The sequence below is a fragment of the Actinomadura luzonensis genome, assembly GCF_022664455.2.
Classification (GTDB): domain Bacteria; phylum Actinomycetota; class Actinomycetes; order Streptosporangiales; family Streptosporangiaceae; genus Nonomuraea; species Nonomuraea luzonensis.
On sequence record NZ_JAKRKC020000001.1, the window covers coordinates 905011 to 961166 of the forward strand.

57 protein-coding genes (1 of these 57 running past the window's edge) are annotated in these 56156 nt (G+C 72.5%); 29 read left to right on the forward strand and 28 right to left on the reverse strand.

The window, feature by feature from the left end; all coding sequences use genetic code 11:
* Positions 1-325 precede the first annotated feature (325 nt).
* Positions 326-640 carry a hypothetical protein gene (locus tag MF672_RS04235; RefSeq protein ID WP_242372581.1) on the forward strand — a complete coding sequence of 105 codons (315 nt, stop codon included), beginning with the start codon at positions 326-328 and terminating at the stop codon, positions 638-640.
* 513 nt (positions 641-1153) lie between these two features.
* Complete coding sequence (locus MF672_RS04240; protein ID WP_242372585.1) at positions 1154-1456, forward strand: hypothetical protein; 303 nt, start codon at positions 1154-1156, stop codon at positions 1454-1456.
* A gap of 153 nt (positions 1457-1609) precedes the next feature.
* On the opposite strand, the gene ku is transcribed toward MF672_RS04240, so the two are convergent.
* Positions 1610-2551 carry a non-homologous end joining protein Ku gene (gene ku, locus MF672_RS04245; RefSeq protein ID WP_242372587.1) on the reverse strand — a complete coding sequence of 314 codons (942 nt, stop codon included), beginning with the start codon at positions 2549-2551 and terminating at the stop codon, positions 1610-1612.
* An 82-nt stretch (positions 2552-2633) separates the two neighbouring features.
* Between ku and ligD (MF672_RS04250) the strand changes: the two genes are divergently transcribed.
* The 5 genes from ligD (MF672_RS04250) to MF672_RS04270 all read left to right on the forward strand — a co-directional run bounded on the left by ligD (MF672_RS04250) (position 2634) and on the right by MF672_RS04270 (position 5821).
* Complete coding sequence (gene ligD, locus MF672_RS04250; RefSeq protein WP_242372591.1) at positions 2634-3518, forward strand: non-homologous end-joining DNA ligase; 885 nt, start codon at positions 2634-2636, stop codon at positions 3516-3518.
* A 28-nt stretch (positions 3519-3546) separates the two neighbouring features.
* Positions 3547-4425, forward strand: coding sequence for a non-homologous end-joining DNA ligase (gene ligD, locus MF672_RS04255; protein WP_242372594.1), 879 nt, complete (start codon positions 3547-3549; stop codon positions 4423-4425).
* A 44-nt stretch (positions 4426-4469) separates the two neighbouring features.
* On the forward strand, positions 4470-4682 hold the full coding sequence (locus MF672_RS04260; RefSeq protein ID WP_242372596.1) for a hypothetical protein: 213 nt from the start codon (positions 4470-4472) through the stop codon (positions 4680-4682).
* A 196-nt stretch (positions 4683-4878) separates the two neighbouring features.
* Positions 4879-5499 carry a TetR/AcrR family transcriptional regulator gene (locus MF672_RS04265; RefSeq protein ID WP_242372598.1) on the forward strand — a complete coding sequence of 207 codons (621 nt, stop codon included), beginning with the start codon at positions 4879-4881 and terminating at the stop codon, positions 5497-5499.
* A 91-nt stretch (positions 5500-5590) separates the two neighbouring features.
* A complete protein-coding gene (locus MF672_RS04270) occupies positions 5591-5821 on the forward strand; it encodes a DUF3107 domain-containing protein (protein ID WP_242372601.1) in 231 nt (76 codons plus the stop codon).
* 322 nt (positions 5822-6143) lie between these two features.
* Here MF672_RS04270 and MF672_RS04275 read toward each other — a convergent pair whose 3' ends face one another.
* Positions 6144-6785, reverse strand: coding sequence for a ferritin-like fold-containing protein (locus MF672_RS04275; RefSeq protein ID WP_242372603.1), 642 nt, complete (start codon positions 6783-6785; stop codon positions 6144-6146).
* A gap of 324 nt (positions 6786-7109) precedes the next feature.
* On the opposite strand from MF672_RS04275, the gene MF672_RS04280 reads away from it, so the two are divergent.
* The 3 genes from MF672_RS04280 to MF672_RS04290 all read left to right on the forward strand — a co-directional run bounded on the left by MF672_RS04280 (position 7110) and on the right by MF672_RS04290 (position 11335).
* Complete coding sequence (locus MF672_RS04280) at positions 7110-9155, forward strand: DEAD/DEAH box helicase (RefSeq protein WP_242372605.1); 2046 nt, start codon at positions 7110-7112, stop codon at positions 9153-9155.
* A 373-nt stretch (positions 9156-9528) separates the two neighbouring features.
* Positions 9529-10419 (forward strand): alpha/beta fold hydrolase, encoded by an 891-nt coding sequence (locus MF672_RS04285; RefSeq protein WP_242372610.1) that lies wholly within the window; start codon positions 9529-9531, stop codon positions 10417-10419.
* A gap of 13 nt (positions 10420-10432) precedes the next feature.
* Positions 10433-11335, forward strand: coding sequence for an oxygenase MpaB family protein (locus MF672_RS04290; protein ID WP_242372612.1), 903 nt, complete (start codon positions 10433-10435; stop codon positions 11333-11335).
* Here MF672_RS04290 and MF672_RS04295 read toward each other — a convergent pair.
* From MF672_RS04295 to MF672_RS04310, 4 genes are all read right to left on the reverse strand, one after another.
* A complete protein-coding gene (locus tag MF672_RS04295) occupies positions 11295-12461 on the reverse strand; it encodes an MFS transporter (RefSeq protein ID WP_242372615.1) in 1167 nt (388 codons plus the stop codon). The genes MF672_RS04290 and MF672_RS04295 overlap by 41 nt on opposite strands.
* Before the next feature lie 240 nt (positions 12462-12701).
* The gene (locus tag MF672_RS04300; protein WP_242372618.1) at positions 12702-13637 is read right to left on the reverse strand and encodes a RecB family exonuclease; all 936 of its coding nucleotides are present in this window, start codon (positions 13635-13637) and stop codon (positions 12702-12704) included.
* A gap of 95 nt (positions 13638-13732) precedes the next feature.
* Positions 13733-14452 carry an MBL fold metallo-hydrolase gene (locus MF672_RS04305; RefSeq protein ID WP_242372622.1) on the reverse strand — a complete coding sequence of 240 codons (720 nt, stop codon included), beginning with the start codon at positions 14450-14452 and terminating at the stop codon, positions 13733-13735.
* Positions 14453-14504: 52 nt separating this feature from the next.
* A complete protein-coding gene (locus MF672_RS04310) occupies positions 14505-15179 on the reverse strand; it encodes a DUF6758 family protein (RefSeq protein WP_308210461.1) in 675 nt (224 codons plus the stop codon).
* A 26-nt stretch (positions 15180-15205) separates the two neighbouring features.
* Between MF672_RS04310 and MF672_RS04315 the strand changes: the two genes are divergently transcribed.
* Positions 15206-15601: an NUDIX hydrolase gene (locus tag MF672_RS04315; protein WP_242372631.1), complete on the forward strand. Its 396-nt coding sequence runs from the start codon at positions 15206-15208 to the stop codon at positions 15599-15601.
* On the opposite strand, the gene MF672_RS04320 is transcribed toward MF672_RS04315, so the two are convergent.
* Together MF672_RS04320 and MF672_RS04325 are read right to left on the reverse strand one after the other, a co-directional pair.
* Entirely contained in the window at positions 15590-18508 is a 2919-nt protein-coding gene (locus MF672_RS04320; RefSeq protein ID WP_242372635.1) for a hypothetical protein, read from the reverse strand. The genes MF672_RS04315 and MF672_RS04320 overlap by 12 nt on opposite strands.
* Positions 18509-18937: 429 nt before the next feature.
* Positions 18938-19864 (reverse strand): CPBP family intramembrane glutamic endopeptidase, encoded by a 927-nt coding sequence (locus MF672_RS04325; RefSeq protein ID WP_242372638.1) that lies wholly within the window; start codon positions 19862-19864, stop codon positions 18938-18940.
* Positions 19865-20029: 165 nt separating this feature from the next.
* Here MF672_RS04325 and MF672_RS04330 point away from each other — a divergent pair, with 165 nt between their 5' ends.
* Complete coding sequence (locus MF672_RS04330; RefSeq protein ID WP_242372639.1) at positions 20030-20749, forward strand: hypothetical protein; 720 nt, start codon at positions 20030-20032, stop codon at positions 20747-20749.
* Positions 20746-21291 (forward strand): DUF6529 family protein, encoded by a 546-nt coding sequence (locus MF672_RS04335; protein WP_242372641.1) that lies wholly within the window; start codon positions 20746-20748, stop codon positions 21289-21291. Before MF672_RS04330 ends, MF672_RS04335 begins: the two co-directional genes overlap by 4 nt.
* Here MF672_RS04335 and MF672_RS04340 read toward each other — a convergent pair.
* A complete protein-coding gene (locus MF672_RS04340) occupies positions 21281-22213 on the reverse strand; it encodes an HpcH/HpaI aldolase/citrate lyase family protein (RefSeq protein ID WP_242372642.1) in 933 nt (310 codons plus the stop codon). The genes MF672_RS04335 and MF672_RS04340 overlap by 11 nt on opposite strands.
* Before the next feature lie 22 nt (positions 22214-22235).
* Here MF672_RS04340 and MF672_RS04345 point away from each other — a divergent pair, with 22 nt between their 5' ends.
* The 3 genes from MF672_RS04345 to MF672_RS04355 are packed head-to-tail and all read left to right on the forward strand — an operon-like array spanning position 22236 to position 26172.
* A complete protein-coding gene (locus MF672_RS04345; RefSeq protein WP_242372643.1) occupies positions 22236-23492 on the forward strand; it encodes a DUF3696 domain-containing protein in 1257 nt (418 codons plus the stop codon).
* Positions 23482-24447, forward strand: coding sequence for a hypothetical protein (locus tag MF672_RS04350; RefSeq protein WP_242372644.1), 966 nt, complete (start codon positions 23482-23484; stop codon positions 24445-24447). Before MF672_RS04345 ends, MF672_RS04350 begins: the two co-directional genes overlap by 11 nt.
* A gap of 9 nt (positions 24448-24456) precedes the next feature.
* On the forward strand, positions 24457-26172 hold the full coding sequence (locus MF672_RS04355) for a DUF262 domain-containing protein (protein ID WP_242372645.1): 1716 nt from the start codon (positions 24457-24459) through the stop codon (positions 26170-26172).
* A gap of 33 nt (positions 26173-26205) precedes the next feature.
* On the opposite strand, the gene MF672_RS04360 is transcribed toward MF672_RS04355, so the two are convergent.
* On the reverse strand, positions 26206-27342 hold the full coding sequence (locus tag MF672_RS04360; protein WP_242372647.1) for an Mrp/NBP35 family ATP-binding protein: 1137 nt from the start codon (positions 27340-27342) through the stop codon (positions 26206-26208).
* Between the two features lie 160 nt (positions 27343-27502).
* Here MF672_RS04360 and MF672_RS04365 point away from each other — a divergent pair, with 160 nt between their 5' ends.
* Entirely contained in the window at positions 27503-27994 is a 492-nt protein-coding gene (locus tag MF672_RS04365) for a MarR family winged helix-turn-helix transcriptional regulator (protein ID WP_242372648.1), read from the forward strand.
* Here the strand turns inward: MF672_RS04365 and MF672_RS04370 are convergent.
* Together MF672_RS04370 and MF672_RS04375 are read right to left on the reverse strand one after the other, a co-directional pair.
* A complete protein-coding gene (locus MF672_RS04370) occupies positions 27966-28460 on the reverse strand; it encodes a DUF1003 domain-containing protein (RefSeq protein WP_242372649.1) in 495 nt (164 codons plus the stop codon). The two genes, MF672_RS04365 and MF672_RS04370, sit on opposite strands and share 29 nt — an antisense overlap.
* Entirely contained in the window at positions 28450-29658 is a 1209-nt protein-coding gene (locus MF672_RS04375) for a magnesium transporter MgtE N-terminal domain-containing protein (RefSeq protein ID WP_242372650.1), read from the reverse strand. Before MF672_RS04375 ends, MF672_RS04370 begins: the two co-directional genes overlap by 11 nt.
* A gap of 97 nt (positions 29659-29755) precedes the next feature.
* Between MF672_RS04375 and MF672_RS04380 the strand changes: the two genes are divergently transcribed.
* Positions 29756-30721: an EamA family transporter gene (locus MF672_RS04380; RefSeq protein ID WP_242372655.1), complete on the forward strand. Its 966-nt coding sequence runs from the start codon at positions 29756-29758 to the stop codon at positions 30719-30721.
* Between the two features lie 60 nt (positions 30722-30781).
* Here MF672_RS04380 and MF672_RS04385 read toward each other — a convergent pair whose 3' ends face one another.
* The 5 genes from MF672_RS04385 to sigE all read right to left on the reverse strand — a co-directional run bounded on the left by MF672_RS04385 (position 30782) and on the right by sigE (position 34723).
* Positions 30782-31162, reverse strand: coding sequence for a hypothetical protein (locus MF672_RS04385; RefSeq protein ID WP_242372656.1), 381 nt, complete (start codon positions 31160-31162; stop codon positions 30782-30784).
* Complete coding sequence (locus MF672_RS04390) at positions 31162-31524, reverse strand: sec-independent translocase (protein WP_242372657.1); 363 nt, start codon at positions 31522-31524, stop codon at positions 31162-31164. The genes MF672_RS04385 and MF672_RS04390 overlap by 1 nt, the downstream gene beginning before the upstream one ends.
* Positions 31525-31652: 128 nt before the next feature.
* Positions 31653-32648, reverse strand: coding sequence for a S1C family serine protease (locus MF672_RS04395; RefSeq protein WP_247815158.1), 996 nt, complete (start codon positions 32646-32648; stop codon positions 31653-31655).
* 919 nt (positions 32649-33567) lie between these two features.
* Positions 33568-34089: an anti-sigma factor family protein gene (locus MF672_RS04400; protein ID WP_242372660.1), complete on the reverse strand. Its 522-nt coding sequence runs from the start codon at positions 34087-34089 to the stop codon at positions 33568-33570.
* Position 34090: 1 nt separating this feature from the next.
* Positions 34091-34723, reverse strand: coding sequence for an RNA polymerase sigma factor SigE (gene sigE / locus MF672_RS04405; RefSeq protein ID WP_242372661.1), 633 nt, complete (start codon positions 34721-34723; stop codon positions 34091-34093).
* A 173-nt stretch (positions 34724-34896) separates the two neighbouring features.
* Here sigE and MF672_RS04410 point away from each other — a divergent pair, with 173 nt between their 5' ends.
* Positions 34897-35535: an O-methyltransferase gene (locus MF672_RS04410; protein ID WP_242372663.1), complete on the forward strand. Its 639-nt coding sequence runs from the start codon at positions 34897-34899 to the stop codon at positions 35533-35535.
* 21 nt (positions 35536-35556) lie between these two features.
* Here the strand turns inward: MF672_RS04410 and MF672_RS04415 are convergent, their stop codons facing one another.
* Both MF672_RS04415 and MF672_RS04420 read right to left on the reverse strand, forming a co-directional pair.
* Positions 35557-36966 (reverse strand): leucyl aminopeptidase, encoded by a 1410-nt coding sequence (locus MF672_RS04415; protein ID WP_242372664.1) that lies wholly within the window; start codon positions 36964-36966, stop codon positions 35557-35559.
* 80 nt (positions 36967-37046) lie between these two features.
* A complete protein-coding gene (locus MF672_RS04420) occupies positions 37047-37214 on the reverse strand; it encodes a DUF3117 domain-containing protein (protein WP_020545024.1) in 168 nt (55 codons plus the stop codon).
* A gap of 181 nt (positions 37215-37395) precedes the next feature.
* On the opposite strand from MF672_RS04420, the gene MF672_RS04425 reads away from it, so the two are divergent.
* Genes MF672_RS04425 through MF672_RS04435 form a run of 3 tightly spaced genes read left to right on the forward strand, consistent with a single transcriptional unit; the run spans position 37396 to position 41190 of the window.
* Positions 37396-38172 (forward strand): PaaX family transcriptional regulator, encoded by a 777-nt coding sequence (locus MF672_RS04425; RefSeq protein WP_242372665.1) that lies wholly within the window; start codon positions 37396-37398, stop codon positions 38170-38172.
* Entirely contained in the window at positions 38169-38945 is a 777-nt protein-coding gene (locus MF672_RS04430; RefSeq protein ID WP_242372666.1) for an enoyl-CoA hydratase-related protein, read from the forward strand. Before MF672_RS04425 ends, MF672_RS04430 begins: the two co-directional genes overlap by 4 nt.
* 19 nt (positions 38946-38964) lie before the next feature.
* Positions 38965-41190 (forward strand): polysaccharide lyase 8 family protein, encoded by a 2226-nt coding sequence (locus MF672_RS04435; RefSeq protein WP_242372668.1) that lies wholly within the window; start codon positions 38965-38967, stop codon positions 41188-41190.
* Here MF672_RS04435 and MF672_RS04440 read toward each other — a convergent pair.
* The 6 genes from MF672_RS04440 to MF672_RS04465 form a co-directional block, all read right to left on the reverse strand.
* Entirely contained in the window at positions 41150-41701 is a 552-nt protein-coding gene (locus tag MF672_RS04440) for a DNA-3-methyladenine glycosylase I (RefSeq protein WP_444861104.1), read from the reverse strand. The genes MF672_RS04435 and MF672_RS04440 overlap by 41 nt on opposite strands.
* A complete protein-coding gene (locus tag MF672_RS04445; RefSeq protein ID WP_242372669.1) occupies positions 41698-42387 on the reverse strand; it encodes a hypothetical protein in 690 nt (229 codons plus the stop codon). Before MF672_RS04445 ends, MF672_RS04440 begins: the two co-directional genes overlap by 4 nt.
* Before the next feature lie 90 nt (positions 42388-42477).
* Positions 42478-43062, reverse strand: a complete 585-nt coding sequence (locus MF672_RS04450) for an LOG family protein (RefSeq protein ID WP_242372670.1) — start codon at positions 43060-43062, stop codon at positions 42478-42480.
* A gap of 11 nt (positions 43063-43073) precedes the next feature.
* A complete protein-coding gene (locus tag MF672_RS04455) occupies positions 43074-43871 on the reverse strand; it encodes an LOG family protein (RefSeq protein WP_242372672.1) in 798 nt (265 codons plus the stop codon).
* 214 nt (positions 43872-44085) lie between these two features.
* Positions 44086-45141 (reverse strand): succinyl-diaminopimelate desuccinylase, encoded by a 1056-nt coding sequence (dapE, locus tag MF672_RS04460; RefSeq protein WP_242372674.1) that lies wholly within the window; start codon positions 45139-45141, stop codon positions 44086-44088.
* Entirely contained in the window at positions 45141-45974 is an 834-nt protein-coding gene (locus MF672_RS04465) for a 2,3,4,5-tetrahydropyridine-2,6-dicarboxylate N-succinyltransferase (protein ID WP_242372676.1), read from the reverse strand. The genes dapE and MF672_RS04465 overlap by 1 nt, the downstream gene beginning before the upstream one ends.
* 43 nt (positions 45975-46017) lie before the next feature.
* Here MF672_RS04465 and MF672_RS04470 point away from each other — a divergent pair, with 43 nt between their 5' ends.
* Positions 46018-46833, forward strand: a complete 816-nt coding sequence (locus MF672_RS04470; protein WP_242372746.1) for a hypothetical protein — start codon at positions 46018-46020, stop codon at positions 46831-46833.
* 81 nt (positions 46834-46914) lie between these two features.
* On the opposite strand, the gene MF672_RS04475 is transcribed toward MF672_RS04470, so the two are convergent.
* From MF672_RS04475 to fdxA, 3 genes are all read right to left on the reverse strand, one after another.
* The gene (locus MF672_RS04475; protein ID WP_247815159.1) at positions 46915-47598 is read right to left on the reverse strand and encodes a DUF4178 domain-containing protein; all 684 of its coding nucleotides are present in this window, start codon (positions 47596-47598) and stop codon (positions 46915-46917) included.
* 106 nt (positions 47599-47704) lie between these two features.
* Positions 47705-48775, reverse strand: a complete 1071-nt coding sequence (dapC, locus tag MF672_RS04480) for a succinyldiaminopimelate transaminase (protein WP_242372680.1) — start codon at positions 48773-48775, stop codon at positions 47705-47707.
* Between the two features lie 105 nt (positions 48776-48880).
* Complete coding sequence (gene fdxA / locus MF672_RS04485; RefSeq protein ID WP_242372683.1) at positions 48881-49207, reverse strand: ferredoxin; 327 nt, start codon at positions 49205-49207, stop codon at positions 48881-48883.
* A 105-nt stretch (positions 49208-49312) separates the two neighbouring features.
* On the opposite strand from fdxA, the gene MF672_RS52440 reads away from it, so the two are divergent.
* The 6 genes from MF672_RS52440 to MF672_RS04515 all read left to right on the forward strand — a co-directional run.
* Entirely contained in the window at positions 49313-49543 is a 231-nt protein-coding gene (locus tag MF672_RS52440; protein ID WP_242372685.1) for a putative acetyltransferase, read from the forward strand.
* Between the two features lie 17 nt (positions 49544-49560).
* A complete protein-coding gene (locus tag MF672_RS04495) occupies positions 49561-50625 on the forward strand; it encodes an ABC transporter substrate-binding protein (RefSeq protein ID WP_242372687.1) in 1065 nt (354 codons plus the stop codon).
* Positions 50626-50727: 102 nt separating this feature from the next.
* On the forward strand, positions 50728-51504 hold the full coding sequence (locus tag MF672_RS04500) for a class I SAM-dependent methyltransferase (RefSeq protein WP_242372689.1): 777 nt from the start codon (positions 50728-50730) through the stop codon (positions 51502-51504).
* Between the two features lie 226 nt (positions 51505-51730).
* A complete protein-coding gene (locus MF672_RS04505; RefSeq protein ID WP_242372691.1) occupies positions 51731-53755 on the forward strand; it encodes a hypothetical protein in 2025 nt (674 codons plus the stop codon).
* A gap of 3 nt (positions 53756-53758) precedes the next feature.
* The gene (locus MF672_RS04510) at positions 53759-55588 is read left to right on the forward strand and encodes a UvrD-helicase domain-containing protein (protein ID WP_242372693.1); all 1830 of its coding nucleotides are present in this window, start codon (positions 53759-53761) and stop codon (positions 55586-55588) included.
* Between the two features lie 59 nt (positions 55589-55647).
* On the forward strand, positions 55648-56156 hold the start of the coding sequence (locus tag MF672_RS04515; RefSeq protein ID WP_242372695.1) for a sigma factor-like helix-turn-helix DNA-binding protein. The gene runs 1327 nt beyond the window's last position; the window shows 509 of its 1836 coding nt (coding positions 1-509); the start codon lies at positions 55648-55650; its stop codon lies beyond the right edge, outside the window.

Genomic DNA, 56156 nt, shown 5'->3' on the forward strand with positions numbered 1-56156 from the left:
TTTCTCGGGCGTGGCCCGTGCTCACGGGGGCGGTTCGGGCCTGAGAAACTCCTTTCTCCTCGTCTTCCACGGCGGATCATCTTGAGGGCCCCGCCGGCTTAACCGCCGGCGGGGCCCTCGTCGTGCTTTCCGGACGTTGACTGTTCGTCACAAACGGGCAAAAGTGGACATTTCCGGTTTGCGGCCGTTGGGTCCGGATATATGTAGAAGTGCGGACGCTGGATGTGATTCCGGCCGACGCCCGCCACATTCACGGACGGCAGCGACAAAGGGGCCGAAAGGGTGTGGCGGAACGGGGCAGTCGATCCTTTAGGGGGAAGAAACAATGCCCAAGCTCAAGAGTATTTTCGCGGGTCTCGCCATCAGCACGGCGATGACCGGGGGCGTCGTCGCCGCGGGCGCGGCCACCACGTCGGCCGGCGCGAGCGCCGCGACCCAGGTCGGCACGCAGACCGCCGTCCAGACCGGATGGGGCTGCCACGCCCGCCGCCGCTGCGGCGGCTGGGGCGGCGGCTGGGGCTGGCGCCGGGCCGGCTGGGGCGGCTGGGGCCGTCACCACGGCAGGAGCCGCGTCCGCGTCGTCATCGTCAACAGGAACGTCAACGTCAACGGCCACAGCGACGGCCACCACGGCCGGTGATGAGCCCCGGCCGGAGGTCGAGGAGGTCTGAGGGGATCTGAGGGGATCTGAGGGATCGTCCTCAGGAACCGGCGCCGGCCGCAGGCGCGAGTGCCCGTGTCCACTGGGTGGACACGGGCACTTCCACGTGTCCGGGGCCGTCAGGGCAGGTCACCGCCGCCGCACGGAGCCCTGAGGGCCCGTGCGGGCCCACCCGCCGGGCCCGGCTCCCGGCGTACGGACGACCCCGGGCGACGCCCGCACAGGCGCTCTCAGCGCGCCGCGCCCCCCCGAAGCCGACGACTTTCCAAATAGGACATTTCACCATAATTCGTGGGATATCAATGCATAAACGTGTAATACAAGCAATGACGTTCTTAATGTGTTGCAAAATGGGGCGATTCTCGTTTGTGTGCCCCTGATGTCGGAAATGACATTTACCGGATGACTCATCGGCGGTCGTCCGCAACGTTTCCTCTGGTTGATCCGGATGAAACGCGTACGGGGCAATCGATCCTTTAGGGGGAAGACACAATGCCCAAGCTGAAGAGTGTTATCGCGGGCCTCGCCCTGAGCACGGCGATGACCGGTGGGGCGGTCGCCGCGAGCGCCGCCACCTCCGCCGCCAACGCCAGCGCCACCACCCAGGTCGGCGCCGGCACCTCCGTCGTCGCCGGCTGGGGCTGCGGCTACCGCAGCCGCTGCGGTGGCTGGGGCTGGGGCTACGGGCGCCGTCACCACCACCACAAGCTGCGCGTCAAGGTGAAGGTCCACAACTACAACTACAACCGCAACTTCGGGAACCGTACTCACCACGACGACGACGCCACGAGGTAAACGCGCCGCGTGCTGACGGCAGAGGGATGAACGCCCGTCATTGATCGGGCTTCTTTCTCATCGTCTCCACGGCAATCCTCAATGAGGGCTCCGCTGGCAACCGGCCAGGGGGCCCTCACTGCGTTTCCGGACCGTTTCCGATTCCCTCGGGGATCAGGCGGACTTGCGGGCCTTGCGCTTGGCGGCGGGCTTGTCCGCCTTCTCCTCCGCCTTGTCCTCGGCCTTGTCCTCGGCCTTGTCCTGGCCGCTCTTCGCGTCCGCCTTGCCGTCCTTCGCCTTCGCCGAGGCGGCCTTCCTGGGCTTGGCGGCCGAGCCGCCCGCGCGCTCGCGCTTGGCCGCCTCCACGCTGGCCCGCAGCGCCGCCATCAGGTCCACCGCCGGCCCGGCCTCCTCCTCCTCGGGCGCCGCGATGACCTGCTTGCCCTCGACCTTCGCCTCGATCACGTGCTGGAGGGCCTCGCGGTAGGCGTCGTGGTACTCGCCCGGGTCGAAGTCGGACTCCATCGTGCTGATCAGCGACTCCGCCATCTTGAGCTCCTGCGCGCGCACCTCGATGTCCTCGTCCAGGAACTCGAAGTCGGGCGTGCGGATCTCGTCCGGCCACAACATCGTCTCCAGGACGAAGATCCCGTCGCGGACCCGCAGCGTGGCCAGCGACTCGCGCTGGCGCAGCGCCACCTTGACCACCGCGACCTGCCCCGAGCTCTCCAGGGCGTCGCGCAGCAGCACGTACGGCTTGGCCCCCTGGGCGTCGGGCTCCAGGTAGTACGACTTGGCGAAGTAGATGGGGTCGATCTGGTCGGCCGGGGTGAACTGCAGCACGTCGATCCTGCGGGACGTGCTGAGCGGCAGGTCCTCGAAGTCCTCGTCGGTCAGCACGACCATCTCGCCCGTGGGCAGCTCGTAGCCCTTGGCGATGTCGGCGTACTGGACCTCCTCGCCGTCGAGCTGGCACACCCGCTTGTAGCGGATCCGCCCGCCGTCCTCGCGGTGCACCTGGTGGAAGGCCACGTCCTTCTGCTCGGTGGCGGAATAGAGCTTGACCGGGATCGTGACCAGGCCGAAAGAGATCGCACCCTTCCAGATGCTGCGCATGGGTCACTCCTCAAGCTCTCAAACGTTCAATGATGGGCACATACCCGGCATGGGGCGACCAATGCCATACCCGATCGAACCTATGCTCGCCGTACCCGGGGTACTACCTCCCGATCGTGACCGGTATGGACTGGAGGTCAAGTGGGACGGCATCCGCGCCGTCCTGCACCTCGACGACGGCGCGCTGCGGGTGACGGGACGGCACGGCGCCGACTACACCCGGCGGTATCCGGAGATCTCGGGGTTCGGGGTCAAGAACGCGGTCATCGACGGCGAGGTCGTGGCGCTCGACCCGCGCGGCCGGCCCAGCTTCGTCCGGCTGCAGCACCGGATGCACCTGACCGACCCGGACCCGGCCGCGCTGGAGCTGTACCCCGTCACGTACATGCCGTTCGACCTGCTGCATCTGGACGGGATCTCGCTGCTCGACCTGCCCTACCGCGATCGGCGGGCGCTGCTCGACGAGCTCGACGTCGGCGCGCCGCCGTACTTCCCCGGGGACTCCGACCTGCTCGCGGCCACGTACGAGCAGGGGCTGGAGGGCGTGGTCGCCAAGCACCTCGACTCCCCCTACCGGCCGGGCACGCGGACCCCGTGGTGGGTGAAGGTCAAGAACCAGGCCGCCACGGAGGTCGTCATCGGCGGCTGGAAGCCGGGCAAGGGCCGCCGGGCGGGCGGCATCGGCTCGCTGGTGATGGGGATGTTCACGGACGCGGGCCTGACGTACGTGGGGCACGTCGGCACCGGCTTCACCGACGCCCTGCTCGACGACCTCTACCGGACGCTGCGGCCGCTGGAGATCCCGCGCAGCCCGTTCGCCAACCGGGTGCCGTGGCGAAACAGGTGGGTTAGGCCCGATCTGGTCGGGGAGGTGGCCTACACGATGTGGACCGACGACCAGAGGCTGCGGCACCCGGTGTGGCGCGGGTTACGGCCGGACAAGCTCCCCTCGGAGGTGACCCGGTGAGCGTGGCGGACGGAAGGGAGGTGACCCCGTGCCCAAGAAGGTCCCCGTGAAGGTGGACGGACGCGAGCTGACGCTGAGCAACCTCGACAAGGTGCTCTACCCCGACTACGGCTTCACCAAGGCCGAGGTCATCGACTACTACAGCCGGATCGCCCCCGTCCTGCTGCCGCACCTGGAAGGCCGCCCGCTGACCGTCAAGCGGTACCCCAACGGCGTCGCGGGCCAGTTCTTCTTCGAGAAGAACGCCCCCGAGCACACCCCCGACTGGGTCCGCCGGGTCAACCTGCCCGCCCCCGGCAGCACCAAGAACCGCGAGAGCATCGACTTCGCCGTCGTCGAGGACCTGCCGGCGCTCGTCTACTACGCCAACCTCGCCGCCCTGGAGCTGCACGTCCCCCAGTGGCGCGTGGACGAGCACGGCCGGGCGCTGCCCCCCGACATGATCGTGTTCGACCTCGACCCCGGGGCGCCGGCCACGATCGTCGAGTGCGGCGAGGTCGCGCTGATGCTGCGCGACCTGCTGAAGACCGAGGGGCTGAGCGCCCGGCCGAAGACCAGCGGCAGCAAGGGCATGCAGCTCTACGCCGAGTGGGACTGCCGCGAGGAGCCCTCCGCGTACGCCAAGAGGCTGGCCCAGCTCCTGGAGAAACAACATCCGAAACGGATCGTCAGCATCATGGCCAAGGCCGCCAGGCCCGGCAAGGTCTTCATCGACTGGAGCCAGAACAACCCGGCCAAGACCACCGTGGCCCCCTACTCCCTGCGGGCCCGCGAGCGGCCGACGGTGTCGACGCCGCTCACCTGGAAAGAGGTGGAAGCCTGCGAACGTCCGGAGGACCTCGTGTTCACCGCGCCGGACGTGCTCGCGCGAGTGGAGAAACGCGGCGACCTTTTCGGCCGGGCGTAGTCTGGATCCGTCGACACCCAGAGGGGGACCAAAAAATGTCAGAGATGGACGTTCGCGAGGACGAGGGCCCTTACGAGGAGGAGGCGGCGGCGACCGAGCTGTCGATCGAGGCGCCCGAGGCCGACGCCGCCGAGCAGCACCGCGAGGTGCGGCACGGCGCGAGCGTCCCGCGCCGCGAGCTGCCGCTGGACGTCGACCCCGCCGACGCGGCCGAGCAGGACCGCGTCGTGGACCTCGACGACGACGAGTACCGGTGACGGCGACCCGCCGCCCCTCGGGGAGAGCCCTCCACGAGGGCCGGCCGGCGACGACGGACGCCCGCGTGATGCCTGCTCGGGCGTAGGACGCCTCCCCCTACCGGCCCGTAGGATGTCCGCACGACCCGCAGAGAGACCGCCCGCAGAGAGACCGCCCGCCGAGAGACCGCCCGCCGAGAGACCGATGGAGACCCGCGTGACCGCAACCCCGGACGCCAAGCCCCGGGGCACCCGGCTGCCCCGACTCGCCCGCCGCCGGCAGCTCCTGAGCGCCGCGCAGGAAGTGTTCGTGGAGAACGGCTACCACGCGGCCGCCATGGACGAGATCGCCGACCGGGCGGGGGTCAGCAAGCCCGTGCTCTACCAGCACTTCCCGGGCAAGCTGGAGCTCTACCTCGCGCTGCTCGACCTGCACGTCGACGACATGGTCAACCGGTGCAGGGAGGCGCTGGCCTCCACGCACGAGAACAAGCTGCGCGTCCAGGCCACCTTCCAGGCCTTCTTCGACTTCGTCTCCACCCAGGGCGAGGCCTTCCGCCTCGTCTTCGAGTCCGACCTGCGCAACGTCGCCCCCGTGCGGCAGCGCGTGGAGCGGTCCCTGCGCGAGTGCGCGGAGATGGTCAGCGCCCTCATCCAGGAGGACACCGGCTGCACCAGCGACGAGGCCCATCTGCTGGGCGTCGGCCTGGTCGGCATGGCCGAGGTGAGCGCCCGCTACTGGGTGACCACGCACGGCTCGATCCCCAAGGACGCGGCCGAGCAGATGATGGCGCGGCTCGCCTGGCGCGGCATCAGCGGTTTTCCGCGTACGGCTTAACCCGTTCGCTGCGCGCGATCATTCGCGTGCCCGGCGGGCGTCAACGGCCACGATGGAGTGAGCCCGCCCGCCCGTCGACTAAGGAGCCACGATGGAAGTCAAGATCGGCGTACGGTCCGTACACCGCGAACTCGTTGTCGAGACCGACCTGTCCGCCGAGCAGGTCGAGGAGGAGATCAGGAACGCGATGTCCGTCGACCGCGGCGTCTTCGCGATCACCGACGTGAAGGGCCGGCGCGTGGTGGTGCCGGTGGCCGCGCTCGGGTTCATCGAGATCGGCGAGGACGAGGCACGGCCGGTCGGCTTCGGCGGCACCCTCTAGCCCGGCACGTCAGGGGTACGGCTCCCCGCCGTACCCCTTCGCGGCCTGACCCTGCTGATCCCTGCCGGCCCCGCCGGCCCCCGGCCCCTGCCGGTCAGCGGGGTGTGAGGAGGCGGCAGCCCGGAGGTGGGCGGTGGCGGGACGGGGTGGGGTGCCGGGGCTGGACGGTGGCCGGGCAGCGGGTGCTTTCCCGCCGCAGCACGGCGCGTGAGGTCCAGCGATTCGGCCCGCATCTGGTCAAGGAACCGCCGTAACGGCGCGAGGCCCTCATGCTGGCACGGTACAACCGTTCCGCGGCCCCGCGCCGCCCGAACCGGGCCACTCAGATGCCGAGGGCGGCCATCCGCTTGTTGTGCTCCTCGGTCAGGGTGGCGAAGAGGCGGGAGATGTCGGCCTGCCCGCCCCCCGCCTCCACCAGCGACAACGCCAGCTCCGGCCGCGCCGTCGCCACCTGCTGGGCCTGGCTGAGCGCCTCGCCCACGAGCCGCCGCGCCCACAGCGCCAGCCGCGCCGCCGCCGTCGGGTCGGCCTCGACGCCCGCCCGCACCCGATCGACCGCGAACTGCGAGCGCACCTCGTCCACCAGCACCTCGTCCACCAGCTTGGCCACCGACGGGTCGAGGTGGCGGGCCGCCTCCCGGTAAAAGTCGTTGGCGATGCCGTCGCCCACGTACGTCTTGACCAGCGCCTGCAGCCAGTCGGCCGGCCTGGCCTGGGCGTGCCAGGCGTCGAGCGCGGCGGTGAACGGCGCCATCGCCGCCTCCGGGTCGGCGCCCAGCTCGGCGATCCGGTCGCGCAGCAGGCGGAAGTGGGCGTACTCGGTGACGGCCAGCTCGCTCAGGGCCGCGCGGTCGGCCAGCGAGGGCGCCAGCGTGGCCGCGTCCTCGGTCATCCTGGCGAAGGCGCTGAGCTCCGCGTACGCCAGAACACCGAGCAGATCGACGACTCCTGGAGACTGCTTCATGGAGGCAGCGTACTTCGGAGATTCTTCGGGAACATCCGCGAGCTCGGCCAGCGTTGTGGTATCGAGTACACTGCTCTGTGAAAGTGCGACCGCACTGTGTAAATTCGGGGGTTTCTCCCGGATACCTCCGCTCCCAGGAGGCGGCGGTCGCTGATGACGCGAGAGGGCTGGCTCTACCGCGAGGACCCAAGACACGGGGTGTCTATCACCCGTCGGTCCCGGCAGGCCCGCCTTCATTTGAGACTGAGGCAGGCCACGCTGACGACTTTCCGAGACCTCGGAGTCACACCAGAAATCGCCGACGCCCTCGAGACCGAGGGCATCGTGTCGCCGTTCCCGATCCAGGAGATGGCGCTCCCGCTCGCACTGGGCGGCCAGGACCTTATCGGTCAGGCACGCACCGGCACGGGCAAGACCTACGCGTTCGGCATCGCGATGCTGCAGAGCATCGGCAAGCCGCGCAAGAACCGCAAGAAGCCCCGCGGGCTGGTCGTCGTACCGACCCGCGAGCTGGCCGTCCAGGTCAGCGAGGACCTCGTGACGGCCGCGGGCAAGCTCGGCTCGCGCGTGCTGACCGTCTACGGCGGCCGGGCGTACGAGCCCCAGGTGGAGGCCCTGAAGGCGGGCGTCGACGTCGTCGTCGGCACCCCCGGCAGGCTGCTCGACCTGGTCAAGCAGAAGCACCTCGACCTGAGCCAGGTCACCTCGCTCGTCCTCGACGAGGCCGACCGCATGCTCGACCTGGGCTTCCTGCCCGACGTCGAGCGCATCTTCAGCCTGGTGCCCGCGGAGCGGCAGACGATGTTGTTCTCGGCGACGATGCCGGGCGAGATCGTCGCGCTGTCGCGCAAGTACCTCAACCGCCCGACGCACATCCGCGCCGAGCACGAGAGCGGCGAGGGCGAGGCCACGCCGCAGGTGCGCCAGCTCGTGTGGCGCGCGCACCGCATGGACAAGATCGAGATCGTGGCGCGGCTGCTCCAGGCCCGTGGCCGCGGGCTCACGATGGTCTTCTGCGAGACCAAGCGGGCCTGCGACATGGTCGCCGAGCAGCTCGACACCCGCGGCTTCGCCGTCGCGGCCGTGCACGGCGACCTCGGCCAGGGCCAGCGCGAGCAGGCGCTCCGGGCGTTCCGCAACGGCAAGATCGACGTGCTCGTGGCCACCGACGTGGCGGCCCGCGGCATCGACATCGACGACGTCACCCACGTGGTCAACTACGACTGCCCCACGGACGACAAGACGTACGTGCACCGCATCGGCCGCACCGGCCGGGCCGGGCGCACGGGCATCGCGGTCACCTTCGTGGAGTGGGAGGAGCTGACCCGCTGGAAGATGATCAACAACATGCTCGGGCTGGCCTTCGCCGAGCCCGAGGAGACCTACTCCACCTCACCCCACGTGTACGCCGAGCTCGACATCCCCGAGGGCACCAAGGGCGTCCTGCCGCACGCGAGCCGCTCGCGCGCCGGGCTGTCGGCCGAGCGGATCGAGGACCTCGGCGAGACCGGCAGGGTCCGCGGGCGTGGCGGCCGGCGCCGCGACGACCGCGAGCGCGAGCGCGACCGTGAGCGCGAGCAGCGCCCTGCCCGTACGCCGCGCCAGCGCCGCCGCCTCCGTGGCGGCAAGGAGCTGGAGGAGACCGCACCCGTCGAGACCTCGGAGGTCGAGCTCGTGGATGCCAAGGCGGAGGAGACTCCCGCGATCTTCTCTCCCGACGAGGTGAAGGCCGCGGCCACGGAGCCGAGGCGGACCCGTACGCGGAGGGGCGCGGCGACGTCGGCGATCGAGCAGGCGCTCGCGGGCGCTCCGGATTCCCCGGACGCCCAGGAGACCCCCGTGGCCCAGGCTCCGGCGGCCGAGGCCCCGGCGGCCGAGGCCCCGGCGGCCGAGGCCCCGGTGGCCCAGGCTCCGGTGGCTCAGGCCCCGGTGGCTCAGGCCCCGGTGGCTCAGGCCCCGGTGGCTCAGGCCCCGGCTCCGGTGGCCGCTGAGGAAGCGGCGCCGGCGGCGCGGGCCACCCGGTCCCGCCGCAGCGCCGTCAAGGCGGCCGAGCCGGCGTCCGCCGCGCCCGCCATGCCCGTCGCCGAGCAGGCGCCGGCCCCGGCCGTGCCCGACCGGCGGGAGCCGGTGGTTCAGCCCCAGGTCCAGCCTCAGGCTGAGCCGGAGCCGAGCTTCCTCGCCCCGCCGCCTCCCGCCCCGGTGAGGAGGGAGCCCGAGCGGATCATCCCGCCGAGCCCGTTCACGGTGATCTTCCAGTCGCCGGACCTGGCCACGGACGACGACGACATCGCGCCGTCCGCCGCCAGCGAGCGCAAGCAGCAGCGCCGTCAGGCCCGGGGCGGCGGCGGCAACCGCCGCCGCGCCGGCTGACGACCGCGCGACCGTGCAGGCGCGCATCCCGTACGGGTGCGCGCCTGCCGCGTTCCCGAGGAGGATCAGGCGGGGGGCGGCGCACGACGGCCGCGAAGCCGCGCCCCCGCGGCAGCCCCGCAGGCCCCTCACGCGGCCCCACAGCGCACCAGCCGACCGGCCCGCCCCAAGACCCCCGGGGCCGCTCCAGGCCCCTCCACGCGCCACTGGAGCCGCGTACGGCGCCCCCGGAGCCGAAGGCTGCCAAGACGTCGTCCCACGACGCGGCGGTTGGATCGCGGGGCCAGGCATTCGTCACATCTCCTCCGAACTCGCACCAGCGTCATGGCCATGCCGGTGTCGAGGCCCTGACCTCTGGGTATTGTTGCCCCACGTGAGTACGCCGCGATTCCTCGACCTGCCTCCTGGCGTCACACCACAGAAGATCGAGACGTCACAGGGCACGTTCGCGGCCCTGGAGGCGCTTCCCGTCAGTGGTGTGGTTGAGCGCTGGCCCGCGCTCCTCGCCCCCGGCCTGACCGGCAGCAAGGAGGACTTCATCGCGGTCCTGATGACGCTCGCCCAGTCCGGCCGCCGGGTGGTGGCGGTCGATCTGCGCGGCCAGTACGAGACGCCGGGCCCCGACGACCCGGCGGCGTACACGTGCGCGGCCCTCGGCGCCGACCTCGACGCGCTCGCCCAGGTGCTCGGCGAGGGCGACCCGGTGCACCTGGTGGGCCACTCCTTCGGCGGCCTGGTGGCGCGCGAGGCGGTCATCGACGGGCGCACGAAGTTCGCCTCGTTCACGCTCATGGGCTCGGGCCCCGCGGCCATCGAGGGCCGGCGGGCGCGGCACGGCCACAAGATCATGGAGGAGGTGCCCGCGCTCGGGCTGGAGCACGTGTGGCACCACAGGTTCGAGCCGGACGCGCTGGCGGCCGACGTCCCCGACGAGATCGTCGCCTTCCTGCGCAGGCGCCTGCTGGCCAACTCGCCGACCGGCCTGTCGCGGATGGCCGAGCAGGTGCTGACCATGCGCGACCGCACCGACGAGCTGCGCCAGATCGAGGTGCCCACGCTCGTCCTGTACGGCGAGGACGACGACGGCTGGCCGCCGGAGACGCAGTCGGAGATGGCCGCCAGGCTGGGCGCGGAGTGCGTGGTCGTGCCGGGCGCGGTGCACTCCCCCGCCGTGGAGGCGCCGGAGACGACGGCGGCGGCGCTGGTGAGGTTCTGGAACGCGGCCGAGAAGCACTATTTGGACATCCACTCCAATAGCATGTAATCATGCGCTTACCATGAAGCGCATCGAAGACCTCGTCGTCCAGCCGCCGCAGAGCGCGACCTGGCGGGTGCACCTCGACCGGTCGATGTGGGTGGGCGGCGTGCGCGGGCTGATGCTCCAGGCGCTCCACCCCGTGGCCATGCGCGGCGTCTGGCAGAACTCCTCCTTCCAGCAGGACCCGTTCGGACGCCTCCGGCGCACCGCCGACTTCGTGGGCCGGGTGACATTCGGCAGCCCGGAGGAGGCCGCCGAGATCGGGCGGCGGGTGCGGGCCATCCACAGGGCGCTGCGCGTCCGCGACCCCGACACCGGCCGCACGCACCGGGTGGACGACCCCGAACTGCTGCTGTGGGTGCACTGCGCGGAGGTGTCGTCGTACCTGGAGGTGGCCAGGCGCGGCGGGCTCGGGCTGAGCGAGCGCCAGGCCGACCGCTACCTCGCCGAGCAGCGCCGCAGCGCCGCCCGCGTCGGGCTGCACCCCGACGACGTGCCCGGCACCTGCGCCGAGATGGAGGCCTACCTCAAGCGGGCGCGCCCCGCGCTGCGGGTCACCCCGGAGGCGGCGGCCGCCGTGCGGTTCCTGCTGTGGCCGCGGCTGCCGCGGGAGCTCCGCCTGCTGACGGCGGGCAAGCCGCTCTACTTCCCGTTCGGCGCGCTGTGCTACTACACGCTGCCGGACTGGGCCAGGCGCATGTACGGCGTGCTGCCCGAGGTGCCCCAGGCGGCGGTGACGGCGGCGCTGAAGGCGTTCCGGCTGGCGCTGAACTCCCTTCCCGAGCCCGTCCACGACCGCGCGTTCCAGCCGGCCACCCGCGCCATGCTCCAGGCCAGCAGGGAACGGCTGGGCGCGGCCGGCTACGACGTCACCAAAGGGCTCAAGGGCCTGACTGACCCCCGGCGCTGGCCCGCCGCCTGACCGGCAGGAACGCCCCGCCGGCCACCACGACGGCCGACACGGCGGTCATCAGCCACGCCCCGCCGCCCAGCCCGGCCCGTTCGAACAGCACGCCGAGCAGGGACGACGCCGTCGCCGCCCCGACGTACCTGGACGCCTGGAACAGCCCTACCGCGACCCCGGTGTCGCCGCCCCTCGCGTGCACGAACACCAGCGAGTTCAGCCCGAACTGCGCGAACGCCGAGGCCACCCCCAGCAGCGACGCCGCCACCAGCACCAGCCCGATCCCCGTCACCGCCAGCATCACGCCCGAGCCGGCGAGCAGCAGCACCGCGCTCAGCACCAGCGGCGCCCGCATCCCCGCGTGCGCCGCCAGCGCCACCGCCACGGGCGTCATGACGATCCCCAGCGCCGCCATGGGCAGCACCAGCAGCCCGGCGACGTGCGGGGGCACGCCCTCCGCGCGCTGCGCCCACAGCGGCACCGCGATGAACGCCACGTAGAAGACCACGTTGACGAGCGCGAACTGCGCGCACGTGGCCAGCAGCCGCGGGTCCGGATGCGGCAGCAGCGGACGCCGGCCGTCCCCGGCGCGCACCCGCGGCAGGAACCGCAGCGCGGCGGCCAGCGCGAGCGCCGCGAGCGGCACGTTGACCAGGAAGATCGCCCGCCAGCCCCAGCACGAGATGAGGAAGCCGCTCAGCACCGGGCCGGCGGCGGCGCTGGCCGTCAGGACCATGGAGATCGTCGCGATCACCCGCGGCGGCGGCCGGCCGTCGCCGCCGGGCATCGCGGCCTGCACGATCGCCATCCCCGCGGGCATGGTCGCGCAGCTCCCGAACGCCTGCAGCAGCCGCACCGCCACCAGCGCCGGGAACGAGGGCGCCAGCGCGGCCAGCACCCCCGTCACCGCCATCGTGACCAGCCCGGCGCAGAACACCAGCCGCGGCCCCAGCCGGTCGGCCAGCGTGCCCATGACCGGCGGGGCGAGGATGCCCGTCAGGTAGAACCCGGCCGCCAGCCACGTGACGGCCGCGACCCCGACGTGAAACTCGGCCTCGACGTCGGCCAGCGCGACGGCGATCATCGAGGAGTTGAGCGGGTTGAACATCGAGCCCAGCGCGACCGTCGCCGGTAACCACCCCACGCGTGCCACACCCCGTGCATAACCGGCACAGCCGACGAGGAAACGGCCGAGGCCGCTCGGAGACGCGGGCCGAGGTCCTCTTGGAGGCACGGGCGGAAGCCGCCCTGGAGACGGGCGGAAGCCGCCCGGGGGTACGGGCGGAGGCCCCCTGGGCACGGGCGGAGGCCCCCTGGAGACGGGCAGAAGCCCCCTGGGGGCGGGGGCCGGGGCGTTCCGGGGTGCGGGTGGGGGCGGTGGGGGTTACTCGGCGAGGCCGTCCCAGGGGTTGCGGTCGGGGGCGGCGGCCTGGCCCTCGGGGCAGTGGCGGCGGAAGTCGCACCACGAGCAGATCGGCCCAGGGTTGGGCGGGAACAGGGCGTCGATCTCGGGCGGCACCGCCGCCGGGCCGACGGTCGGCCGCGGCCCCTGGCCCCTCGCGGCACGCCCCGCGCCGCGAGCGTCCTTGGGGCCGGAGGCGGCGACGGCGGCGCGGTAGCGGTCGTCGGCCTCGGCGGCCTCGCTCGCCATCTCCTCGGCGCGCCGCAGGTGCCGCGCCAGCGACTCGTCGGTGTGCCGCCACTGGACGATCTCGCCGGTGGGCAGGTGGTGCAGCTCGACCGCGTGGCACGGGGTGCGCAGCATGCCGGCGGCGGCCACCGCGTAGACGGCCAGGGCGAGCGAGCCCCGCGCGTCGTCCTGGGTGAGCGGCCGGCGGCCGGTCTTGTAGTCGACCACGACCAGCTCGTCACCGCGGCGGTCGAGCCGGTCGATGCGGCCCGACACGGCGATGACCTTGGTGCGGGTGGCGACCGTGCGCTCGACGCCGACCGGCTCGTCGGCCGGGTCTAACGTCGTGACGTACCCGGAGACCAGGTCGCGGGCGCGCGCCAGCCAGCGGGCCGACTGCTCGGCGTCCTTGAAGCCCTCGGTGATCCACCCGTTGGTGAGCAGGACGGCCGCCGTGAGCGGGGTGCGCCGCTCGTACGGCTCCCGCCACCACCCCGCCAGCGCGTTGTGGACGCTCGCCCCGACGCTGTTGTGCGCCCAGGCGGGCCCTTTGGACGGCTGGGGCCGGTCGAGGTAGCTGAACCGGTAGCGGCGCCGGCAGTCGAGCCAGGCGTTCAACCGCGACGGCGTGCACGAGTAGAGCCGCCGCGGCATGTCCTCCAGCGGGAGCTGGCCCTGCACCGCGCTCATCCGGCCCCGCCTCCCTCCGCGGCGCCTCCCTGCACGACGGCGTCCGGCGTGGCGCCTTCCTGTGCGGCGCCTGGCACTGCGACGGGCCCGGTCACCTACTCGTCGCCCGAGCCGAGCTTGATCCCGGAGATCCTGGTGCCGTCGGTGAGCGGGCCGTCGTCCTCGCCGCCCTCGGTCTCGGTGCGGGTCAGCGAGCCCGACACCCAGTCGTCGAAGTGCGGCTCGAGGTCGCCGACCGTGACCTCGTCGCCGTGGGCGGCCAGCACCCGCGTCTCGGGCGGCAGCGTGAACAGCCGCCCGCCGATCGAGGTGAGCTGGTCGGCGAGCGCCGGGTATTCGCCGCCCAGCTTGCCGGGCCCGTCGGCCTGCAGGGCCTTGCCGGTGAACACGGCCCCGAGCGCCTCGCAGTAGAGCGACACGCCGCCCGGGGTGACGCCCGGCGTCTCCATGACGTCGAGCTGGACGTCGGCCACCTCGAAGACGCCGTCGTCCTCCATGTCGATGTCGGGCCAGGTCTCGGACCAGGTCTCCCGCCACAGGGGCTTGTCCTTGGGGTGCAGGGCCACGACGGCCTCGTCCCTGCTGGCCACCTCGATGGCCGCGGAGACGTGGTCGGGCAGGCCCGCCGTGCAGATGACGGCCAGCACCTCGCGCTCGCCCACCTGCTCCATGATCTTCTCGGCGTCACGGGACGGGTCGATGACGATCACCTCGTCGTCGTCGCCTATGACCCAGGTGTTGTTCTCGACCTTGTGCTCGGTGCCGTCGAGGTCGACGACGCCCTCGGTCACCACTCGCTCGATACGCGCTGTCACGCCTCCGAACTCTAGCCCGTCTGCCTGACAGCGCGAATCGCCTTCGCGTGTCCTAGTCCTCTAGGCGCGGCGAGAACGCGCCGAAGGGCACGTCGAGCTCGTGGTCGCGGGCGTCGATCAGCGACAGCTCGGCCAGCGCGATCATGCAGCCGGCGTCGGCCGGCCAGCAGATCGTCCACAGCCAGTTGCCCATCGCCTCGCCCGCGTAGACCGCCCGGTCGCTCTCGCCGTTCACGCACCACAGCGGGGCGGGGTGCCCGGCCACCTCGATCTTGGCGTTCGGCGGGCCCGCGTCGAACCCGTTGCCGGGGTCGGGGCCGTCCAGGCCGGAGAAGGCGGCGCCGAGCCCGATGCCCGGCTCCTCGGCGATGATCAGCAGGTCGGCCGGCCCCTCCATCAGCGACGGCCCGGTGAGCGCGACCACGCTGGCGCGGGCGCCGCTGCGCTGGTCGCCCACCTCGGCGAAGCCGGTGACCAGCCAGCCCGCGGGCAGCGGCCACGGCAGCCAGACGGGCACCACCGAGCTCTTGCGCATCGCCTCCAGGGCCTCGCCGGTCGGCGGCCGCGGCGGCTGGTACGGCAGAACGTCGCCGTGCGTGCCGCATCGGTACGCGCTGGACCAGGCGCTCGGGCCGTGAAGCGGACCAAAACACCGTGGGCAGGTTGGAGACGCTCTCACACCTACCCACGGTGCTTTCTCGGGTGCTGCCCCGTCAAGACCGCTCACCGTTATCCCGTCGTAATCTTGGTCAGGTGCGGGTAAATTGTGTCGGCGCGATCATCATGGACGCCGCCGGGCGGCTCCTGCTCGTGAAGCGGGGGCACCCGCCCGGCATGGGCCTGTGGTCGGTCCCCGGAGGCCGCCTGGAGGCCGGCGAGAGCGACGAGGCGGGCCTGCGGCGCGAGGTCCTGGAGGAGACCGGCCTGCGCGTCGAGGTGGGCGCGCTGGCCGGCCTGGTCGAGCGGCCGGGGCCGGGCGGCGTCACGTACGTGATCCGCGACTACCTCGCCACCGTGACCGGCGGCACGGCGGCGGCCGGTGACGACGCCGCCGAGCTGCGCTGGTGCGCGCCCGGCGACCTCGCCCGGCTGCCGCTCACCGAGGGCCTGCTCGACGCCCTCACCGGCTGGGGGGTGCTACCGGCTTGAGGTGAGGCTGGAGGTCCACAGGATGAGGTGGTCGGCGTCGTACGTGGTGGACCGGCCGAGCGCCACCACCTCCGACCCCGACACCGCCACGGCGGTGAGCCACTGCGCCCCCGGGCCGGCCAGCCGGTCCTTGGTGAGCGACATGCGGTTCCAGGTGAGGCCGTCCTGCGAGGTCCAGGCCGCGCTGTCGCCCTCGCCCGGCACGCCGTGCCAGCCGACCGCCACCAGGCCCTCGGCGGCGGCCGCCAGGTCGTACACCGCCGCCGCCTGGTCGGCGGGCAGCCAGGACGTCTCCCAGCTCTCGCCGTCGTCGGCGGAGACGGCGGCGAAGGCGCGGCGGGAGCCGCCGACCTGCGCCGTGCCCATCGCCACCAGCTTGTCCTGGTAGACGGTGATCCGGCGGAGCCCGGCCGACGTGGCGCCCGGCGGGGTCACGCGGGGGCGGGAGCTCCAGTTGAGCCCGTCCTCGGAGTACCAGACGACGCTGTTCTCCCGGTCGGCCGGCCCGGCGCCGCCCACCGCCACGAACCCGTCCGCCGTCGCCGCCACGTCGTGCACCCGCACGCCGGAGCCGCCCTGCGGCAGCTTCTTCGAGCGGGTGAACTTGCGCAGGTCGGCGGTGAACCACACGGCCGCGCCGCCGCCGCCCGCCTGGTCGGTGTCCTGCCCGGCCAGCACGTAGCCCTTCTTGCCGGCGGCGACCACCTGCGTCTCCAGCGCCGGGTGGTCGGGGCGGCGGGACAGGTCGCCGGTCGCGTTGACCCGCCGCCAGCTCTCGCCGTCGGAGGAGGTCACGAGCAGGGGGTCGGTGACGCCGACGTTGGTCTCCGTGCCGCCGACCGCGAGCCAGCCGCGCGCGCCGTGGGCCACGTCGTCGAGGCGCTGACGGCCGGGGCCGCCGAGGCTCATGGACTTCCAGCTCGCCCAGTCCTTGATCGTCCACAGGCCGGCGTCGCCCGAGGCCGAGCCGACGGCCACGTACCGGCCGCCGAAGCTGGTCAGGGCGCTGGTCTCGCGGGCGATGCGGGTCAGGCCCTCGACGCCGCCGAGCGGCACGCGGGCGGCCTGCCCGCGGGCCGGCGCGGACATCAGCACGATCTCGTTGTCCACGTCGGAGGCCGCCTGGTCGCCGCCGGCGAACAGGGTGCCACCGTCGGAGATGGTGAAGCCGCGCAGGGTGGCGTTCGGCAGGTTGCCGAGGTCGGCCCGCTTGGCCCACTCCTTGCCGTCGGACGTGGTCAGCACGGCGTAGCGACCGAGCCCGGCCTGCGCGACCGCCGCCACGCCCGTCCGGTAGGAGACCAGCGACTCCACGCCGACGCTCTCGCCGCTGAGGCCGCTGATCGAGCCGCACTGCGACCAGTCGTCGCCGCTCGCGGAGCAGTAGACGCGGACGTCGCCCTCGATCGTGCGCTGGCGCGTCGGCACCAGCACGAACCGCTTGGGCAGCACGCCCAGCGTCCCCGCGCGGGGCATGGCCTCCGGGAGCAGGAAGTCCGTGACCTGCCAGGTGCGCCCGCCGTCGGCCGACCGGACAACCCGCGAACCCTCGCCCTCCGCGGGTTGCCCGATGGCCACGACGGTGTCGCCCTTGGCGACCACGGCCTTGATCTCCCGGATCTGCAGGCCCGTCGTCCCGACCCGGTCCCAGGCGCGGCCGTCGGCCGAGTGCCACGCCGCGGGGCCGGGAGCGCCGTCGTCCCCGGTGGTGGTGCCGACCGCGACGAAGCCCGACGCGGTGCGCGCGATGTCGGCGATCTGGTCGCCGACCCGAAACGCGGTCAGGGCGGTGGCGGGGACGGCGTCCCAGCTGAAGCCGTCGGTGCTGGTCCACAGGCCGCGCGCGCCGGTGCGGAGGTCGTCGCCGCTGGCCAGCCAGCGCCCGCCGCCGCCCACCACGCGCTGCACCGTGGGCGTGGAGGCGCCGTTGACCTGGCCGAGCTGCCACGTCTTGCCGCCGTCGGGGGAGAACAGGAACAGCGGGCGCGGCGTCGGGTCGGTGATGTCGCTGCCGACGGCGACGACCGCGCGGCCGACCGAGGCCATGTCGTTGAGCTTCTGGTTGACACCGTCGCCGGCGGCGGGGACGGTGAACAGCTCGTCGCCGGAGCGGCCGGTGCCCGCCTCCAGGCGCAGGCCCTGCGGCTCCTCGCCGGCCCACTGCCAGACGAGCACCCCGGTGGCCACCAGCAGGGCGGCGGCGACGGTGAGGACGACCGGCGTGGCGCGGCTGCCCCGGCGGACCGGGCTGGACCTGCGGACGGCGGCCGGGGCCGGGCCGCGGTGGTGGCGGCCGCTCGAACCCTGGGGGCGGGCCGGGCCGCTGGCGACCAGCAGGTCGGGGCGGGTGGGGCGGCCGGCGGGGGGCCGGCCGACGCGCCGCACCTCGGGCTCGCCATCGCCGCCCTGCCCGTCCTCGCGGCGCTGCCCGCCCTCGCCGCCCTGCCCGTCCTCGTGACGCGGCCTGTCCTCGTGACGCGGCCTGTCCTCGCGGCGCTGCCCGTCCTCGCCGTCCCGGGTCGCCCTGCCGGCGGGGTCCTCGGGGGCGGCGGTGCCGTCGGCCGGGACCACCAGCCGGTACGGGACGGTGGACGCGTCCCGGCGGGTGACCTCCTCGGCCTCCTGCCCGGCCTCCTCGGCGCGGGCCCCGCCCTGGTCCTGCCGCACGGGCTCCTGGTCCGGCGGAACCGGCTCCTCCGGCCGGCGCGTCTCCTGCGCGGGCCGGTGGGTCTCGGGCGGCGTCCTCGGCGGGCCGCTGGCCACGAGCTTGTCGGGCCGGTTGACGATCCTGCGCGGCCGGCGGCGCGGCTCGGCCTCGGGCTCGGCGGTCGGCGAGCTGTAGGGCCGGCGCCCCTTGGGCGGCTCCGGCGGCTCGTCGCCGGGGACGGGCGCCGCGAAGGGCGGCATCCCCCATGGTGACGTCAGGGGTAAGCCCCTGGCCCGGTCGTCGGTGGGGCCGGGCGGGGAGTGGCTGATCCTCGGCTCTGGAGAAGAGTGCGGGTCGGACGCCCCCTCGGGCCGGGGGTCGTCGTCACCGGGCGGTCGCCGTGGCGGTTCGCTGGGGCCGGAGGCCACGCGCCGTACCTCCTAGTCGAACTAGTCGTACGGGAACGGTCACCGTACGGGACCGTTCCAGGAAGGATGTCCGTCCTTATGCGCTTATTTCGAGCTTCTCTGTTCTCACCCGACGAAGTATCACACGCGCCAACCCTTACCCCGCCGGACCGAAACGATCACCTCCGGGAGACCCTCGCCGTCCCACAGGAACCAGAGCAGCACGAATGAGCGCGGATGGCGAGACCTCTCTAGCGAGATTCCCCGAACCTCTGGCCTGATTTATCCAGAAATAGTGGCTATTGACCGCTTTTTGGCCAGATACAAAACGCCGAATCCGTACACCAGGAATTGCACCGCCGTCCCCGTCAGCGACTGCCAGGGCACCGCCACCTCGCTCTGGTTCAGCGACTCCTGAAGGTCGCCCGCCGCCGCGCTCAGCCCGAACGCCAGCACGTTGTTCAGCACGTGCAGCGCGATCGCCGCCTCCAGCCCGCCGGTGCGCACCGACAGCCAGCCCATCACCGCGCCGAAGGCGAACACGTCGGCCAGCCCCAGCCACGAGTAGCCGTGCAGCGAGGCGAACAGCGCGGACCCGATCACGATGCCCCACACCGGGTTGCGCACGTGCGCCCCGACCGCCTGGAGGAACCAGCCGCGGAAGACGTACTCCTCGGCCGCGGCCTGGAACGGCACCAGCAGCAGGATCACCACGAACACCGGCAGGAAGGCACCCCAGCCGACCCAGTCCACCATGTCGGCGTCGGCCCCGGTCAGGGTCAGCGCCAGCCACTGCGCGGCCTGACCCAGCAGCAGCGCCACCACCGCGAGCGCCGCGCACCGGGCCATCCAGGCCCAGCGCAGCCGCCCCGCGACGGACGACAGCGTGCCCGGCCGGCGCCGCTGCACCAGCGCCGCCGTGCCGATCACCAGCAGCAGCACCGGCGCGATGGACATCAGCGTCATGCCGAGCCCGAACGGCGTGCCCTCCGGCAGCCCGGTGGCCGGGTCCACCGGCGAGGGCAGGCCGAGCAGGGCCGCGACCAGCACGCACCCGGCGACCACCACGAAGCCGATGACGAAGAACCCCACCGCGATCAGCAGCGTGCCGGTGATCGAGCGCCAGGGCCGGGTGGCCTCGTTCCTCGCGAGATGGTCGAAGCGGGCGCCCCCGGGCGTCGGCAGGAACCAGGACCGCTGCGGCGGCACGGGCGGGTACGGATATTGTGGCTGCGGCGGGTACGGGCCCCCGTACGGCCCAGGGTTGTCCTGCATCCCTCCATTCTGTCCACCTGATGCGCAATAGTTCACAGACGGATCGCTGTTTTAGGCGGATGCTCTCAGTCGTAGGCACTTCGACCCTGGGAGCAGTCCATGTCAAGGCTGGGACCTGTCATCACCCTCGCGGCGGGAGCCGTGCTCGCCGCGGGGCTCGGTGTCGCCAGCGTCAACGTGACACCGGCGGCGAACACCGCGGCCGGCGGCGGCACCGTCACCGAGGCGCCCGCCGCCCCGGAAGAGAGCACCCCGCCCGCGGAGAGCACCGAACCCGCGGAGCGGAACACCGCCTCCCCCGAGCGGACCGAGGCGGACGACAAGATCGGCAAGGCCGACTACGGCGGCTACGTCAAGGGCAACGGCGGCCTCATCGCCATCTCGATCAGGAGCGGCAAGGCCGTCGGCTACTTCTGCGACGGCCGGGCCGAGGCGTGGTTCAAGGGCAGCCAGTCGGGCGACTCGGTCAGCCTGACGGGCGTCAGGAACGGCAAGGTCACCGCCGCGCTCGGCGGCGGCAAGGCCACCGGGCAGCTCGCGCTCGGCGGCCGCAAGTGGAGCTTCGTCGCCGCCGCCGTGCGCAAGCCGTCCGGCCTGTACCGGGCCACCGCGCTGGTGCGCGGCGCCCAGTACCGCGCCGGCTGGATCCGGCTGAAGAACCCGGACGGCAGCTACACCTCGGTCGGCGCCGCCGTCGAGGGCGACAACCCCGTGCCGGTGCCCAAGCTGAACGCCGACGAGCCGACCGCCCCGCTGACGGTGGACGGCACCACGATCTACCCGAAGGACGTCGACGGTTTCATCCAGGAGATGTCATGACCGCCATCCACCGGCCGCCCGCGCGCGGCCTGACCCCGTTGCTGGTGCCGCTGCTGCTCGGCGGCCTCGTGGTGCTCGCGCTCGGCGTGTACGGCCGCGCCCACACCCCCACCGGCCACGCCGTGGGCGTCGCCGGCTTCTCCGCCGCGCTGCCGATGAAGGCCTGGCTGACCACGGGCGCGCTGGTGCTGGCGGTCGTGCAGGTGGTCTCGGCGCTGTCGATGTGGGGCAAGCTCGGGATCGCGATCCCGCCCGCCGTGCACCGCTGGTCGGGGCGGCTGGCGTTCCTGCTCACGATCCCGGTCGCCTTCCACTGCCTGTACGCCCTCGGCCTCCAGTACGACGTGCCCCGCGTGCTCGCGCACTCCCTGCTTGGGTGCTTCTTCTACGGCGTGTTCACCGCGAAGATGCTGGCCCTGCCCAAACGGGACACGCCGGGCTGGACGCTGCCGGTGCTCGGCGGGCTCGCGTTCACCGCGCTGGTCGGGCTGTGGCTGACCTCGGCGTTCTGGTTCTTCACCGCCGTGGGCGTCAAGGTGTGAAGCTCTTGGTCCTGCTCAGCCCGGCCGCCCGCCCCTTGGCGGCCACGACGAGCGCCATCTTCCTGGACGCCTCGTCGATCATCTCGTCGCCCAGCATGACCGCGCCGCGCTTCTCCACGGTGGTGTAGTACTCGTACGCCTCCAGGATGAGCTCGGCGTGGTCGTAGTCCTCCTGCGCCGGGGAGAACACCTCGTTGGCCGCGTCCACCTGGGAGGGGTGCAGCACCCACTTGCCGTCGAAGCCGAGCGCCGCCGAGCGGCGCGCCACCCGCCGGAACCCCTCGACGTCCCTGATCTGCAGGTAGGGCCCGTCGATCACCTGGAGGTCGTGGCTGCGGGCCGCCATGAGCAGGCGCATGAGGATGTAGTGGTAGGCGTCGCCCTCGGTGTAGCCGGGCGGCTGCTCGCCGACGACGAGCGTGCGCATGTTGATCGAGGCCATGAAGTCGGCCGGCCCGAACACCAGCGTCTCCAGCCGCCGCGACGACCCGGCGATCATGTCCACGTTGACCAGGCCGCGGGCGTTCTCGATCTGCGCCTCGATGCCGATGCGGCCGGGCTCGTACCCCATGGCCTTCTCGATCTGCGTGAGCAGCGTGTCGAGCCAGACCACCTCGGTCGGGTCCTGCACCTTGGGCAGCATCACGCAGTCGAGGAACTCCCCGGCCCCCTCGACCACCTCGATCACGTCCCGGTAGGTCCACTGCGTCGCCAGGTCGTTGACCCGCACCACGCGCGTCTTCCCGGCCCAGTCGCCCTCACGCAGCGCGGCCACGACGTTGCGCCGCGCCTCCTCCTTGGCCGCCGGCGCGACGGAGTCCTCCAGGTCGAGGAAGACCTCGTCCACGGGCAGGGTCTGGGCCTTGTCCAGGAAACGCGGACTGCTCCCGGGCACCGCGAGAACGGAACGACGTGATCGCATGCGCTCACGCTACTGTTTCGCCATGGCCCTGCTGCGCATGGCGGTGGAGAACTACCGCTGCTTCAAGGAACGGCAGGAGATCGAGCTCCGCCCCATCACTGTCGTTCTCGGCAAGAACAACTCGGGCAAGAGCGCCCTGACCCGCCTCCCTCTGCTCCTGGAATCGGGCATCCGCACCGACTCGAACCTGCCGCTCGACCTCGACTCCCTGGGCGACGACCCGCCGGACTACCTGGATCTCGTCTACGGACGCAACGTCCACCGGGCGCTTCGCCTGGAGTTCGTCACTGACGACGAGGACGCGGTCCCGACCGAGGTGAAGGCGACGATTCAGAACGTCGACGAACGGCGCACCCAGTTTGTCCGCGAGTTCGAGATCAACACCGGCCACCATCACGCGCAGCTTGATTGGGTGGTCGGAGACGAGAGCGGCCATGACTACATGCTCACGGTGGACGGCCACGTCCCGTCCGTTAAATTGAGGCCGGCCTTCCGCGGCCTCATCCCCCTCACGCTCGAATTGCCGGAACGGCTGCGCGCGGCCCTCACTCTGCTGCCCCAGCATCTGGGGAACATCCGGTATCTCAGCTCTTATCGACAGCGCCCTTCGAGGCTGGTCCGGCTGCCTTCCCGCAGCCAGAAAGAGGTGGGTGCCGCCGGCGAGAACGCCGCCGGCATGCTCGTGGACGACCACGTCCGGGGCGGGCACGCTCTCCTGGACGAGCTCAATCGGCTGCTCGGCGACAACCTGACCGGCTGGCGGCTGGAGGTGGAGCCGCAGGGGCCGATGTACGCCATCAGCCTCTGCTCGCTGTCGAATCCGGACCTCACCGTGAATCTGCTCGACTCGGGCACCGGTGTCGCGCAGGTCCTGCCCTTGCTCGTGCAACTCGCTTACGACAGGAAGGAGCCTTCCCACACGGGCGTCCTGCACGTGATCGAGGAACCCGAACTGCACCTGCACCCCGCCTTCCATGCCCTTCTCGCGGACCTGTTCATCGCGGGGATGGACGGTGGCAGGAGCCGCTTCCTTGTCGAGACGCACAGCGAGACCATGTTGCTCAGACTCCGCCGCCGGATCGCGGAGGGCCGGATATCGTCGGGCGACGTGGCGATCTATTTCGTGGACCATGGCGAGGGCTCGTCGCGGGTGCGCCGCATCGAAGTGGATGGGCTCGGCAACCTCGACTACTGGCCGAGCGGCGTCTTCTCGGAGGATTTCGAGGAGACGAAAAAGCTGGCGGAGGCCCAGTTCGCCCGCGAGCGCGATGAGAGTTGAGCTGGCCGGCGGGGCGTTCACCGAGGACAGGTTCGAACTGATCGTCACGCTCATACGGCTGTTCGCCGAGAGCCGGCACGAATGGGTGGTCACGCCGGATCAGTTCGAGATCGTGCGCGCCTATTTCCAGGAGCATGCCCCGACCAGGGCGCAGGCGTACGCGCTCATGGCTCAGAAGGGCGCCGTCAGCCAGGCGTGGAGTGCCGGTCCCGCCACCCTGCGCCCGGTCGTTTCCGTCACCTATGACAGCATGCCCGACCACGTGGAGGACCTCACCAGGCCGGCCCGGCTCGTCGTGGAGAACCAGGAGGGCGACGGCGCGTTCGTCCTCGCTCTCGCGCATGTCTTCGAGGCCGGGCAGGTCATCCGGGCGCACGGGAACCGCTGGCTGGAGTTCGTGCAGGGCGGTGGCAGCGGCGAGGTGCCCAAGGTGGTCGCCTCCGAGGCGGCGACCTTCCGCCGCGTGAAGCGCGTGGCGTTCCTCTTCGACAGTGACCGTATGGTGCCCGGGGAGGCGTCCAAGCACGAGAAGGCGGTAGCGGCGTTGGGCGAACTGGGTGTGCCGGGACACGTCCTGCGCTTCAGGGAGGCCGAGAACTACGTACCCAACCGCGTTCTGGCCGCGATCGCCGGGCCTCGAAGAGAACTCGCCGCCCGTATCGACGCGCTGAAGAAACTTGATCCGCACCAGCGAGGGCATTTCGACTTCAAACACGGGTTCTGGGACCGGAAGAAGGCGTGCCCTGCCGTCCCCGACGCCCAGAAGGACCTGTACGCTCCGCTCCCCGATCACGTCATGGCCGCCTTACGGAACGGCTTCGGTGAAAACCTCACGGTGATCCTCGAGCGGGAGGCCAGAGCCGGGAAACTCAAGGAGGCCGACTTCGAAGCGCTCGGCCCTGAGGTGGTCGCGGAACTCAAGGGGCTGCTTGCGCTCCTGCAAGAGATCATTTAGGACGAGGTTATGGCGAGCCCACATGACGAGCACGGACTGGACGGCCCCGAGGAGTACGCCGCCCCTGGCGGCGAGATCGGCGTCCGCCCCGACGTCAACCTCCTGGAGACCTTCCTGGAGAACGTGAGGACCGGGCAGTTGCGCGTGCCGAAGTTCCAGCGTCCGTTCGTCTGGCGGCCCGATCAGATGCTGGATCTGTTCGACAGCATCGAGCGCGGCTATCCGATCGGAAGCATGCTGCTGTGGGAGACCCGCCAGGAATTGGAGAGCCTCGACCACGTCGGCGGGCTGCCCATCCCCGACGCGGCGCCGGGAAAGAGCGTGACCTACATTCTCGACGGGCACCAGCGGCTGTCCACGTTGTACGCCACGCTCTATCGACCGGCGGCCGGGCCTTCCGGCGATCCGGCCGACTGGATCTGGCACGTGTACAGAGTGCTCGGCCAGAGCGACACCCGTGCCAACCGGTACGTCCATTGGCGCAAACCCGGGCCGCCACCACCGAATTACCTGCCGGTCCGCTCGGTGCTCAGGACCCTCGATTTCCTGGCCTACGCCAGGAACCTCCTGAAGAGCCTGGACGGCAGCCCGTACTACGACGAACTGGTCGAGGAGGGTGAGCAGGTCGCCCAGCGCATCAAGTCGTACAAGGTCTCGGTGGTGACACTGCTCGGCGGGAACCTGGCCCAGGCCGTCGAGGTGTTCTCCCGGGTGAACAGCAAGGGGCAGTCCATGAGCCCCGACCAGATGGTGTCCGCGCTCACCTACAAGGGGGGCGGGGAGAGCCTGGCCAACAGCATCGCGGCTGTCCTGGACCGGATCGCGGCCGAAGGGTTCGGCGAGATCAACTCGACGACCGGCTTCCGCGCCGTCCTGGCCGTCGCCGGCGAGGAAGAGGTGACGGGCGCGCACTGGGACGTTCTGGCCCGCCGGATGGAGGGCAAGGTCGCCCAGGCCGTCCAGGACACCGACGTGGCACTCACCCGCGCGGTGGCCTTTCTCCGGGAGCGCGTGGGGGTGCCTCTCGCCCGGCTGATCCCCTACAACAACCAGCTCATGCTGCTCACCTTGTTCTTCCACCTCCGCCCGGAGCCCTCGCCGGAGCAGGAGGAGGCGCTGATCCGCTGGTTCTGGATCACCTCGTGGGCCGGGCACTTCGCGAGCGTGAACTCCACGACCAGCAGGCAGTCCATCCAGGACATGCGGGCGTTCGCCACCGGGGAGAAGAGGCTGGCCGACTTCGCGGACGGGCAGGGCATGTTCGACTTCGCCGACCAGCGGCCGCGACCGTACCCCGACCGGTTCGATCTGCGCAGCGCGCGGGTCCGCGCCTACCTTCTGTGGGAGCTTCGCGAGTTTCCCGAACGATTCACCGCAGGCGGGAAGCCCTACCTCGCCGTCGAGGCGATCCGCCGGCTTGATTCTGCGGCGTTCCGGAGGATCTCCAACAAGGCGGGCCTGTCCAACGGCTCCAATCCGGCCAACCGCATCGTGCTGGAGGTGACGCCGGGGATGACGGCTCGTTCGTACCTGCTCGACCAGTCAGGAGAGGGTGAGCTCGGGATAGCCCCCGACGCCTGGATCAGGCTCGGACGCGGCCATGACGAAGCCTTCATCGAGCTGCGTGCAGCTGAGCTGGCCCGCCGCGAACGGCTCTTCATCGAGTCGATGGGCGCGGTCGCGCCACCGGCGGTCGCGGCCGATACGGAGATCGACACCGAGTAGGGCCCGGCCCCGGGCCCCACTCGGGTAGGTCGATCAGCGGCGGGGGGCCAGGCCGAGCTGGAGGCCCTTGAGGCTGGAGGAGCGCTTGCCGAGGCCGGTGGCGATCTTGCGGAGCTCGGCCGCGGCGGGCGAGTCAGGGTCGGTGAGGACGAGCGGCTTGCCCTCGTCGCCGCCCTCGCGCAGCCGCATGTCGATCGGGACCTGGCCGAGCAGCGGCACCCGGGCGCCCAGGATGCGGGTCAGCGCGTCGGCCACGGTCTGGCCGCCGCCCTCGCCGAAGACGGAGATGCGCTCGTCGCAGTGGGGGCAGGGCAGCCAGGACATGTTCTCGATGACGCCGGCGATCTGCTGGTGGGTCTGGGCGGCGATGGAGCCGGCTCGCTCGGCCACCTCGGCGGCGGCCATCTGCGGCGTGGTGACGACCAGGATCTCGGCGCCCGGCAGCCGCTGGGCGACGGAGATCGCGATGTCGCCGGTGCCGGGCGGCAGGTCGAGCAGCAGGACGTCGAGGTCGCCCCAGTAGACGTCGGCCAGGAACTGGTGGAGCGCCCGGTCGAGCATCGGCCCGCGCCAGACGACCGGCGTGTTGCCCTCGGGCTTGAACATGCCGACCGAGATGACCTTGATGTCGTGGGCCACCGGCGGCATGATCATGTCTTCGACCTTGGTGGGCTTCTCGGCGGCGCCCAGCATGCGCGGGACGCTGTGGCCGTAGATGTCGGCGTCGACGATGCCGACCTTGAGCCCGCTCGCGGCCATGGCGGCCGCCAGGTTGACCGTGACGGAGGACTTGCCGACCCCGCCCTTGCCGCTCGCCACCGCGAGGACGCGGGTCAGCGAGCCCGGCTGGTTGAACGGGATCTCCTTCTCCGGGCCGCGGTCGCCGCGCAGCTTGGTCTGCAGGGTCTTGCGCTGCTCGGGGCTCATGACGTCGAGCTCGATCTGGACGCCGGTCACGCCTTCGACCTTGGAGACGGCGGTGGTGACGTCGCGCGTGATGGTGTCGCGCATCGGGCACCCGGCCACGGTGAGGTAGACGCCCACGCGCACCGCGCCGCCCGGGGCGATCTCGATGCTCTTGACCATGCCGAGGTCCGTGATCGGACGGCGGATCTCGGGGTCGATGACGGTGGACAGAGCCGCCGTCACCAGTTCCTGGGTAGGTGCCATCGAAGTCTCGGCACGAGGGAGTGCCGTCCCTCCTTTGTCGGTATATGTGTGACAGGCGCTGGACGCCAGCGAGGATGCCCCTCCATGGTATGAACCGGCGGCCCCGCTGAGTTAATCCGTGCTGTTAGATGTCTGTGCAACAACGTCCTAAGGTTACTCCGTGACTCTTCTGCGCGACGAGGGCCTGACCGCCGAGGAGCTGGCGGTCTGGCGGATGTTGCAGCGCGCCCAGGTGCGCATCACCCGCCGCCTGGAGGCGGAGCTGCTCGTCGCCCACGATCTGCCCCTGGCCTCGTACGAGGTGCTCATGCAGCTCGCCGAGGCGCCCGGCCGGCGGCTGCGGATGAACGACCTGGCCGACCGCGTCCTGCTCTCGCGCAGCGGCCTGACCAGGCTCATCGACCGGCTGCAGCGCGACGGGCTGGTCACCCGCGAGGCGTGCGCCGACGACGCCCGCGGCCTGTACGCGGTGCTGACCGACGGCGGCGCGGCCCGGCTCGCCGACGCCACGCCCACCTACCTCCGCGGCATCAGGACGCAGTTCCTCGACATGCTGGGCAGCGGCGAGATCGCCCAGATCAGGGCCATGCTCGCGCGCCTCGACGCGCCCGCGCCCGGCGGGTCTAGCGCACCGGGCGGCGCCGCTCCTTGACGTCGGCGTCCTGGAGCTCCTCCAGCAGCCGGCTCAGCTCCGCGCGCAGGTAGTCGCGGGTGGCGACCTCGTTGACGGCCATCCGCAGCCCGGCGATCTCGCGCGTGAGGTACTCGATCTCGGCCCGGTTGCGGTCGGCGGCCTCGCGGTCGTGCTCGTACTGGATGCGGTCGCGGTCGTCCTGGCGGTTCTGGGCCAGCAGGATGAGCGGCGCGGCGTAGCTGGCCTGGAGCGAGAGCATGAGGGTCAGGAAGATGAACGGGTACGGGTCGAACTTCAGCCCGGCCGGCGCGGCTGTGTTCCAGATCACCCAGACGGCCACGAACACCGTCATGTAGACGATGAACCGGGCCGTGCCGAGGAAGCGCGCGATGCGCTCGGACAGCCGGCCGAACGCCTCGGGGTCGTAGTGCGGGCGGAGGGTGCGGCGCAGCTCGCGCGGCTGGTCCAGGCGTTCAGCGGTCACGGTCGTCCCTTTCGCGCCAGTCCTCGGGCAGCAGGTGGTCGAGGACGTCGTCGACGCTCACCGCGCCGACGAGCCTGCCGAGCTCGTCCACGACGGGCGCCGCGACGAGGTTGTAGTTGGCGAGGTACGAGGTGACCTCGATGAGCGTGAACTCGGGCCGGATCGGGTCGATCGACGGGTCGAGGACCGCGCCGAGCAGCGTGGACGGCGGCTCGCGCAGCAGCCGCTGGAAGTGCGCCACGCCCAGGTAGGTGCCGGTCGGCGTCTCGGTGGGCGGGCGGGCCACGTACACCTGGGCCGCGACGGCGGGCGTGAGGTCCTGCTGGCGGATGTGCGCCAGCGCCTCGGCCACCGTGGACGTCGGCGGCAGGATGACCGGCTCGCTGGTCATGACGCCGCCCGCGCTGTTCTCGGGATAGATGAGCAGCCGCCGCACCGGGGCGGCCTCCCCGGGCTCCATCAGCGCCAGCAGCTCGGCCGCCTGCTCGTCGGGCAGGTCGTGCAGCAGGTCGGCGGCGTCGTCCGGGCCCATCTCCTCCAGGACGTCGGCGGCCCGCTCGGGGTCGAGCGTGCCGAGGATGCCGATCTGGTCGTCGGGCGGCAGCTCCTCCAGCACGTCGGCGAGGCGGTCGTCGTCGAGCGCGCGGGCGATCTCGACGCGCCGCTTGGGCGGCAGGTGGTGCAGCGCGCTCGCCATGTCGGCGGCGCGCATGGACGCGAACGCCTCGATCAGCCCGGCCGCGCCCTGGTCCTGCTGGAGGGTGTCGAAGCCGGTCACCTCGGCCCAGTCGACCACCCGGGGGTCGCGCCGCCTGCGCCGGTAGACGGCGACCTTGGTGATCTCCCAGGTGGACGGCTTGATCTCCTCCATGGCGGCGTCGTACACGGTGACGGGCTCGTCGCCGACGCGCACGGTGAGGTCCAGCATCTCGCCGACGACCAGCGTCTCGGTGGCGCGCTGCTCGAACCTGCGCATGTTGATGCGGCCGGTGAAGACCACGGCCCCGGCCTCGATGCGGCGGACCCGGGTGATGGGCAGGAAGACGCGGCGGCGCGGCTGCACCTCCACGACCAGGCCGTGGACGTTGGGACGGCGGCCGGCGCGCAGGCCCGCCACGACGTCCCTGACCCGGCCGATCTGGTCACCGGCCGGGTCGAACACCGGGGTCCCCGGCAGCCGGGCCACGAAGATCCTCACGTGGTCAGGCTAACAGCGCCGTTCCGTTGCGCCAGGTGAGGGCGACATGTCAGTATCGAACCCATTAAACGGTGATTACGGACTTGGTGGGTGCTGGATGAGGTATGCGGGGCTGGCGCTCGCGTTCGTGTCCTCGTGCTGTTTCGCGTTCTCCGGGCCCATGGCCAAGTACCTCATCGCGGCCGGGCTGGCCCCGATCGAGGCGGTCTGGACGCGGATGGCCGGCGCGGGGCTGCTGCTGCTCGCCGTGCTGGCCGTGCTGCGGCCGCGGGCGCTGCGCATCCCGCGCTCCCGGCTGCCGTTCTTCGGCCTGTACGCGATCATGGCGGTGGCCGGGGTGCAGTCGCTCTACTTCGTGGCCATCACCCGGCTGCCGGTCGGGATCGCGCTGCTGCTGGAGTTCATGGCGCCGGTGATGGTGGTGGCCTGGGTGCGGCTGGTGCGCCGGGTCCGGCTGGCGCCGGCCGCCTACATCGGGGCCGTGGCCGCCGTCGTCGGGCTCGCGATCGTGGTCGAGGCGTGGCAGGGCATGCGGCTGGACGCGCTCGGGCTGCTGCTCGGCCTGCTGGCCGGCGCCTGCTGCGCGGGCTACTTCATCATGAGCGACAGCTTCGGCGACGACGTGGACCCGCTCGGGCTCATCGCCTGGGGCATGGCGGGGGCGGCCGTGGTGCTGGTGCCCTTCGCGCGGCCCTGGAACATCCCCTGGAGCGCCTTCACCGCCACCACGACGCCCGCCGAGGGCGGGGTGAGCCTGCCGGTGCTGGGGGCGTACCTGTGGATGGTGGTGGTCGCGACGGTGGTGGCGTACATCCTGGGCGTCAACGCCGTGCGGCGGCTGTCGGCCGCGGTCGGGGCGACGGTCGCGTCGCTGGAGGTCATCGGCGGCGCCGTGGTGGCCTGGGGGCTCGTGGGCGAGACGCTCGGCGTGTTCCAGATCGTCGGCGGGCTGCTGGTGCTGTCGGGCGCGCTGCTCGCGCAGACCGCGACCGCCTCCGCGCAGCCGGCCCCGCCGCCCGAGGCGGCCCGCGTCACTCTGGACGGGGTCAGCTCCCGGAGCTGACGGTCAGGCCCCGGGCGTACGCTCGGGCCCCGGGCGGCTGGTCAGGACCCCGGCGGCCGGTCAGGACACGGGCGTGAGGCGGAGCACGACGGAGTCGCGGGCCCAGCGCTCGGCCAGGTGCTCGGCGTCGCGGGCGTTGAGCCGCTCCTTGGCGAGCGCCGCCACCGCGCCGGCCTCCCGCGCCTGGTCGACGACCGACACCGCGGCCTCGAACTCGACCAGCCGCGCCCCGTTGTCCTTGCTGCGCAGCGTCACGCGCACCCGGTCGAGCGCGTCGAGCCCGGGCAGCGCCTGCTCCTCGCCGCCCGTCACGAGATGGATCGCGCCGTCGTGCCAGACGTGCCAGGCCAGCCGGGGCCCGCCGGCGAGCCCGAGCCACAGGACGCCCGACTTCTTCGCGCCCTCCTCGACGGCCGGCGCCACAAGGGGCTCCACGGCCATCAGGTGGCCTCGGCGTCGTACGGCGGGAGCTCGCCGTAGCCCAGCTCGTCCACGACCGGCTCCGGCGTGTACGGAGCCGCGGCGGACTCCAGCTCCTTCGGCTTGTCGTTCCAGGTGTCCTCGAGGTCGTCGAGGAGGTGCTTGCGGACGAACGTGCGCGGGTTGAGGTCGGCCGGGTCGAAGTTCTGGAACTCCGGCCCCAGCCCCGCCCGCAGGTCCTCGCGCGCGTTGTTGGCCATCCTGCGCAGGTTGCGCAGCGTGCGGCCGGCCTGCGCCGCGGCCTGAGGCAGCTTGTCGGGGCCGAAGACCAGCAGCGCGAGGACGACCAGCGCCGCTATCTCCCCCCACCCGAGTCCGAACACCGTGAGCTCCTACCGCAGTCAACGCCTCCGAGGACAACCCCGGCCTATCCACAGACTAAGGGCTCCTGTGCACAGCTAGGAGCCCCGCCCGCCTCCCGGGTGCCGCCGCGCCCGCCGGGGAGGGGTGGTCAGGACGGCGACGGGGCCGGCTCGTCCTCGGCCACCACGGTCAGCGTCGCGGTGCGCTCCTGGCCGGCACGCTGGTACTTGATGGTGATCTTGGCGCCGGGGGCCTTGCTGCGGATCAGCGCGATCAGCTCGTTGCCGTCCTGGAGCGCCAGGCCGTCCATCTCCAGAATGACGTCACCGGCCCGCAGCCCCGCCTTGTCGGCCGGGCCGCCGGGGGTCACCGGCTGCTGGCCGCCCACGCTCGCCGTGGAGATCTTCACGCCCTGCCCGCGGTAGTCCTTCTCCAGCACGATGCCGATCTTCGGGCGCTTGGCCCGACCGGTGCTGATCAGCTCCTCGGCGACCCGCCGCGTCTGGTTCACCGGGATCGCGAAGCCCAGGCCGATGCTGCCGCTCTGGCTGGTCGTCGACCTGCTCAGGGTGGCGATCGCGGAGTTGACGCCGACGACCTCGCCGCGCGTGTTCACCAGCGGGCCGCCGGAGTTGCCCGGGTTGATCGCGGCGTCGGTCTGGATCGCGCTGATGTAGGCGGGCTCCTCGGAGCTGGCGCCGGTGTCGTCGCCCGCGATGACCGGGCGGTTGAGCGAGCTGACGATGCCCGTGGTCACCGTGCCCGTCAGGCCGAGCGGCGAGCCGATCGCGATGACCGGGTCGCCCACGACCACCTGGTCGGAGTTGCCGAGCGTGATCTCCGGCGTGCCGAACGTCTCCTCCGGCTTCACCACGGCGAGGTCGGAGCCGGGGTCGCGGCCGACGATGCGGCCCTTGGTGGTCTTGCGGTTGTTGAACTGGATCTGGATCTCGCCGCCGCCGGCGGCCAGGGAGACCACGTGGTTGTTGGTCACCACGTAGCCGTTCTTGATCAGGAAGCCGGAGCCGGAGGCGCCCTCGGTGTTGGAGCCGTTGCCGACCTCCAGGGACACCACGCTCGGCAGCACCCGCGCGGCCACGCCCGCGATCGAGCCCGGCTCGCGGCTGGCGGCGCCGGTGGGCACCGGGCCGAGGCTGTAGGAGGGATCGGTGCCGCCGGAGGCGGCGGGCCTGGTCAGCAGGTACGTGCCGACGCTGCCGAGCCCCGAGGCGACCAGGGCGACGGCCAGCGCGATCGCGATCAGCGCGCCGGTGCCGGGACCGCGGCGCGGTCCGGCCGCGGCGGTGGCGCCGGGGGCGGCGGGCCCAGCCCGCGCCCATGCCGAGCGCTTGGTGGGGCGGCGGCGGAGGCGGCGTGCCCCCTCCCCCGTACGGCGGGCCGCCCATGGGCCCGCCCGGCCCGCCGGACCCCTGACCGCCGGGGGCGCCGAACGTCGGTCCGGTCATCGTGTCGCCGAACCCGGCGTCGCCGTACCGGCTGCCGCCGAACGGGTTGTCACCATACGGGTTGTCACCGCGCGAGCTGTCCCCGGCGTCCCCGTAGGGCGACGGGCCGCCGTCGGGCCTGCCGAACATGGGGCTCTCGTACTGGCGGGTGCCGTTGTCGGGCTGGACGGGTCCGTAAGAGGGCCGCGGCGGGTTCTCCTCCGGCGAGGAGGCGGCGCGCGCCCCGTAAGGGGACTCGTACGGGGACTCGTACGGGGACCCGTACGGCGGCGGCCCCGCCGGCTCGGCGGACCGGCCGGACGGGTCGCCCCAGGAGGTGCCGCCGAAGGAGGCGGGCGGCTCAGGCCGGCCGCCCGGCGCCTCTGCCGGGTGGTCGGCGGGCAGGAACTCCGGCCGCCCCTGTGACTCGGGGTAGTCCGACGGCGTGCGTCCTTCGTTGGGGCGCTCGTCGGTCATCTACGTCTCACCACTCCTTGGCTCGGCCGCCGCAATCGTCGCTTCTGCGGCATACGAGGGTTATAAGGACCCGAACCCAGATCGTATGCCCCTGCCGTGCGCGGCTACGCCAACCTCGGCCATCTCCGGCATATCAGGACGTCACGGAGTGGCCACCGACGGAGCGCCCGTCGGCGAGTGCTGGATTTTGTACAGCTCCACGGGCGGCGTGGAGGTGTCCTGGCCCGCGCCGGACACGGCGAAGAACGTGCCGAGCGCCACGGCGGCCGAGACCACGCTCACCGCGACGTAGGCCGTGCGCCGCCTACCGCCACGGCCGGGGCCCGAACCCCCGCCAGTGGCGTCCCTGCGCGGCCGGTTGTCCAGCGGGGCGATGCTGTGCGGGCCCGGGATGGGCACACCCCCGAAGGTACGGGAAGGGAAAGGGCGCTCCCTCGGCGGCAGCGGCCCGCCCGGCTCCGCCATGCGGAGCAGGGACATCGTGAGGTCGGCGGGCATCGCCGGCCCGTCGAGCGAGCGCAGGCGCGACTTCAGCGCGCGCACCGACTCGACCTCTGCCCTGCAGTCAGCACAGAAGGTCAGGTGGGCCAGCGCACGCTCGCGCTCATGGTGGCTGAGCTCTCCGTCGACCAGCGCCGAGACGCGTTCTCCAAGATGAGCCATGTCAGACTTCCTCCCCACGGATCACGGTCGGGGGGAGTTCGGTGGTGCGGGGCGCCCGGTGTTCGAGGGCCTCCCGCAACTGCGCCCGGCCACGATGGATACGGCTTCGGACCGTACCCAGCTTGACGCCGAGCGTGGCCGCGATCTCCTCGTAAGACAGGCCCTCGATGTCACACAGCACGATCGCGGCCCGGAACTCGGGTGCGAGCGCGTCGAGGGCGGCTTGGATGTCGGGCTCCAGGTGCGCGTCGTCGAACGCCTGCGCCGGCGACGGCTCCCGGCCGCGAAGCCGCTCGGCGGCGTCGTCGGCCAGCCCCTCGAACCTGATGCGCTGCTTGCGGCGCGCCATGTCGAGGAAGAGGTTCGTCGTGATCCGGTGCAGCCACCCCTCGAACGTGCCGGGGGTGTAGCTCGACAAGGACCTGAAGACCCGGACGAAGACCTCCTGCGTGAGGTCCTCGGCGTCGTGGACGTTGCCGGTCAGCCGGTACGCGAGCCGGTACACGCGCGCGGAGTGCGTCCGCACGACTTCCTCCCATGTGGGAGGCGTCCAGTCAGACGACACGGGAGCATCCGTCTGGTGGTCGCTCTCGTCCACCAGAACTCCTCTCTCTGGGACCACCGCTATCGCCATAGTGCCTGGTTTCGTCCCTTCGTGCGCACTGCCTGCCTTCCGGACCGGCAAAGCCCGTTTAAACCTGCAACGCCTCGGGACCCTCCTGAGTTCCCGTCCCGGCGTGTCTCCCCTAGGCTGCGATCGGTGCCAATCACGCGGACCAATCGCACGAAAGTGGGGGGAGGCGGCCGATGACCGATCAGGTGGAGGCCACTCTGGCCTATGCGGAGCAGTTCCACCAGGAGGACGAGCTGCTGCACGCGGCGCGGCAGCGCGGGCTGGAGATGGGCGCCACGCCCATCCTTCCCGGCGCCGGGGCGGCGTTGTGCTTCCTCGCCACCGCGGTCAACGCCAAGGCGGTGGTGGAGATCGGCACGGGCTGCGGCGTCTCGGGCCTGTGGCTGCTGCGCGGCATGCGCGCCGACGGCACGCTGACCAGCGTGGACGTCGAGCCGGAGCACCAGCGGCTGGCGCGGCAGGCGTTCGCGGAGGCGGGCTTCTCCGGCGCGCGGGTGCGGCTGATCTCCGGCCGGGCGCTCGACGTGCTGCCCCGCCTGTCCGACGGCGGCTACGACATGGTGTTCGCCGACGGCGCGAAGCAGGAGTACGCCGACTACCTGGCCGAGGCCGTGCGCCTGCTGCGCGTGGGCGGCATCGTGGCCTTCGACAACATGTTGTGGCACAACCGGGTGGCCGACCCCGCGCAGCGCGACCCCGACACGGTGGCGCTGCGTGAGCTCGGCAAGCTGGTGCAGTCGGACGAGCGGCTGCGCTCGGTGCTCATGCCCCTCGGCGACGGCCTGCTGGCCGCCGTCAAGGTGTCGGCATAGAGGATCCGGCGGGAGGCCGCCTCATCCGCGGGTCAGCCACTCCAGCAGGACGCGCACGCCGAACCCGGTGGCGCCCTTGGTGAGCGTGCCCTCGTCCACGGTGCTGCGGCCGACGCCGGCGATGTCGAGGTGCGCCCACGGCCGCCCGCCCGCGAACTCGCGCAGGAACAGCGCCGCCGTGATCGAGCCCGCCCCGAACCGCGACCCCGACTCGACGTTGGCGAGGTCGGCCACGGCCGACTCCAGCGCCGGCGTGTAGTCCTCGACCAGCGGCATCCGCCACAGCCGGTCGTCGCTCGCCTGCCCGGCCGCGACCAGCCGCGCCGCCAGCTCGTCGTCGGAGGCGTAGACCGCGCCCACGCTGCGGCCGAGCGCGACGGTGATGGCCCCGGTGAGGGTGGCGATGTCCACCACCGCGTCGGGGTCGAGCACCGCGTCGGCGTAGGCGAGGGCGTCGGCCAGCACGAGCCGCCCCTCGGCGTCGGTGTTGAGCACCTCGACCGTGCGGCCGCCGTAGTGGGTGATGACGTCGCTGGGCCGCTGCGCGGTGCCGGAGGGCATGTTCTCGGCGGCGGCGACCAGCCCGGTGACCCGCACCGGCGCCTTCAGCTCGGCGAGGGCGCGGAGCACCGCGATGACGACGGCGCCGCCCGCCATGTCGGTCTTCTGCGTCTTCATGTTCTCGGTCGGCTTCAGCGACAGGCCGCCGGAGTCGAACGTGATGCCCTTGCCCACCAGCACCACGTGCCGGGCCGCGGGCCGCTCGGGCTCGTAGGAGAGCTGGATGAGCCGGGGCGGGCTGGCCGAGCCCTGGCCGACGGCCAGGATGCCGCCGAAGCCCTCGGCGCGCAGCCGCTCCTCGTCCCACACCCGCACCGGCAGGCCGGTCTCGGCGGCCCGCTCGGCGAGCCAGGCGGGGTTCTTGACCGAGGAGGGCGTGTTGGCGAGGTCGCGGGCCAGGGCCACCGCCTGGGCCGTCACCCGGGCACGGTCCAGCGCCGCGGGGTCGCCCCCGGCGAACTCCAGCGCCGCCACGGCCTTGCGCCCGGCGCCGCCGATGCGGAAGCCGTAGGAGGCGAGCAGCGCGGCCTCGGCGAACGCGGCGAGGTCGCCGTCCGGGGGCACCACGGTCAGCGTGTCGCGGCCCTTGGCCCGGCGGGCGAGGGTGGCGCCGGCCTTGCGCAGGGCCCGCGGCGAGCCGTCGCCGACGCCGTAGAGCAGCACCCGTCCCACGCCTCCCCCGCGCGCGACGGGCACCTCCACGATCTCCCCGGCCTCCCCCTTGGCCTCGTAGTGGCCGAGCAGGTCGCGTACGGGCAGGTGGAGCCGCACGTCGTACGCGGGGGCGAGGTCGGAGGCGTAAGGGACGGCCAGCAGCTCGGCGTCGTCGGGAACCTCGGCGACCACCGAGGCAGTGGTCTCAATGGGCACGGGAAATCTCTCCTCGAACGTCAGCGACCCTGGCGCCGGTGTACGCCAGGGTCGTGGAACAGGTTGTCTATCGGGAGCGCTCAGCCGACGACGTTCTTCAACGCCTCACCGAGCGCCTTGGCCTCGTCGGCGGAGATCTCCACGACGAGCCGGCCGCCACCTTCGAGCGGGACCCGCATGACAATGCCGCGCCCTTCCTTGGTGACCTCGAGCGGACCATCGCCGGTCCGCGGCTTCATCGCCGCCATGCGTGCATCCCTTCCTGCCTTGGGCTCCCGCGGCCCGCGATTTCCGACCTCCCAGGAGGGGTGGTCGGCGCATTCACGTCTTCTGTGATGTCCTATTCTCCCGCATCGAGAGCGCTCATGGGTAACGATCTCCTCCCAGAATGCGTTGTCGGGGCGTGCGATGACGGCCAGACTGGACTGCGTGCACGCTCGCGCCGCTCTGTTCGATCTCTACGGAGACCACCTGCGCCCGCGCGGTGGGCAGGCGTCCGTGGCCGCGCTCGTGCGGCTCATGAAGCCCCTGGAAATCGCGGCTCCCGCCGTGCGGACGGCGGTCTCGCGGATGGTCCGGCAGGGCTGGCTGCGCCCGATCAGGCTTCCGCAGGGCGCGGGCTACGGCCTGACGCCGAAGTGCGCGCGCCGGCTGGACGAGGCCGCGCTGAGAATTTACCGAGCGGGGACGCTCCCCTGGCACGGCCGCTGGCACGTCGTCGTGCTGGGGCCGGTCAAGGAGCGGCCGCGCCGCGAGCGGCTGCGGGCCGAGCTGGCCTTCCTCGGCTACGCCGCGCTGTCCGAGACGACCTGGATCGGTCCACGCGCCGCCGCCGAGCTGGACGCGCTGCTGGCGGCCGAGGGCCTGCGGGCCGACCGGTTCGAGGCGGCGCTCGACGGCGACCCTCAGGAGCTGGTCGCCCGGGCCTGGGATCTGGCCGCCATCGGCGAGGCGTACGAGCGCTGGCTCGCCGAGGCTGTCACGCTGATCAGCACGCTGCCCGAGTCGGCCCCGGACGACCAGGTCTTCGCCGCCCGCAGCAGACTCGTGCACGGCTGGCGCAACTTCCTGTTCCGCGACCCCGGCCTGCCGTCCGAGCTGCTGCCGGCCGGCTGGCCGGGCGAGAAGGCCAGGGTCTACTTCGAGCAGGAGGCCGCCCGGCTGCTGCCCGCAGCCGCCGCGTTCGTCGACAGGGAGCTGAATTGATCCGCTACGACGTGGCCGACGCCGTCGCCACCATCACCCTCGACCGTCCCGACGCGATGAACTCGCTGACCGCCGAGGTCAAGCAGGCGCTCCTCGACGCGCTGCGGCGCGCCGCGGACGACCGGTCGATCAGGGCCGTGCTGCTGACCGGCTCGGGCCGGGCCTTCTGCGCGGGCCAGGACCTTCGCGAGCACGCCGACAACCTGGAGGCGGGGCGCGGCCTGGCCGACACCGTGCGCCTCCACTACAACCCGGTCGTGGAGCTGCTGGCCACCATGCCGAAGCCGGTGGTGGCCGCGGTCAACGGGGTGGCGGCGGGCGCGGGGGCGTCCCTCGCCTTCGCCTGCGACCTGCGGGTGGCCTCGGAGAAGGCGAAGTTCGCGCTGGCGTTCGCGGGCATCGGGCTCGCGCCCGACTCCGGCGCGTCGTGGACGTTGCAGCGGCTCGTGGGCCTCGGCCGGGCGGCCGAGCTGCTGCTGCTCGGCGAGCCGCTGGACGCCGCCCGCGCGCTGGAGCTGGGGCTCGTGACGCGGGTGGTGCCCGCCGACGACGTGCTGAAGACCGCGCACGAGCTGGCGGTGCGGCTCGCGCAGGGGCCGACGCTGGCGTTCGCGGCCACCAAGCGGGCCCTCGCGCACGCCGCCGCCCACCCGCTGAGCAGCGCGCTCGCCCTGGAGGCCGACCTCCAGGACGAGTGCGTGGCCACGCGCGACCACCACGACGCGACGCGAGCGTTCCTCGCGAAGCAACGCCCGGCATTCAACGGGGAGTGATCGGGGTATCGCCCTGCGCATGGAGCCATTCGCCACCCTCCGCGCCGCCGCGCTCTCCCTCCTCACCGGGGGCGACCTGGACGCCGCCGACCCCGCCTACGCCGCGCCCCTCGCCCGCCTGAGCGGCGCCGCGGCCGGCCGGCTGGCGTCGCTGACGCCCGCCCTGACCTGGCCCGACCTGCCGCTCGAAGGCCGGCCCGGCAACGTCACCGGCAGCCACGCCCGGCTGCGCGTGATCGCCACCGCCTGGGCCACCCCCGGCACCGCCCAGCACGGCGACGACGGGGTGGCCGCCACCGTCGTCGCCGCGCTCGACCTGCTGCACGAGCGCCACTATCACGCGGGCCTGCCCGAGACGGGCAACTGGTGGTTCTGGGAGATCGGCACGCCGGCCGAGCTGAGCCGCACCTGCGTGCTGCTCGGCGACCGGCTCGACGCCGGGCGGCTGGAGGCGTACCTGGGGGCGATCGACCGGTTCTGCCCCGACGCCGACCGCCGCGCCGGCAACCCCGCGGCCGCGGAGAGCGGCGCCAACCGGGCGGACAAGGCGCTCGTCGTGGCCCTGCGCGGCGTGGCCGGGCGCAGCGCGGAGAAGCTGGCGCTGGCCCGCGACGGGCTGTCCGACGTGCGCGACGGCGGGCGGCACAGCGTCTTCCGGCACGTCGAGTCCGGCGACGGCTTCTACCCGGACGGGTCGTTCATCCAGCACGGCGACGTGGCCTACACCGGCTCCTACGGGCTGTCGCTGCTGATCGCGGTCGCCCACACGCTCGCGCTGCTGGAGGGCTCGCCGTGGGCGGTGCGCGATCCGGGCCGGCGGCTGCTGCTGGACGCGGTCGAGCGGTCGTTCGCGCCGTTCGTCCACGACGGCCTGCTCATGGACGCGGTCAGGGGGCGGGCGGTCAGCCGGCAGGCGTTCTCCGACGCGGTGGCCGGGCACGGCCTGGTCGGCGCGGTGCTGCTGCTCGGCGAGCACGCGCCCGAGCCGTACCGGGGCCGCTTCGCCGAGCTGGCCAAGGGCTGGATCGAGCGCGGCAAGCACCGGCCCTACCTGGAGCACGCGGACGTGCCGGAGACCCGGCGGGCGGTCGCCGTGCTGGACGACAAGGCGGTGGAGGCGGCGGGCCCGCCGGTCGGCCACCACGTCTTCGCGTCGATGGACCGGGTGGTGCACCGGCAGCCCGCCTGGTCGTTCGCGATCAGCCTGTCGTCGCGGCGCATCGCCGCCTACGAGGCCATCAACGGCGAGAACCGGCACGCCTGGTACACCGGCGACGGCATGACCTACCTCTACACCGGCGACCTCGGCCAGTTCGGCGACGACTTCTGGCCCACGGTCGACCCGCACCGGCTGCCCGGCACCACCGTGGCCGTCCGCCCGCGCGAGGACCTGTCCTTCCGCGCCCACCGCCCCGAGAACGACTGGGCGGGCGGCGCGGCGCTCGACGGCCGTTACGGCGCCGCCGCGATGGAGCTGACCGGCGACGGCGTCTACCTGCGGGCCCGCAAGTCGTGGTTCTGCCTGGACAACGTGGTGGTGGCGCTCGGCGCGGGCATCACCGCCACCGGCGGGCACCCCGTCGAGACCGTCGTCGAGAACCGGGCCACCGGCGCCCGGCCGTACGTCGGCGACGGGTGGGCGCACCTGCCCGACACCGGCGGGTACGTGTTCGAGGGCGGCCTGCACCTGGTCACGGAGCGCACCGGCCGCTGGCGCGACATCAACACCGGCGACGACACCGCGGGCGCCTACGACCCGGTGACCCGGCGCTACGTCACGTTCTGGATCGACCACGGCGTCGACCCCGTGGACGCCTCCTACGCCTACGTGATCCTGCCCCACGCCACCCGCGAGCGCACCCGGGCCTGGCGCGGGGCGTGGCCGGTGCGGGTGGCCGCCAACACGCCGCGGGTGCAGGCCGTGCGCGGGCGGGCGCTGGTGGCGGCCACGTTCTGGGCGGCCGGCCGGATCGACGGGCTGGAGGCCGACGCGCCCTGCGTCGTGCTCATGCGGCGCACCGCCGGGCGGGTGGCGGTGGCCGTGGCCGACCCGAGCCGCACCGTCGACCACGTGACCGTGACGCTCGACCGGCCGGCGCGCGGCGTCGTCCGGGCCGACGACACCGTGACGGTGCGCACCGGCAACCGGCCGCGGCTCACCGTCGCGCTCGCCGGGTCGGGCGGGCGCACGCACGCGGCCGAGCTCAGCGCGTACGGGCCACGCACTCCGCAAGGTGATCGTTGACCAGCCCGATGGCCTGCATGAGGGCGTAGGCCGTGGTCGGGCCGACGAACCTGAAGCCGTGCCTCTTCAGCTCCTTCGCCAGCGCCTTGGAGGCGGGCGTGGTGGCCGGCACGTCGGCCATCGACCTCGGCACGGGGGCGTCGGGGTCGGCGTACCGCCAGACCAGCTCCGACAGGCCGTCCGGGAGGTCCTGGGCGGCCCTGGCGTTGCCGATCGCCGCCTCGATCTTGGCCCGGTTGCGGACGATGCCCGCGTCGCCGAGCAGCCGCTCGACGTCGCGCTCGGTGTAGGAGGCCACCTTGGGGATGGAGAAGCCGTCGAAGGCGGCGCGGAAGTTCTCCCGCTTGCGCAGGATGGTCAGCCAGGACAGGCCGGACTGGAACGCCTCCAGCGCGACGCGCTCGAAGACGGCGTCGTCGCCCTTCAGCGGGCGACCCCATTCCTCGTCGTGGTAGGCGAGGTACATGGGGTCGGACAGGCCCGCCCAGACGCAGCGGATCGGCTCGGTCACGCCTGGTCGTTCCCCTTCTGGGCGTCCTTCGCCTGAGCCGCCGGGACCGGCTCCTCGGGCTCGCCCGTGCTTTCCTCCGTGCTCTCGCCGCTGCTGGCAGGCTCCTCCGGCTCGGGCTCCTCGTCCGGCTTCGGCTCCTCGTCCGGCTTCGGCTCGGCGGCGGCCGCGGCCTCCTCGGCGGCGAGGCCGGTCTCGGCGGGCAGCCGCCACTCCGGCTCCTCGGGCAGCCGGCCAGGCTCCGCGCCGCCGTCCCACGCCACCGACGCGCCGCTCGACGTGACGGGGTCGCCGGACTCCGGCAGCTCCCTGTCGACGGCCGGCGCCTCGGGCTCGTGGTCGGTGCGCAGCCCCGCGCCCGGCGCGGCGTACACCTCCTGGCGCGCGTGCAGCCGGCTGGACAGCAGCTCGGAGACCCGCTGCTCCAGCACGGCGATCCTGGTGTCGCGCTCGCTCAGCGCGGTGGCGGCCCGGCGCAGGGTCTCATCGACGCTCGCCGTGTGGTATCCGACCAGGTTGACCGGCAGTTGGAGGGCCATGAAGTCGACCGCCGTGAGCTGCCCGGGCTCGGGCAGGTCGAGCGGCGGGACGTCCGGCGGGAACTCGGTCAGCTCACCGCCCCGGCCGAGGGAGACCACGACCACGCAGACCAGGATGGCGATGGCGGCGATGGCGAGTATGACCAGCACATTGGCATCGTACTCATACCATCGGGGCATGAGGTCCGCACTTGCCTCAGCCGGTGCCGGTTCGGACGCGACCGTCCTGGTCAGCCGGGGTCAGCCGGTGGACTCGCCGAGCTCGGCCACGCTCGGCCGGACCGGCTGGGGGCGGGCCTCCAGCCGGTCGAGCGCCTCCTCCACGGTGGTGGTCCAGGCGATCGCGTCGAACACCTCGGGCCGGGTGAAGCCCTCGTCGTAGAGGTGGCTCATGAGCTGCTTGAGCGGCACGTACAGGCCCCAGGGGTCGAGCACCACGAGCGGCTTGTCGTGCATGCCGAGCACCCGCGCGGTCCAGATCTCGAACAGCTCCTCCAGCGTGCCGATGCCGCCGGGCAGCACCAGGAACGCCGCCGAGCGGGCGTCCATGATCCCCTTGCGCTCGCGCATGTCGGCGGTGACGATCAGCTCGTGCGACTCCTCGTCGGCCACCTCCATGTCGACCAGCACCTGGGGGATCACGCCGACCGTGCGCCCGCCCGCCGCGCGGGCCGCCGAGGTGACGGCCCCCATGCACGAGATCGACCCGCCGCCGCTGACCAGGGTGTGGCCGCGCCGGGCCAGCTCGGTGCCGACCCGGGCGGCCAGGTCGAGGTACTTGTCGTCGATGTGCAGGCTTGAGGCGCAGAAGACGCAGATGTTCACGTGGCGGAAGCCTATTGGGGCTCGGCGCTGTGGGCCGCGGCGGCCTCGATCTCCTCCTGGCGCTGCCTGCTGCGGGCCAGGTCGGAGTCCACGATGATGCGCACGGCCTCGTCGACGTCGTCGGTGACGGTGATGAGGTCGAGGTCCTGGGCGGCGATCTTGCCGGTGCCGAGCAGGCTGCCCTTGATCCAGTCGAGCAGGCCGCCCCAGAACTCGCTGCCCATCAGCACCACGGGGAACGAGGTGACCTTGTGGGTCTGCACCAGCGTCAGCGCCTCGAACAGCTCGTCCAGCGTGCCGAAGCCGCCGGGCAGGGCGATGAAGCCGCACGAGTACTTCACGAACATGGTCTTGCGCACGAAGAAGTAGCGGAACTCGATGCCGAGGTCGACGTAGTCGTTCATGCGCTGCTCGAACGGCAGCTCGATGCCCAGCCCGACCGAGATCGCGCCCTCCACCTCGCGCGCGCCCCGGTTGGCCGCCTCCATGACGCCGGGGCCGCCGCCGGTGATGACGGCGTAGCCGGCCTCGGCGAGCGCCCGGCCGAGCGCGCGGCCCATCGTGTACTCGGGGGTGTCGGCGGGGGTGCGCGCCGAGCCGAACACGGTGACCGCGGGCGGCAGCTCGGCGAGCTGCCCGAAGCCCTCCACGAACTCGGCCTGGATGCGCAGCACCCGCCACGGGTCCATGTGCACCCAGTCGGAGGAGCCCTGGCGGGCCAGCAGCCGCTGGTCGTGAGTGGAGGTGGGGACGAGGCTGCCGCGGACCACGGCCTGGCCCTGACGGCGTTCCCGACGGTTCTGTTCCATGCGGATCACGCTAATCCTTCGGACGTCCGCCCGCGTCCTCGGGACGGAAGCCCAGGTGGCGGGGCGAATACAGGAATCTAAAAAATCTTGGAAATCCTGGGGAACCGGATTTCGGCTCCCTCGCGTCTAACTGGCGAGGGTGCTGCTCGGGACTGAAAGTGGTCTTCCCCGCCAAATGGCCGGCGAGGAAGGCCACTTTCACATTGTGGGCCCGTCACGCCGTGAGCCAGTCGCGCATCGCGCGCTCGCCCTCCACGATCTTCGGCAGCGACACGTACTCGCCCTGCTGGTGCGCCAGGTTGGGGTCGCCGGGCCCGTAGTTCACCGCCGGGACGCCGAGCGCGGAGAAGCGGGCGACGTCCGTCCAGCCCAGCTTGGCCCGCGGCGTGCCGCCCACGGCCGTCGTGAACGCCGCCGCCACCGGGTGCGTCAGCCCCGGCCGGGCGCCCGGGGCGGCGTCGGTGAAGGCCACCTCGAAGCCGTCGAACACCTCGCGGACGTGCTCCTGGGCCTGCTCGATCGTCAGGTCGGGGGCGAAGCGGTAGTTGACGGTGACCACGCACAGGTCGGGGATCACGTTGCCGGCCACGCCGCCGCGCACGGCGACCGCGTTCAGCCCCTCATGGTACTCCAGGCCGTCCACCACCGGCCGGCGCGCCTCGTAGGCGTTCAGCCGGGCCAGCACCGGCTCGATGCCGTGAATGGCGTTGACCCCGAACCACGAGCGGGCGCTGTGGGCGCGCTTGCCGGTCACCGTGACCTCGGCGCGCAGCGTGCCCTGGCAGCCGCCCTCGATCACGCCGTCGGTCGGCTCCATCAGCACCGCGAAGTCGGCGCGCAGCCAGTCGGGGTGCTCGCGCGCGACCCGGCCGAGGCCGTTGCGCTCGGCCTCGACCTCCTCGCAGTCGTAGAAGACGTAGGTGACGTCCCTGCCCGGCTCGTGGACGGTGGCCGCGAGGCGGAGCGCGACCGCGACGCCGGCCTTCATGTCGGAGGTGCCGCACCCGTACAGCAGGTCGCCCTCGACGCGGCTCGGCAGGTTGCCCGCGACCGGGACGGTGTCGAGGTGCCCGGCGATCAGCACCCGCTCGGCGCGGCCGAGGCCGGTGCGCGCGACCACGGTCTCGCCGGAGCGGTCCACCTTGAGGTGCGGCAGCGCGGCGAGTGCCCGCTCGACGGCGTCGGCCAGCGTCCGCTCGGCGCCGCTCACCGACTCGACGTCCACGATCGCGGCGGTGAGCGCCCGCACGTCCTGGGTCAGGTCCAGCATCAGGTGTTCACCCCGTGTTCCCGCAGCACCTCGTTGAGCGCCGCCTTGTCGTGCCGCTGCCCCGGCTCCAGCCGCTTGATCACCAGCACGCACGGCAGCCCGAACGTGCCTCCGGGGAACTCCTTCTGCCGGGTGCCGCCCACGGCCACGCACCAGTCGGGGATCCGGCCCCTGGCCAGCTCCTCGCCGGTCTCGACGTCGATCACCGGCATCGAGGCGGACAGGATCACCCCGGCCCCGACCACCGCTCCCCTGCCCACCCGGGCGCCCTCGACGATCATCGCCCGGCTGCCGACGAGCGCGTCGTCCTCGACCACGACCGGCACGGCGTTGGGCGGCTCCAGCACGCCGCCGATGCCCACCCCGCCGGACAGGTGCACGTTCTTGCCGATCTGGGCGCAGGAGCCCACGGTGGCCCAGGTGTCCACCATGGTGTTCTCGTCCACGTACGCCCCGATGTTGGTGAACGACGGCATCAGCACCACGCCCGGGGCCAGGTAGGAGCCCCAGCGGGCGATCGCGCCGGGCACCACGCGCACGCCCTCGAAGGAGTTCTTCAGCGGCACCCGGTCCTGGTGGTGGAAGTCGCCCACCTGCGAGCGGGCCATGTTGAGCACCTTGAAGGCGAGCAGGATCGCCCGTTTCGCGCGCTCGTCCACCTCGACCTCGCCGTCCACGACGGCGGCCACGCGGGCGACTCCGGCGTCCAGCAGGTCCACCGCGCCGATCACCAGGTGGCGGGCCTCGCCGTCCTGGGGCGACAGCTCCGCCCGGTGCTCCCACAGCTCGTCGATGACCGGGGATATCGGTGAGGGGGTGCTCACGTCACTCATGGGCACGGAGCTTATCCGTACGGGTAGGTTCTTCAGCGTGCGCATGCGCTTCTCCCGCGGGGTTCTCACCATCGCCGCCATCGTGGTCGTCCTCGCCGTCGGCGTGTCGGTGGGTCTCTACTACCTGCTGCGGACGACGCCGCACCTGGCCGAGGCCCCGGCCTTCTGCAACGTGCGCACCCCCGACGACGCGGTCAGCCTCAACCCCGAGCAGGCGCAGATCGCCGCCACCATCGCCGCGGTCGCGGCCCGCAGGAAGCTGCCCGAGCGGGCCGTGGTCATCGCCTACGCCACCGCCCTCCAGGAGTCGAAGCTGCGCAACCTCGACTGGGGCGACCGCGACTCCGTGGGCGTCTTCCAGCAGCGCGAGTCGCAGGGCTGGGGCACGCAGAAGCAGCTCATGGACCCGGTCTACGCCACCAACAAGTTCTTCGCCGCGCTGGTCAAGGTCAAGAACTACCGCAAGCTGCCGCTGGCGGAGGCGGCGCAGGCGGTGCAGCGCTCGGCGGGCGGTTACGCGTACGCGGCCCACGAGCGGGACGCGAAGGTGCTCGCGGCCGGCTTCACCGGACGGGTGCCGCAGGCCGTGCACTGCTGGTACCCGCCCCCCACCGCCACCCCGTCGCCGAAGCCGCGCACCGAGGAGGCGCGCAAGCAGCTCGCGCGGGCGCTCGGCAGCACGGCGATCACCTCGCCCAAGCGGGGCTGGCTGGTCGCCGCCTGGTCGGTGGCCCACGCCGAGAAGTACGGGCTGAGCAAGGTGCGGTACGCGGGGGCGGCCTGGTCGAACCGGCAGGAGGCGACGGGGTGGCGCACCACGAAGGACGACGCGGGGACGGGCCAGGTCGAGCTGTCCTGACCAGCGCCGTCGTGCGGGGCCGTGCGGGGCGGTTGCGCGCAAGCGCGCCCCCATTGCGCCGTCGCCCGCAACCGGGGGGCGTCAGGAGGCGCGGCGGGTGATGGAGATGGAGCCGGGCGGCAGGGGCTGGGCGTAGCTGGCGGTCCAGGACTGTCCCTGGATGCGCTCGAAGGACAGCAGCCGCCCGTCGGAGGCCCGGTAGTCGGCGAAGTCGAGCAGCCCCCGGTCGGGGTTGCCGGTCTCACCCTCGCTGCGGAAGGCGGCCGTGCCCCGGTCGGCGGGGAAGAACTCCACGCCCTCCATGATGAGCATGCTCTTGGCGGGCACCATGCCCTGCGTGGGGACCTCCGTCCACAGCAGCACCTCCAGGTGCGGCGGCTCACCGGCCAGCACCGCCACCGACAACCACTGCAGCCGCCGCGTGCTGTCGCGGAGCAGGAACTCCACCCACTGCTGCCCCTGCCACGAGATGTGCATGGCCCCGAGCACCCGCGCGGGCGAGCCGTGCACGTCGATGCGGTCGCCCACCCGGATCGTGCGGGGGTCGGTGTAGTCGGCCCCGGCGTGCCCCGGCACGCCGCCGGGCGCGCCTGGGGGCGCGTTCGCGGGCGCATTCACCGGCGCCGGCATCGGGCTCTCCCGCGGAGCGACCTCGACCGCCGGCGGCGGCGTGCTCGCGCGGCCTTTCCTGTCTTGCCTCAGGGTGGCCCAGAAGGCTCCGAGCAGCAGCAGGACGAGGGCGATGCTCAGCCCGAGAACGACCATGGAGGTCATGCTCATCGATCAGCTCGCTCCACTCGCGGTCTGCCTCGGCGTAAGCCCTTATCGATTTATGCGTGCCAAACCTGACGGTTTGCTATGAGGCGCGATCCTACTGGAGGCGGCGCACCGCCGCACTGATGCGTTCGTCAGTGGCGGTGACAGCGATGCGGATGTGCCGCTCACCTGCCGATCCGTAGAACTCGCCGGGCGCGACCAAAATCCCGATTTCGGAGAGCTTACTTACCTGGTCCCAGGCGTTCTGTCCGTTCGATGCCCAGAAATAAAGCCCTGCGGTGGAATGGTCGATGTGCCAGCCGGCCCGCTCCAGCGCCGGGCGCAGCAGGGCGCGGCGGGCCGCGTACCGCTCGCGCTGGGCGTCGGCGTGCGCGTCGTCGGCCAGCGCGGCCGCCATCGCCGCCTGGACCGGGGCGGGCATCATCATGCCCGCGTGCTTGCGGACCTCCAGCAGCCGCTTGACCAGCGCGGGATCGCCGGTCACGAACCCGGCGCGGTAGCCCGCCAGGTTGGAGCGCTTGGAGAGCGAGTGGACGGCGAGCAGCCCCTCGTGGGAGCCGCCGCAGACGTCGGGGTGGAGGACGGAGACCGGCTCCTCCTCCCAGCCGAGCTCGATGTAGCACTCGTCGGAGGCGACGACCGCGCCACGCTCGCGCGCCCACGCCACCACCTTGCGCAGGTGCTCGGCGGGCAGCACCCGGCCGGTCGGGTTGCCGGGCGAGTTGACCCAGACGAGGTCGACGCGCTCGGGCCCGAGCGCGAGCGTGCTGTCGGAGGCGGTGCCCGCCGCCCCCGCGAGCCGGGCGCCCACGTCGTACGTGGGGTAGGCCAGCTCGGGGAAGACCACCCGGCGCGCGCCCAGGTAGGTGGGCAGCCAGGCGACGAACTCCTTCGACCCGATCAGCGGCAGCACGTCGCGCTGGTCCACCTCGACGCCGTGGCGGCGGCGCAGCCAGCCGGCCGCGGCCTCGCGCAGCGCCGGGGTGCCGTGGGTGAAGGGGTAGCCGGGGCTGTCCGCGGCCTCGACGAGGGCCTTGCGGACGACCTCGGGCACGGGATCGACGGGCGTGCCGACCGAGAGGTCGACGATGCCGTCGGGATGTGCGAGCGCGCGCTCCTTGTACGGCTCCAGCCGGTCCCAGGGGAAGTCAGGCAGGTTGTTCACAGCTCTCCAGGGTGTCGCGTCGCCGTACGGCGCGTGCCCGGGCACACCACGTGGACGGGGCGCATCCAGGCTCGGATGCCCCCGTGCACGACGTGCCGGAACAGCTCAGTGGTCCTCGCCCTGCGGCGGCAGGGCCGCCACGACCGGGTGGTCCTTGTCGATCTTGCCGACCTTCGAGGCGCCGCCCGGCGAGCCGAGCTCCTCGAAGAAGTCGACGTTGGCCTTGTAGAAGTCCTTCCACTGCTCGGGAAGGTCGTCCTCGTAGAAAATGGCCTCGACGGGGCACACAGGCTCACACGCGCCGCAGTCCACGCACTCGTCGGGGTGGATGTAAAGCATGCGCTCGCCCTCGTAGATGCAATCGACGGGGCACTCCTCGATGCACGCCTTGTCCAGGACGTCCACGCAAGGCTGCGCGATGACGTAGGTCACCTCGAGCTCCTTCTTCTCCGCACCATGGCATGACTCTGACCGCGGTTTGCTACGCCCTAGTATTGCCGTGCTTGCCAGCTGGCCGAAACGGAGGGTGGCAAACTCATGGCCGCGCGCCTTGTCATCGCGATCACAAGTCAGGACATAGGGGCCCGGATCACCACGCGGAGGCGGGTGCCGGGAGGCTTTCGCGACGCGGTGGGAATTCTGGAGTCGTGGGCCGACGGGGTCCTTCGCGTGCGCAAGCGGGACGGCACGCTGGTGGAGATCCAGGAGGAGACGCTGGCAGCGGCCAGGGTCGTTCCGGCCGCGCCTCCTCGACCTGAGCGGACGTAACAGTCAGTATTCAACGTGTGACCGTACGTACCTGTGCCGCCGCAGCAGCCATCCTCGCCAGCGCCGGATGCGGCGCGTCGTCCACAGAGCCCACGTCGGCCAAGAACCTGCCGCCGGTCAACGTGCAGGCGGGCTCGCTGAAGGCCGGATTCGCCACCATGGAGCGGCTCGCGGAGGCCGCCAAGCGCGAGGGCCGGCTCAACGTCATCGCCCTGCCCCGCGCCTGGGTCGGCTACGGCGAGATCATCGACACCTTCGCCGACAAGTACGGCATCAAGGTCAACGAGCTGGAGCCGAACGCCGGCAGCGCCCGCCAGATCGAGGCGGCCGCGCGGCTCAAGCCCGACGTGTTCGACCTCACGCTGGACGTGGCGGTCAAGGAGGCCGCCAGGTTCGCGCCGTACAAGGTGCAGGGCTGGCTGGACCTGCCGGACGGCGTCAAGGACCCGGCCGGCGCCTGGTACGCCGCCTACGGCGGCTACATGTCCATCGGGTACGACCCGCGCGCGGTCAAGGCCCCCGCCACGTTCGCCGACCTGCTGGGCCCCGGCTACAAGGTCGCGCTCGACGGCGACCCGCTGCGCTCGGCCGCGGCCTTCGGCGGCGTGATGGCGGCCTCCATGCGGGGCGGCGCGCCCCGTCCCGACCAGGGCGTGAGCCTGTTCGCCAAGCTCAAGCAGGCCGGGCGGCTCACCGACCCGGCCAAGGCCAACACCGTCGTCTCCTGGGACCACCTCAACGCGGCCCGCAGCGCCGCCCACGCCGACCGCTGGAAGGTCGTCATCCCGCGGGACGCGCCGCTCGGCGGCTACCACGTGCAGGCGATCAGCAAGGCCGCCCCGCACCCCGCCGCGGCCCGGCTGTGGCAGGAGTTCCTGCTCTCCGACGAGGGCCAGAACCTGCTGCTGAAGGGCTGGGCCCGTCCCGCCCGAGACGAGGCCATGGCCATGAAGGGCACCCTGGACACCGAGCAGGCCGAAAGGCTGCCGCGGACGCCGGGGCCGCCGATCCTGCTGACGATCCCGCAGGAGGACGCCGGGAAGGCGTACCTGCGCAAGGAATGGGCCAAGAGTGTGGGATGAGTCCCATGTGACTTGATATGTCGTGGGGACGATCAGGCTCTAAAGTGAACAGACAGCACGGCCACGGGGGCCCGATGTCTGACGAAATGTGAGCTGATCGTCTTGCGATACGACACACCGAGCCTGGAGCGGTGGAACAGTCGCGCCTACGACAGCAGCTTCGGCTACGTCTCCACCCAGGGCGCGCCTCTGGTCGACCTGCTGGACCCGCGGCCCGGCGAGCGCGTGCTCGACCTCGGCTGCGGCACGGGCGTGCTCACCGCGCAGATCGCCTTCAGGGGAGCCGAGGTCCTCGGGATCGACGGCTCCTCCGCGATGATCGAGAAGGCGCTGGCGCAGTACCCCGGGATGGACTTCATCGTCGGCGACGGCCACGACTTCACCGTGGTCGACCCGTACGACGCGGTCTTCTCCAACGCGGCCCTGCACTGGATGAGCCGCGACCCCGCCCTCGTGATCGCCAACGTGCGCGAGGCGCTGACGCCCGGCGGGCGCTTCGTGGCCGAGATGGGCGGGGCCGGCAACTGCGCCGAGCTGACCGCCGCGATGTCCACGGCCTGGCGCGAGTACGGCCTGCGCGAACCCGAGCTGCCGTGGTACTTTCCCACGCCTGCGGAGTACGCCCGCCGCCTGGAGCAGGAGGGCTTCGTCGTCCGGTTGCTGGAGTACTTCGACCGGCCGACCCCGCTCGACGAATGCCCTGGCGGGGCCGCCGACTGGGTGAGGATGTTCGCCTCGTCGGCCATCGAGGGCCTGCCGCCGGAGATCGTGGAGCCCCTGCTTCATCGGGTCAACGAACTGGCGGCGCCCGCGCTTCGCAGGGAGACTGGCTGGATGGCCGATTACGTGCGTCTACGCTTTGCCGCCGTTCGGCGCTGATGCGTAGTGCATGATGCGTAGGGCTAATTTGCCGGACTATGGTCTGTTCCGTGGGCGGCGAGATTATGGCTGCACCGCTGCGGCGGCGTGAGGGGCTGGTGAACGGAACGGGATGAACTTCTGCCTGAGCGACCTCGTTCCACCGTTGAGGTGGAGCGATGCGTCGACGATCACGCTATTGACCGGGCAGCCGGATCTGCCGGATGCGTGGTGGCGCAGTCTGCCCATGCCGCACGTCCTCGCCGCGATCGGCCCGGAGGCCCTGGCCGAGCTGCTCACGGAGATCGCCCTTGAGCACTGGCCGGCGGCGGCGGTGGGCGACGTGCTGCCCGCGCTGCACGTCCTCGACCCCGAGGAGGCCGACGAGCCGCCGGTCGCCATCGCGCTGGACCGTGCCGGTTCGTGGACGGGGCTGCTCGCGCTGACCGGGCGCGAGCTGGCCGACCAGCCGTTCATCAAGGCGCGGCCGGTGCTGAGCACGCTGTTCGGCGCGGTCTTCACGCGGCTGTCGCACCGCCAGGACGCGGGCGGCGCCGTCGTGGCGCCCGCCGCCCCCGCGGTGCCCGCTCCGCGCAGCGAGGCCGCGCCGGTCGTCGCGGACGAGCCGCTGCCGCTGCCCGCGCCCGCCGCCCCCGCGGACCCGGAGCCCGTCCAGGCGCAGGCCGAGGAGCAGGCCGAGGAGGACGAGCGGCCGGAGGAGCCCGCGGAGCCTTCGACGCCGGAGGAGCCCGAGCCCGTCGATGCGGCTCCGGCCCAGGCGTTCGAGGCCGAGCCGGTCGAAGACCTCCAGGAGCACGAGCAGGAGCACGAGCAGGAGCAGGAGCGCGGGGAGGAGAGCGCGTCGGAGGACGAGCCGGCGGGCGAGCGTCCCGTCCTCGACGCCGACGCCGAGCCCGCCGCCGACGCCGGCGACGGCCCCGAGCCCACCCCCGACTCGGTCGAGGAGCCCGCTCCCGAGCCCGCCGCCGAGGAGGCCGAGGCTCTGGAGGCGCACCACCTGGAGTCCGGCGCCCCCACAGAGGACGACGAGCACGAGGACGACGAGCACGAGGACGACGAGCACGAGGACGACGAGCACGAGGACGAGCACCCCGAGGACGAGCACGCGGACGGCGCGCACCACCAGGAACTGCCCGACCTCATCGAGGCCGCCTTCTCCGGCCTGGACGACAAGAGCTGGGCCGTCGCCCAGAACCGGGTCTTCACCGACGAGCCGTCGGCGGTCGACCAGCTCGCCAAGCTGTTCGCCGTCCCTCCCGCCGAGATCACGGCGACCGAGGAGGAGTTCCGCGTCCGGCTCGGCGAGTGGCTGGCCAGCGACGAGGCGGCCCCGTACCGGGCGCACCTGGAGGAGCTGAGAGAGAAGCTCGGCCCCGAGGCCCCCAAGGAGCAGGTGATCGGCGCGGCCGACTGGCACAGCGTCGAGATCCGCGCCCTGGAGGTGCCTGCCTGGCAGTTCGTGCTGGCGACGCTGCCGGGCCGTCCGGAGGCGCCCCGGGCGGACCCGGCCCCGCAGGTGGAGGCGGCTCCCAAGGTGGAGGTCGCGCCCCCGCCGCGGCTGGACCCGGTGCTGCACTTCGAGCCGCCCCGGCAGCCGCCGATGGACATGCCGCCGCAGTCGGCGTTCGGCCCGGTGCCGCTGCCGCCCTCCCCGCCGCCGGGGCCGCCGCAGTTCCAGGCGTTCAGGCCGGGCGGGCCGCACGAGCAGAACGGCGCCCCGGGCGACAAGCCGTACCAGCCGCTGAAGGACGTCTCGCAGACCCGGCGCTGCTTCCGCCAGCCGGACGGCCGCTGGTGGCTGCGCGTGGACGTGACCGCCGAGCAGATGGCGGGCGGCGAGTGCGCGCTGCCGACGGGCTTCGCGGCGTACCTGGGGCTGTCGCCGGGCGAGAGCAGGACGGTCAGGAGCGCCGCCGGCGAGCTGACCATGACCTGGCACGGCCGCCCGGTCCTGGAGTCCATCGAGCGCCTGCTGGTGGACGTCGGGGCCCGCGAGGGCGGCCACCTGTTCCTGACGCTGTCGGACGAGGGCGTGCTGCGGGCCCGGCACCTGCCGGTGGCCGCGCAGGGCGCGGAGAAGATCACCAAGGCGCTGCGCCTGGTCGGGTACACCGCTCCCGGCGGCACCCGCGACCAGGCGGCGAGGGTGATCGCGACGAGGATCGGCATGACGGGCCCGGTCAGCCTGCCGGACCTGCTCACCAGGCTCCGCGAGCGCGGGGACCGCGACCTGCTCGCCCTGCTGGACTGAGCCGTGCCGCGGCTCGCGATCGGCCCGGAGTTCCCCAGGGAGCTCAGCGCACTGGCCCAGCCGGTGCGCAGGGACGCCGTGGTCGCGCTGCGCCGGTTCCTGCTCAATGTCGCCGGGGCCCCGCATCCCGAACGGGTGCGGGGCGCCCGCGACCCCCGCGTGGCCACGCTGCGCCTGGCCGAGGGGCACCGCGGGGTGGTGGTGCGCCAGCGGGACGTGTACTGGCTGCGCACGCTGCTGCCCGACCCCGAGGCCTGGTCGTACGCCCGCCGCCACCGCTACGGCGTCAACCCCGTGCTCGGCGTGGTCGAGGAGTGGGACGCCGAGGCGCTGGAGCGGGTCGAGCCCGCGTTACGCCGCTCGATCAGGTCCCCCGGGCTGTTCGCGGCCGTCTGCGACGGCGACCTGCTGGCGCTCGGCCTCGACCCGCACGCGATGCCGCTGTTCCGCCTGATCACGACCGAGGCCGACGTGGCGGCGCTCGAACCGCTGCTGCCGCCCACTCAGCACCTGCCGCTCGCCGTGCTGGCCAGGGGCGGCTCGCTGGCCGAGGCGTGGCGCGAGCTGGAGTCCTGGCGCGCCTCCCCCGGGCAGCGCGGCGAGCCGGGCCCGATCGACCCCGACGACCTGCATGCCGCCCTGCTGCGCACCCCCGACCAGGCCGCGTTCGCCGCCGACAAGGTGGCGCTCGACCGCGTCCTGGGCGCGCCGCAGTGGTGCACGTTCCTGCATCCCGCGCAGCACCGCCTGGCCAGGGCGGCCCGCTACGATCATCCCGTGCTCGTCGTCGGCGGCGCGGGCACCGGCAAGACCGTCACGGCCCTGCACCGCGCCGCGCACCTGGCCGCTCACGGCAGCGGCCCCGTCCTGCTGGTCACGTTCTCGCAGGGCCTGGCCGACGACCTCTCGGCCCGGCTGGACCTCCTGATCGAGGACGAGATCGTGCGCAAGCGGATCGAGGTGGACAACGCCGAACGGCTGGCGCTGCGCATCGTGACCGACGCGGAGGGCCGGCGTCCCGCCCTGGTCGGCCCCGGGGCACGCACCCTCGCCCAGCTCACCGACGAGGCGCTGCGGCTGTTGTCGCTGTCCACCGGCGACCTGCTTGACGACGTGGAGCCGGGGCGCAAGCCGTACCGGCACGTGGTGGTGGACGAGGCGCAGGACGTGAGCCCGGCGCAGTGGCGGCTGCTGCGGGCCGCCGCGCCGCGCGCGCCCGACGACCTGTTCGTCGTCGGCGACCCCCACCAGCGGGTCACCGACACGCGGGTGGCGCTGGGCGCGGTGGGCATCCCGGCCGAGCAGCACACGCTCAAGGTCTCCTACCGGCTGCCGCAGGAGCTGCTGTCGTTCGTGGTGCGGCTGCGCGGCGGCGGGCCCGCGCCGGGCCTGGTGCGGGGCGCGACCGAGCTGTACGGCTACCGGGCCACGCACAACGGCGAGCGGCCCGTGGTGCGGGCGTACGAGTCGGCCGAGGCGGAGCTCGCCGGGCTGCGCGCCACGGTCGCGTCGTGGCTGGCCGACGGCGTGCCGCCGGGCGAGATCGCGGTCGGCGCGCGCACCGCGCGGCTGGTGCGGCAGGCCAGGACGGCGCTGGAGGGCCTGGAGGTGCGGGCCGCCACCTTCCGTCAGCTCAAGGGGCTGGAGTTCGAGCGGGTGGCGCTCATCGGCGTGGCGGAGGGCGTGGTGCCCGAGCCGCCGCCCGAGGAACCCGGCGCGCGGGCTAGGGCCCTGCAACGCGAACGGAGCATACTGTTCGTCGCCTGCACGCGCGCGCGTGCGATGCTCTATATCTCCCATTACGGAAGAGGCAGCCCCTTTTTACCACTCTGATCACATAGTCTGAACTGCGGATACTTCCCATTGCCGGTTGGACCTCAATGAACCTCAGCTTGAGCGACCTCGCGCCACCCGTGCGCTGGACCTCCCCTGGGCAGATCTCGCCCGTCATGGAGGAGCCCCAGCTGCCCGAGGCCTGGTGGCAGGCGCTCCCCCTCGACCGCGCATGCGCCGTCGTCGGCACGCAGACCGTGGCCGGCCGCCTGGCCGACCTGGCCGTGGCCTGCTGGGGGCACCTGCACCTGGGCGACATCCTGCCGCTGCTGCGCTTCTCCGACCCCGCCGAGGCCGAGCGGACGCCGGAGACGCTGGGCAAGGACGTCGTGCAGAAGCTGTTCATCGGCGTGTTCGAGCGGCTGCTCGAGCCCGTCCCCGAGGCGGTCCCGGCCCCGTCCCGGCCGGACCGGCCGCTTCCCGAGGTGATCGACGAGCTGTTCGCCACGCTTGACGAGCGGCAGCGCGCCATCGCCCGCGACCGCCTGTACGCGGCGCAGCGGGCCACGCTGGACGAGCTCGCGCAGCGCTTCTCCGTGACGCGGGAGCGCATCAGGCAGATCGAGCG

Excerpts from the sequence above, each read along its gene's own strand:
- MF672_RS04235 (WP_242372581.1), top strand. The coding sequence starts at position 326 with ATGCCCAAGCTCAAGAGTATTTTCGCGGGTCTCGCCATCAGCACGGCG.
- MF672_RS04240 (WP_242372585.1), top strand. The coding sequence starts at position 1,154 with ATGCCCAAGCTGAAGAGTGTTATCGCGGGCCTCGCCCTGAGCACGGCG.
- ku (WP_242372587.1), bottom strand. The coding sequence starts at position 2,551 with ATGCGCAGCATCTGGAAGGGTGCGATCTCTTTCGGCCTGGTCACGATC.
- ligD (WP_242372591.1), top strand. The coding sequence starts at position 2,634 with ATGCTCGCCGTACCCGGGGTACTACCTCCCGATCGTGACCGGTATGGA.
- MF672_RS04260 (WP_242372596.1), top strand. The coding sequence starts at position 4,470 with ATGGACGTTCGCGAGGACGAGGGCCCTTACGAGGAGGAGGCGGCGGCG.
- MF672_RS04270 (WP_242372601.1), top strand. The coding sequence starts at position 5,591 with ATGGAAGTCAAGATCGGCGTACGGTCCGTACACCGCGAACTCGTTGTC.
- MF672_RS04275 (WP_242372603.1), bottom strand. The coding sequence starts at position 6,785 with ATGAAGCAGTCTCCAGGAGTCGTCGATCTGCTCGGTGTTCTGGCGTAC.
- MF672_RS04290 (WP_242372612.1), top strand. The coding sequence starts at position 10,433 with ATGAAGCGCATCGAAGACCTCGTCGTCCAGCCGCCGCAGAGCGCGACC.
- MF672_RS04300 (WP_242372618.1), bottom strand. The coding sequence starts at position 13,637 with ATGAGCGCGGTGCAGGGCCAGCTCCCGCTGGAGGACATGCCGCGGCGG.
- MF672_RS04320 (WP_242372635.1), bottom strand. The coding sequence starts at position 18,508 with ATGCCGCCCTTCGCGGCGCCCGTCCCCGGCGACGAGCCGCCGGAGCCG.
- MF672_RS04330 (WP_242372639.1), top strand. The coding sequence starts at position 20,030 with ATGTCAAGGCTGGGACCTGTCATCACCCTCGCGGCGGGAGCCGTGCTC.
- MF672_RS04335 (WP_242372641.1), top strand. The coding sequence starts at position 20,746 with ATGACCGCCATCCACCGGCCGCCCGCGCGCGGCCTGACCCCGTTGCTG.
- MF672_RS04340 (WP_242372642.1), bottom strand. The coding sequence starts at position 22,213 with ATGCGATCACGTCGTTCCGTTCTCGCGGTGCCCGGGAGCAGTCCGCGT.
- MF672_RS04345 (WP_242372643.1), top strand. The coding sequence starts at position 22,236 with ATGGCCCTGCTGCGCATGGCGGTGGAGAACTACCGCTGCTTCAAGGAA.
- MF672_RS04350 (WP_242372644.1), top strand. The coding sequence starts at position 23,482 with ATGAGAGTTGAGCTGGCCGGCGGGGCGTTCACCGAGGACAGGTTCGAA.
- MF672_RS04355 (WP_242372645.1), top strand. The coding sequence starts at position 24,457 with ATGGCGAGCCCACATGACGAGCACGGACTGGACGGCCCCGAGGAGTAC.
- MF672_RS04360 (WP_242372647.1), bottom strand. The coding sequence starts at position 27,342 with ATGGCACCTACCCAGGAACTGGTGACGGCGGCTCTGTCCACCGTCATC.
- MF672_RS04380 (WP_242372655.1), top strand. The coding sequence starts at position 29,756 with ATGAGGTATGCGGGGCTGGCGCTCGCGTTCGTGTCCTCGTGCTGTTTC.
- MF672_RS04385 (WP_242372656.1), bottom strand. The coding sequence starts at position 31,162 with ATGGCCGTGGAGCCCCTTGTGGCGCCGGCCGTCGAGGAGGGCGCGAAG.
- MF672_RS04400 (WP_242372660.1), bottom strand. The coding sequence starts at position 34,089 with ATGGCTCATCTTGGAGAACGCGTCTCGGCGCTGGTCGACGGAGAGCTC.
- sigE (WP_242372661.1), bottom strand. The coding sequence starts at position 34,723 with ATGGCGATAGCGGTGGTCCCAGAGAGAGGAGTTCTGGTGGACGAGAGC.
- MF672_RS04410 (WP_242372663.1), top strand. The coding sequence starts at position 34,897 with ATGACCGATCAGGTGGAGGCCACTCTGGCCTATGCGGAGCAGTTCCAC.
- MF672_RS04420 (WP_020545024.1), bottom strand. The coding sequence starts at position 37,214 with ATGGCGGCGATGAAGCCGCGGACCGGCGATGGTCCGCTCGAGGTCACC.
- MF672_RS04435 (WP_242372668.1), top strand. The coding sequence starts at position 38,965 with ATGGAGCCATTCGCCACCCTCCGCGCCGCCGCGCTCTCCCTCCTCACC.
- MF672_RS04455 (WP_242372672.1), bottom strand. The coding sequence starts at position 43,871 with ATGGAACAGAACCGTCGGGAACGCCGTCAGGGCCAGGCCGTGGTCCGC.
- dapE (WP_242372674.1), bottom strand. The coding sequence starts at position 45,141 with ATGCTGGACCTGACCCAGGACGTGCGGGCGCTCACCGCCGCGATCGTG.
- MF672_RS04465 (WP_242372676.1), bottom strand. The coding sequence starts at position 45,974 with ATGAGTGACGTGAGCACCCCCTCACCGATATCCCCGGTCATCGACGAG.
- MF672_RS04470 (WP_242372746.1), top strand. The coding sequence starts at position 46,018 with ATGCGCTTCTCCCGCGGGGTTCTCACCATCGCCGCCATCGTGGTCGTC.
- MF672_RS04475 (WP_247815159.1), bottom strand. The coding sequence starts at position 47,598 with ATGGTCGTTCTCGGGCTGAGCATCGCCCTCGTCCTGCTGCTGCTCGGA.
- MF672_RS52440 (WP_242372685.1), top strand. The coding sequence starts at position 49,313 with ATGGCCGCGCGCCTTGTCATCGCGATCACAAGTCAGGACATAGGGGCC.
- MF672_RS04505 (WP_242372691.1), top strand. The coding sequence starts at position 51,731 with ATGCCGCACGTCCTCGCCGCGATCGGCCCGGAGGCCCTGGCCGAGCTG.